We start from the raw sequence: 57,671 nt of genomic DNA, 5'->3' as shown, positions 1-57,671 counted from the left end.
AAAGAACCAGCCGCGGAACATAATTTCCTCGGTCACACCCGACAGGATCGCGATCGCCAGCGCCGGGACGAGCACGCTCCAGGGATGCGTACCGATCACGCGATATCCGCCAAACACGGCAATCACACCGACGATGATCGAAAAGAGGATCAGGCCGGTCAGAAACCCAGCCCCCAATTCGGACGCCGCGCCCGGCATCGCAAACTCGCGCACCGGTTGCCCCTCCACCCAGTAGCGAAAGGCGGCATAGACGGCGATGAACAGCACTGCGACGGTGACGGCAGCGGCAAGCATACCCGCCGGACCGCTCACGGTCCCGCTGATCACCTTTCCGATCTCGCCGGTCACGATGATTGCGCAGAACGCCGTCAAGACCGCGAGAACGAGCAGCATTGCCGGGTGGCGCAGGATCCTGAGCGTCGGCGTCGATTGATCGTCTTCGTCCATGCCACCTCCGTCCGCCGCGAGCCTAGATCAACAGGTGTCTTGCGCAAGCAATTCGGATATCCGGGAATGAAAGGGAATCGGCTGGCGTCGGATGACAAGGCCGGGCGGTCGCGACGACATTGGGGAAAAGAGCGATGAAGCGACTTGGCCTGCTGGCTTGCCTGGCGTTGATCGGCGCAGCGGACACGCCCGCCTCCCCGGTGGTTATCCCGGTGACCGTGGCGCCCGCGCTGGGCGATCATTTCTCGGGGCGACTGATCGTCTTCGCCGAAAAGGCCAAGCCCGACGCCAAGCCGGCGGACGCAGTCGACTTCTCGCCGTTCGAGCCCACCGGTGCGTCGATCGCGGCACGCGAGGTGAGCGACCTCGGCCCCAAGACGATCGCGCAGATCGATGGCGAGGCCGATACCTTTCCCGCGCCGCTGTCGAGCCTGCCGCCCGGGACCTATCGCGTCCAGGCGGTGCTCGATCGCAACCGCAATTACAATTATGGCGGCCGCGATGCCGGCGATCTGGTGTCGAAGGTGGTCGAGGTGACCCTACCCGGCAAGCTACCGACGATCGCGCTCGACACCATGGTCCCGGCCGGTGATCCGACGGCGATGCTGGCACGCCTGTCGCCCAAGGAGCGGCCGCCAGTCGAAGCCGCGCTCGCCCAGCTCAAGCCAGTCGAGTTCCAAAGTACGGCGCTGACCGCTTTCCGCGGCACTCCGACATCGATCCGCGGTTGGATCGCGCTACCGCCCGACTATGACGGCAAGACGAAATTCCCCACCGTCTATTCGGACAGCGGCTTCGGCGGGACGCTCGCGTCGGAGCGGATGCAGGGCGCGCGCATTTCGGCGATGATGGACGATCATTCGCTGCCGCCGATGATCTGGGTGTTCCTCGATCATAGCGGCGCGACCGGGACCAACGAATTCGCCGATTCGGCCAATAACGGTCCCTGGGGCAAGGCGCTGACCGAGGAACTGATCCCCGCGCTCGAGCGCCAATATGCGATGGACGCCAGGCCGAGCGGGCGGTTTCTGACCGGGCACAGTTCGGGCGGTTGGTCGACGCTCTGGCTCCAGGTTCGCTATCCGAAGCTGTTCGGTGGCAGCTGGCCGACCTCACCCGACCCAAGCGACTTCCACAACTTCACCAATATCGACCTCTACGCGCCGGGCGCGAATTTCTACCGCGACGCCAAGGGCCAGCCGATTCCATTGGTCCGCGATCACGGCAAATTGATCGCGACGATGGAGCAATTCGCCCGCGCCGAGGCAGTGCTCGGCCCCTATGGCGGCCAGATCGCCTCGTTCGAATGGGTGTTCAGCCCGCGCGCCGCCGATGGCCGGCCGGCGCCGGTGTTCGACCGCGGGACCGGCAAGGTCGATCCCACCGTGGTCGCCTATTGGCGCGACAATTACGACATCGCCAATATCGTCACGCGCGACGCCGCGGTGCTGCGCCCCGACCTCGACGGCAAGATCCACCTGACCGTGGGCACTGCCGACACCTTCTATCTCGATGGTCCGGCGCATCTGCTCGAGGCAGCGATGGCCAAGGCGCGGATCAAGGCGAGCTTCACCTACCTGCCCGACAAGACGCACTTCGACCTCTATGTCCGCGGCGACGACAAGATGGCGCTGATGAAGGACAATGCCTGGGCGATGTATGCCGTGGCGCGGCCGGGAGTGAAGCGCCCGGCGCCTTAAGCTTCACTAGGGCTTTCCCCTCCCTGCAAGGGAGGGGATTAAGGGGTGGGTTGAGCGTTGGGCGGGGCTCGATGCCCCGTCCGACGCTGCTTTTCCGGGCCGCCGACGAGTTTTTGTGAGCGCGCAGACGCGCGCACCCACCCCCTGCCCCTCCCTGCAAGCAGGGAGGGGAGTTCAAAGACGTCGCTTAAGCCCGGTCGATCCGCGCCGCGAAGCATCCTGCGCGGGCATTGTACGCCTGGAGATAGGCGACGTTCGGATCCTCCAGCCACGGGTCGATCGTCTCGGCCAGGTCGCCGCCGTCCATCACGTCGCCCTTGAGCAACATCCCTTGGGCATCGAACGCGCGCAATGCGAGCAGGCGGCGGGAAAGCTGTTCGGGAACCGCGTCGCGATATTCCGCCGCTTGCTCGGCGCCTTCGCGAACGAAGATCGCGTAGCTCGCACGATAGGGGCTATCGACCGGCAAATGCTGGTAGTTGATGAGGATCAGATCCTCGCCCGGTTCGGCATCCGCCAGCGTTACGCGGCAGGGAAAACCGGGCTTTTCGTCGGCGCGGCGGCGCATCGCGCCGAACGCGGCGAGCTCGCCGTCGCTCAGGCCATAAAGCGGCTTGAACGGGGTGGGGTCGAGCCCGCGGATCACATACGCCATTACTTCACTCCTTCACGATCGAGCAGGAAGGTCTTGCGGTCGACGCCATAAGCATAGCCGCCCATCGAGCCGTCGCTGCGCAGCGCGCGGTGGCAAGGGATGACGACCGCGACATGATTGGCGCCGCACGCGCTGCCGACGGCACGCACTGCCTTGGGGTTGCCCGCGATGGCGGCGAGCTCGGCATAGGACCGCGTCTCCCCCGCGGGGATGTCGCGAAGCGCTTGCCATACTGCCTCTTGAAAGGCGGTGCCCTGGACGTCGATCGGCAGATTCTGGTCGCGATCAGGCGATTCGACCTTGGCGACGACGCGCGCGGCGAGGTCGCCGAGCGCGGCGCCTCCAGGGACGATCTCGGCCTTGGGAAAATGCTTGGCGAGATCGAGCGCATCCTCGTCGAACGAAACGCGGCACAATCCCTTGTCGGTAGCGGCGATCAGCAACTTGCCCAGGCTGGTATCGGCGATCGTCCAGCGGATCGTCACCCCTGCCCCGCCCTGCCGCCAGGCGCTCGGGGTCATGCCCAGCCGCTTGGCGCCGCCTTCGTAGAAGCGACTGGGGGCTGAATATCCAGCCTCGTAGATCGCATTGGTGACCGAGCTTTCTTCCTTGAGTGCCTGGGCAACGCGGGTGGCGCGCAGACCGCGGAGATAAGCGGCCGGCGTCACCCCGGTGGCGCGCTTGAACAAGCGGTGGAAATGGTGCGGCGCATAGCCGACCTCGGCCGCCAACTCCTCGAGCGGGATCGCCTCCTCCGCCGCTTCTAGCAGCGCAATAGCGTTGGCCACCGCGATGCGATCACGGCCAACCTCATCGGGCTTGCAGCGCAGGCAGGCGCGGAACCCAGCAGCCCGCGCGCCGGCGGCATCGCGATGGAACTCGACATTCTCGCGCCTCGGATGCCGCGCCGGGCAGCTCGGCTTGCAATAGATGCCGGTCGTCTTGACCGCGACGACGAAGCGTCCGTCATGCGCGCGGTCGCGAGCCTCGAAGGCCGCCCAGGCGGCGTCGATATCGATGGGGGTTTCGGTCGTCATGCAGCCTATGTAGGCGCCCGCGCACTTCCCCACATCCCGGCGTTTGCGGCCAAAGCGGCAACGGGATTACGCCGCCTTGGCGGGCCGATCGATCGTGTAGATCACGTGCGTCACGGGCTTGCCCGCCATCTCGGCATGATGGCGCCGATCGGTCAGCTTGCCGCCGATCTTCTCGACCGCGCGGCGCGAGCGGACATTGGTTTCGCCGATCATGAACATCACCCGCGACACGCCGGCAAAGACATGATCGAGCATCAGCCGCTTCATCTCGCCGTTATAGCGGCCGCCCCAATGCGACCGCGCGAGAAAGGTCCAGCCGATCTCCACCTCATCGGCCTCGGCGCGACCGAAATCGTAGCGGGAGCTGCCAATCACCGCCCCGCTCGCGCGGTCGATCGCGACCAGCATCCCACCCGAGGCAAGTCCATCGGCGAAGAAGCGGCGGAATACCGGCTCTTGCCAGCGATCGTGCGCAGGATGGACTTCCCAGATCAGCGGGTCGCTGGCGACCGCGAACAAGACGTCGAAATCGTCGGCGGTCGCCGGGCGAAGCTCGATCAGCTCGCCGATCAGGTGTGGCTGGCGGTCGAGCGCCATCGTCACAGCACCAGCAGGACGACGGGCACGACGACTCCGAGCCCAAACGCAATCAGCGACTTGCGACGCATCGCGCGAGTGCCCAACGCAATGGTCAGGCCGATCAGCGTGGTCGTGAACAGTCCGGTCGCGACCAGCAAGGCGAAGACCTTGAGCGGTGTAAGTCCGCCATGATCGTCATCCCCAGCTGGCCGGGCAGCGGCGGGCTTGTGCGCGGGTTCGGCCGGCCGCGGCTTGGGCCATGCCTGCTTCTTGTGGATACCTGCGATCGCCGACACCCACCCGGCAGGTGGCGGGTTGCGCGCATCCTGCCAGCCAAGCACCTGGATCAACCCGCTGAACGCGAAGAACAGGATCGCGGGGGCCAGGAAGACACCGATAAGGTGGTGCCATTGGCGCAGGCTGCGCAGCGTGGTGCCTTTCATTGTCCCGCCTTAGGCAGCGGCAGTATCGCGGACAAGCCGGATCAGGACATCAGGCGTTCGTAGAATCCGCCATAGCGGCCGGCGGGATCGACCAGGTGGATTTCGAGGATCCAGAAGCGCTCGTTGCCGTTGGGATCGGGGTCGCGCAGCCGGGTCGTGTTCTCCGGGTTGATCCGGTAGAAATCCTTGTCGCCGGGCAGATGCGCGTGCGGGAATTCGCCGACGACATGCCCGGCGATGACGCCGCCGAACCGCCAACCCGCCGCCGCCGCGCTGTCACACGCGAAAGCATAGAGATCGGCACCGGTGATGTCGGGATGCGTGTCGAACTGCGCTTTGACCTTGTCGAACTGGAGCGGGAGATCAACGACGAGGCGGATCTTGTCTGGGTCGTTGCCGACGACATAGGAGCGGCCGACATCGGCTTCCCAATCATCGAACACCGGACCGAGATCGAGGAAGACCAGATCGTCCTCGGCGATCGTCAGCACCGGCGGATTCTCGCGCGCGGTGGCGAGGCCGTTGACGCCGGCATGGACGATACGCTTGTGCCAATGCTTCTCGACCCCGAATTCGTCGCGCGCGAGGGCATAGATGTCCTGCTCGACCTCGCGTTCGGTGCGGCCCGGCGCGATCAATCCCAGCGCTTCGATCCGATCGAGCAATGTCAGCGCGATGTCTTGGGCGGCGTGAAGCTCGGCATGGCGCGCGGCGGGCGAGAGCGTGGCGTGAGTCATCGCGTGTCCAATAGGCGGTCGCACCACGCTGGGCCAGCGATCAGAGCCTATGCGCGTCGAGCCAACGGGCGATCAGTGCCTGTGCCGCCGGCGTGAACACCACTTCGTGTTCGACGCCCGGAACGACCGCGCGATCGGCAGCTGGGCGCAGCATCTTGAGCAAGGCGCTGTTCTCCGGAGGAATGGTCGTGTCGGCCGCACCGTGGATCAGCAAGGTCGGGCAGGCGATGCGGCCGATCTTGGCCGCCGTGTCGAACCGCTCGCTGACCAACAAATTGGCGGGAAGCCACCAGAAGCGGGCCGCGGCGACATGGGCGATGCTGGCATAAGGAGCGACCAGGATCAGCGCGCGGGCGCGCGCGTYGCGATAAAGTCCTTGCTCGTCAGGAATGCCGGGCGCACCGTTGAAGCCGCGGAATTCGGGCAGCACCGCGCCATAGCCCGCGGCCACCAGCGAGCGCATCGCAACCGCGCTGCCCAGCACCGAATCGCCGTTGCCGTGGAAGAACAGGATCACCGGCTTGCCAGGCTGCGGCGGATGATAGAGCAGCCGCCCGCGCAAACCGTCAGAAGTCGTGATGGTGACGTCGCGATAGTCGCTCTGATCGGGATTGACTGCCGCGGTCCCGAAATACCAACCGGGATAGATCAGCCGCCGCTGGAATGTGTAAAGCAGCCCGACGATGGCGATATAGATCAGTGCAGCCGCGGTCAGCAGCCGGATCGCGGCCCGGCGCAACCCGCGGCGCACTATTTCTTCTTGTCCTTCTGCGCCTTCATGCTCTTCGAGATGACGATCTCGGCCAGCCGCGCGCCGGGGATGAAGATGCCCGCCGCTTCGACCCCCGCATTGATCAGGAATTCGGCGTCGATCTTGTGCCCAAGGAACTGCTCGAACGTACTGCCGCCGGTCCGCGTGTCGCCGGTCACCCCGTCGAACTCGACCACCGCTTCCTTGCCCTGCCAGCGATAGCGGAAGGCGTAGACCGGCCGATAATAGAGGTCGATGTGATGGAGCGAGAGCTTCTCCTCAAGCACCTTGTCGGCCTCGATCCGCTCGATCGAGCTCGCCAGCACGTCGCGCACCAGCATCGACGCCTTGGCGGTCGGCGGCACCACCACCGCGCCATCGGCCGCCGCTTTGGCAAGGCCCGCGGCGTCGATGATCTTGGCTTCGTGCTGGACGTATTGCGCGGCGCTAGGGTCGGGGCTGCCGCTGATCGCGTCGTAATAGACTTCGCGATGGATCTCGTCGTGGCAGGTTTCGGTGCCGGTCAGCGTATAGGCGCCGGAGGTGACCTCATGCGTCTTGCCGTCGATCTCGACCTTGGTGACGTTGGCGTCGACCGCGACGCGATAGTCCTTGCGCCGCTCATAGGTCATCGTCGCGGTGCAGCCGATGCGGAAGAAGGGCTGCAACCGGCGCTCGCGATAAATCACTTCATACTCGTCGTCCTTGGGACGCGACAGGAATCCGGTGATCTTCGCCATCGTCCCGAACGCGTCGGTCCGCTTGGTCCAGGCGCGCCCCTCGGCATGGTCCATGTTGAACCGGTCGGCGAGGATCAGCACGCGTTCTTCGGCGAGTTCGACGTCCATTTGGCACCCCTATATGCACTTTTGCACACTTCCTCGCTGCATCGGTCAAGCACGGATAGGCGAAATTCGCCCTCTCGTGCCTCCTAGCCCTCTCCCGCAAGCGGGAGAGGGTTGGGTGAGGGTCTTCTTTCTTCTTCCAAGCGGCCAGTGCCAAAAAGAAGTAGCAAGAAGACCCTCACCCTCCCACCGCTACGCGGCGGCCCCTCCCTCTCCCGCACGCGGCAGAGGGGTATCGGCGCCTCATCCTAAAGCACCGGGTTGCATCCCCAGCCCCCCGATGCTAACCGCGCGCCAACCCATAGAGGGCGCCTCAGGGCTGCCCTCTTTTCGTATGGGGCCACATACCCTTTTGAAAAGGACCATCATCGCGTGGAGCAATCCGGCGGTATTCAAGCGAGCTTAGGTGGACGGTACGCAACCGCGCTGTTCGAGCTCGCCCGCGAATCGAAGTCGATCGACACGGTCGAAGCGAGCCTGGCGACGATCCGTCAGGCGCTGGCCGAATCGGCCGACTTCAAGACGCTGACCACCAGCCCGCTGATCGGCCGACTCGACGCCGCCAAGGCGGTCGCCGCCGCGGCCGGCGTGATGAAGCTCGACGCGACGACCACCAGCTTCCTGGGCGTGCTCGCGCACAACCGGCGGCTCGGCCAGTTGCCGGCGATCATCCGCGCGTTCCGCGGCCTCGCGTCGCGCTATCGCGGCGAGACCACGGCCGAAGTGACCTCCGCGCATCCGCTGAGCGCGGCACAGGTGAGCGAGCTCAAGCAGCAGCTCCGCCAGCGCGTCGGCCGCGAGGTCGCCGTTGAATTGAATGTCGACCAGTCGCTGCTCGGCGGCCTGGTCGTTCGTATCGGATCGCAGATGATCGATTCCTCGATCCGTACCCGTCTCAATACCCTCGCGCACGCGATGAAAGGCTGAAGGTTTAGAACATGGACATCCGCGCCGCAGAAATCTCGAAGGTCATCAAGGACCAGATCGCCAATTTCGGCACCGAGGCCGAGGTCTCGGAAACCGGCCAGGTGCTGAGCGTCGGTGACGGCATCGCCCGCATCCACGGCCTCGACAACGTCCAGGCGGGCGAGATGGTCGAGTTCGCCAATGGCGTGCAGGGCATGGCGCTCAACCTCGAAGCCGACAATGTCGGCGTCGTGATCTTCGGCTCGGACGCCGAGATCAAGGAAGGCGACGTCGTCAAGCGGACCGGCACCATCGTCGACGTCCCCGTCGGCAAGGGCCTGCTCGGCCGCGTCGTGGACGGCCTCGGCAATCCGATCGACGGCAAGGGCCCGATCGTCGCCGAGAAGCGCAGCCGCGTCGAGGTGAAGGCGCCGGGCATCATCCCGCGCCAGTCGGTCAGCGAGCCGATGCAGTCGGGCTTGAAGGCGATCGACGCACTCGTCCCCGTCGGCCGCGGCCAGCGCGAATTGATCATCGGCGACCGTCAGACCGGAAAGTCGGCCGTCGCGATCGACACCTTCATCAACCAGAAGACGGTCAACGCTGGCGACGACGAGTCGAAGAAGCTGTATTGCGTCTATGTCGCAATCGGCCAGAAGCGCTCGACCGTCGCGCAGCTGGTCAAGACGCTGACCGAGAACGGCGCGATGGAATATTCGATCGTGGTCGCCGCGACCGCGTCGGAGCCCGCCCCGCTGCAGTTCCTGGCGCCCTATACCGGCACCGCGATGGGTGAATATTTCCGCGACAACGGCATGCACGCGCTGATCGTGTTCGACGATCTGTCGAAGCAGGCGGTCGCCTATCGCCAGATGTCGCTGTTGCTGCGCCGCCCGCCGGGCCGCGAAGCCTATCCGGGCGACGTCTTCTATCTCCACTCGCGCCTGCTCGAGCGCGCCGCCAAGATGTCGGACGCGATGGGCGGCGGATCGCTGACCGCGCTGCCGATCATCGAGACCCAGGCGGGCGACGTGTCGGCGTACATCCCGACCAACGTGATCTCGATCACCGACGGCCAGATCTTCCTCGAAACCGATCTGTTCTTCGCGGGCATCCGTCCCGCCATCAACGTCGGTCTGTCGGTGTCGCGCGTCGGCTCGGCCGCGCAGACCAAGGCGATGAAGAAGGTCGCCGGCTCGATCAAGCTCGAGCTCGCCCAGTATCGCGAGATGGCGGCGTTCGCGCAGTTCGGCTCGGACCTCGACGCCTCGACCCAGAAGCTGCTCAACCGCGGCGCGCGCCTGACCGAACTGCTCAAGCAGCCGCAGTTCAGCCCGCTGCCGTTCGAAGAGCAGACGGTGTCGATCTTCGCCGGTACCGCTGGCTATCTCGACGCGGTACCGACGCTCGACGTGGTGCGCTACGAAGCGGCGATGCTCGCCGACATGCGTGCGAACCACGCCGGCATCCTGAAGGCGATCCGCGACAGCAAGGATCTGAAGGATGACGTCCGCGACCAGCTCAAGGCCGCGCTCGACGCCTTCGCCAAGACGTTTGCGTAAGTTCTAGCCCTCTCCCGCTTGCGGGAGAGGGTTGGGTGAGGGTCTTCTTTCTTCTTCCAGGCGGTTGAGCGAGAAGAACAAGGAAGACCCTCACCAACTCCGACTAGGCAGCAAGCTGCCAAGTCTCCGTATCCTCTCCCGCAGGCGGGAGAGGCAAAGAAGGTTACGATGGCAAGTCTTAAGGCCCTCAAGATCCGCATCGGCTCGGTGAAGTCGACGCAGAAGATCACCAAGGCGATGAAGATGGTCGCCGCCGCCAAGCTGCGCCGCGCGCAGGAAGCGGCCGAGGCCGGCCGCCCCTATGCCGAGCGGCTGGAGAAGGTCGTGGCGAGCCTCGCCTCGACCGTCACCGTCGGGCCGAACTCGCCCAAATTGCTCGCCGGCACCGGCCGCGATCAGGTTCACCTGTTCGTCGTCGCGACGTCGGACAAGGGTCTGGCCGGCGCGTTCAACACCAATATCGCGCGTCTGGCGCGCCGTCGCGCCGCCGAGCTGATCGCCGAGGGCAAGACCGTCAAGTTCTACACCATCGGCAAAAAGGGTCGCGCGGTGCTCAACCGCTTGTACCCCAACGACTTTATCCACTCGATCGAACCCGGCGCGCTCGACAAGCTCGGCTTCGCCGATGCGCGCGGCTATGCCGACGATCTGATCGCGCGGTTCGAAGCGGGCGAGTTCGACGTCGCGCATCTATTCTATTCGCGCTTCAAGTCGGTGCTGACCCAGGAACCGACCGAGCAGCAGATCATCCCGGTGTCGATCCCTGCGATCGCCGCCGACGCGACGGGCGTCAGCGCCGCGGTCGATTACGAGCCGGATGAAGAGGAAATCCTCGCCGACCTGCTGCCGCGCAACGTCGGCATCCAACTGTTCCGAGCGATCCGCGAGAATTCGGCGTCGGAGCAGGGCAGCAAGATGACCGCGATGGACAACGCCACCCGCAACGCCGGCGACCTGATCAAGCGGCTGTCGATCCAGTACAACCGCGCCCGCCAGGCCGCGATCACCACCGAGTTGGTGGAAATCATTTCGGGCGCTGAAGCGCTGTAGTGAAGAAGGGAGCGGCCCTCGTCCTCGTGATCGCGGTGTTGGCGGTCGTATGGATCTGGGCGGTTCCGGCGATCAAGATTGATAAATGTCTCGATGGCGGCGGCCGTTGGGACGATGTGACGAAGAGCTGTCAGTTCGCGACTGGCAACAGGAAGTAACAAGGAAAGACCGATGGCAACCGCTGCTCCCAAGACCAAGGCCCCGGCCAAGAAGCCGGCCGCTCCGCGCAAGGCCGCCGCGCCCCAGGCCGAGGCGACCACTGCCGCGCCGATCGCGACGACCAACAATGTCGGCGTCATCAGCCAGGTGATCGGCGCGGTCGTCGACGTGACCTTCCCCGACCAGCTGCCGGCGATCCTGTCGGCGCTCGAGACCGATAACAACGGCAACCGCCTGGTCCTCGAAGTTGCGCAGCATCTCGGCGAGAACACCGTCCGCACGATCGCGATGGACTCGACCGAGGGGCTGACCCGCGGCCAGAACGTCACCGACACCGGGTCGCAAATCCGCGTGCCCGTCGGCCCGGCCACGCTCGGCCGCATCCTCAACGTCATCGGCGAGCCGATCGACGAGCGCGGTCCGGTCAACGCCACGCAGACCTCGCCGATCCACGCAGACGCGCCGCTGTTCGTCGATCAGTCGACCGAGAGCTCGATCCTGGTCACCGGCATCAAGGTCATCGACCTGCTCGCGCCCTACGCCAAGGGCGGCAAGATCGGCCTGTTCGGCGGCGCCGGCGTCGGCAAGACCGTGCTGATCCAGGAGCTGATCAACAACATCGCCAAGGGCCATGGCGGCACCTCGGTGTTCGCCGGCGTCGGCGAGCGCACGCGTGAAGGCAACGACCTCTATCACGAATTCCTCGACGCGGGCGTCATCGCCAAGGATGCCGACGGCAATGCCGTCAGCGAGGGATCGAAGGTCGCCTTGGTCTATGGCCAGATGAACGAGCCGCCGGGCGCGCGTGCCCGCGTCGCTTTGTCGGGCCTGACCATCGCGGAATATTTCCGCGACGTCGAAGGCCAGGATGTGCTGTTCTTCGTCGACAACATCTTCCGCTTCACCCAGGCGGGCGCCGAAGTGTCGGCTCTGCTCGGCCGCATCCCGTCGGCGGTGGGCTATCAGCCGACCTTGTCGACCGATATGGGTGCGCTCCAGGAACGCATCACCTCGACCAACAAGGGCTCGATCACCTCGGTCCAGGCCGTGTACGTCCCCGCGGACGACTTGACCGACCCGGCGCCGGCGACCTCGTTCGCCCACTTGGACGCGACGACCGTGCTCAACCGCGCGATCTCCGAGCTCGGCATCTATCCGGCGGTCGATCCGCTCGATTCGACCAGCCGCGTGCTCGAACCGCGGATCGTTGGCCAGGAGCATTACGACACCGCGCGCGCCGTCCAGTCGACCCTGCAGAAGTATAAGTCGCTGCAGGACATCATCGCCATCCTGGGCATGGACGAGCTGTCGGAAGAAGATAAGCTGACCGTGTCGCGTGCGCGCAAGATCCAGCGCTTCCTCAGCCAGCCGTTCCACGTCGCCGAGGTGTTCACCAACATCCCGGGCGAGTTCGTCCAGATCGAGGACACGATCCGCTCGTTCAAGGCAGTGGTGAACGGCGAGTATGATCACCTGCCGGAAGCGGCCTTCTACATGGTCGGCGGCATCGACGGCGCGATCGCCAAGGCCGAGAAGATGGCCGCGGAGGCGTAAGGCTACTGCAAACCTTCTCCAGAGGGAGAAGGATACGAAGGCTTGGCAGCTTGCTGCCTAGCCGAAGTTGGATGAGGGGACCCGCTCTCGATAGGGTGATCCCCTCACCCAGCTCCGACTAAGGCCCTGACGGGCCTAAGTCTGCGCAACCATCGGGCTGTCCCGCCGGGTCAACGATGCTCCCAGCATCGTTGAGAAATTCCCGGGGGGAATTTCGGCCCGGCGGAACAGCCCGATCCCGACGGGAGAGGGAAAACAGGACAAGGCAATGCTGCATTTCGAACTCGTCACGCCCGAAAAGCTGCTCCGCTCGGAGGAAGTCTATCAGGTCGTCGTGCCCGGCACCGAAGGCGATTTCGGCGTGCTGGAAGGCCATGCGCCTTTCATGTCGACGATTCGCGACGGCAATCTGGCGATCTATCGCGCCGACAAGACCGAGCCCGAGCTGGTGCCGATCAAGGGCGGATTCGCCGAGGTGTCGGCAACCGGCTTGACGGTGCTGGCTGAGCAGGCGGGGTAAGGCTCGGCGCAGGGAAATAGCCGCAGCTATTTCCCGCCCGGCGACAAGCCCGGCCGGCCTCGCATAGCGAGGACCGACGACGCGGCCTTGCCGCGGCGCTCCATTCCCAAGTTAGAATTAACGGCTCGGCGAAAGCTGGCGCCTTATTGTTGCAGTCCCAAAGCTGCTTGAGATCCTAGCTTTCGCTGGGATGACGAAAAAGCCTCAACTCCCGAGTTGCCGCTTGTACCGCCAGCGAAACGCCTTGGTCCCGTCCATCAGGCTGGTTTCCGCCGCCAGGTCCATCCCCTCGCGCCAATAGCGGATACGTTGCGGATAATCGTGCCGCGGGTTGGCGAAGACGATCTCGCGTGACCCTGACGATAGTTCCGGAAAAGCGACCCGCGGCGCGCCCTTGGGCGAGCCGTAGAAGACGAGCCTGCCGTCCGGCCCACGCTCGATCTGCATCGCTTCCCATGATCGGAGGTCGTCGCCGCGCCCATTGCGGCCGCTCCCCAGCATGTTGCCGGCGCGCGGGCTCGTCCAGCATTCCTCGGTCCAGTTGGGGCCTTTCTGCTCGCTCCAGCATCCGGTGAGCCAGCCCGGCATCGCCGGCACCGGCGCCGATCCGGCCCCCGTCGCCAGCAATGCCAGTCCGAGCAATATCGTTCGACGCATCCTCGCCTCCCCGTTGTCGCCAAGCCCAGCTTAGCCCGGCATCGCCTTGGTTAGGAAATTGTCAAAGCTTAGCCCCTACGAACCGGACCTGACCATGAAGGATCGAGGGGCATGAGCGCGTTCGGACGCCGTAATGGATTGGGTGCCGGGCAGGCTGCAAGGCCGGCCTTCGGCGTGGCGCGTCCGATGCAAGGTGGCGGCGCCCAGCCCGCCGCCGATGCTGCCGAGCAGTTCCCACCGCTTCCCGATACGAGCGAGATCGACGCCGATCTGCCGGGCAATATGCCGGGCAGCAACGGCGACGCGATGGCGCGCCTGACCGAACGCCAGAATTCCAGTGGCGAAGCCGCCGGGATGAAGGCGGAAGGGTTCGAGGCATCGGTCCACAAGATCAAGGAACAGGTGCTGCCGCGCCTGCTCGAACGCGTCGATCCGGAAGCCGCCGCCACGCTCAACAAGGACGAGCTGGCCGAGGAATTCCGCCCAATCATCGGCGAGGTGCTCGCCGAGCTCAAGCTAACGCTCAACCGCCGCGAGCAATTCGCGCTCGAAAAGGTGCTGGTCGACGAATTGCTCGGCCTTGGCCCGTTGGAAGAACTGATCGCCGACCCCGATATCAGCGATATCATGGTCAACGGTCCTAACCAGACCTTCATCGAAAAGAAGGGTCGGCTGGAAATCGCGCCGATCCAGTTCCGCGACGAGGAGCATCTGTTCCAGATCGCGCAGCGCATCTGCAACTCGGTCGGCCGCCGTGTCGACCAGACCACGCCGCTGGCCGACGCCCGCCTCAAGGACGGCAGCCGCGTCAACGTGATCGTCCCGCCGCTCAGCTTGCGCGGCACCGCGATCTCGATTCGTAAATTCTCCAACAAGCCGATCACGCTCGACATGATGGCGGGCTTCGGCTCGATGTCGCAGAAGATGGCGACCGCGCTCAAGATCGCGGGCGCGTGCCGGTTCAACGTCGTCATCTCGGGCGGTACCGGCTCGGGTAAGACGACGATGCTCAACGCGCTGTCGAAGATGATCGACCCGGGCGAGCGCGTGCTGACGATCGAGGACGCGGCCGAACTCCGGCTGCAGCAGCCGCATTGGCTACCGCTGGAAACGCGCCCGGCCAATCTCGAGGGCCAGGGCGAAATCACCATCCGCGACCTCGTCAAGAACGCGCTGCGTATGCGGCCGGATCGCATCATCCTCGGCGAAATCCGCGGGTCGGAATGTTTCGACCTGCTCGCCGCGATGAACACCGGTCACGACGGATCGATGTGCACGCTCCACTCCAACAGCCCGCGCGAATGCCTGGGCCGTATGGAGAACATGGTGCTGATGGGCGACATCAAGATTCCCAAGGAAGCGATCAGCCGCCAGATCGCCGATTCGGTCGACATGATCGTCCAGGTGAAGCGCTTGCGCGACGGCAGCCGCCGCGTGACCAACATCACCGAGGTGATCGGCATGGAAGGGCCGGTCATCGTGACGCAGGAATTGTTCAAGTTCGAATATCAGAGCGAATCGGCCGACGGTAAGATCGTCGGCGAATATCGCGCGATGGGGTTGCGCCCCTACACGCTGGAAAAGGCGCGCCAGTTCGGGTTCGACCAGGCCTTCCTCGAAGCCTGCCTCTGAGCTTCTGCCTACGATACCGATGAACCGTCAACAACGCGGTTAATAGGCATTTTACCCCGTATCCGCGGGGTCGCGACAGGTATAAGCGGGGGGCATGCGCCGCCGCATGCTGCCCTTGCTGATGTTCGCCGCTTTGCCGCTCGGCGCGGCGATGCCGCCGGCTATGCCCGCGCCGCAGCCCGAACGCGTCGTATTGTCACTCGATGCCGAGGCGCAATGGGTGCCGTTCGAACTGACCCCCGGCAACCAGATTCAATTCCAGATGACGGTCGATGGCCGTCCGGTCGCCGCGATTCTCGACACCGGGTTCAGCCTGTCCGTCGTGTCGCGCCGTTTCGCCACCCGCGCCGGATTGAAGGTCTCTGGCGGCGGCGAAGGCGTCGGCATCGGCGGCACCGTCGCGATGGGCCAGATCAACGGGCGCATCTTGGCGATCGGCGGACTGACGCGCAGCGGCGGGCGGCTCGGCGTGCTCGACTTGCCCGGCGGCGCGACCGGCAACGGCACGACGATCGACGCGGTGATCGGCAGCGACCTGTTGCGCCGCTACGCGCTCGATATCGACTTCGCAGCACAGCGTTTCCGCTTGCTGCCGAGCGGCCGCCTGCCCTTTGTTGGCCAGACCGCGCCACTGGCGATGGCCTTGCGCGACCAATTCTATGTCAGCGAGATGTCGATCGACGGCACAAGGCTGCGTCCGATGATCGTCGACACCGGGGACGGCGCGACGATCACCATGTCGGACGAGGCGTGGAAATCGGTCGGCGGCGTCAAGCCGACCACGACCACCACCATTTCGTACAGCATCGCCGGACCGGTCACGTCCGAGCTGACGGTGCTGCCCGCGGTCCGCGTCGGCGAGACGATGGTGCGCGATGCCGAGGCGCGCATTGAGCCGGGCCGCGGCTTTTCCGCGCAGATGGGCGCGGCGGGGCGGATCGGTCTGGGCTATCTCCAGCGTTACCGCGTGCTGCTCGATCCCGGCGCGGGCAGGATGGTGATGGCGGCCGGCGCCGATGTCGACCGCCCGCCGCTGCGGTCGACCAGTGGATTGCTGCTCGGCTTCTATAGCGATCGCCTGCGCGTCCTCCACGTCATGCGCGGCAGCCCGGCGGCGAGCGCCGGCTGGCAAGCGGGCGACCAGATCTGCAGCGTCGATGGCCAGCCGATCACCGCCAATTACGCCAGCGAGCCGATCTCGACCTGGTCGGTCGCCGACCCGGGGCGAATCGTACGTCTGGGCATTTGCGGCGGCGGCGAGCGCAAGCTGAGGCTGGAGCGCTTCTATTGAGCGCAGGCGGGTTGGATCGTCTCAGGGCCTGGCAGATGGCGGCGGTGCTCGCGGTCGTCGCGCTTGCCTTGCGCGCCTGGGATTTCGGCAACCCGGTCATCCATGTCGATGAGCAATATTATCTGCTGGTCGGCGACCGCATCTTGCACGGCGCGATACCCTATCTCGACATCTGGGACCGCAAGCCGGTCGGGTTGTTCCTGCTCTATGCCGCGATGCGGCTGCTGCCCGGCGACGGCGTGATCGCCTATCAATTGGTCGCGAGCCTGTTCGCCGCCGCGACCGCTTATATCGTCTGGCGCGCGGCATTGCGGACGGGGGCGAGCCGGACCGGGGCGCTGGCGGCGGGGGCAGCGTATCTGATCTGGCTGCCGTTGCTGGGTGGGCGCGGCGGGCAATCGCCGGTCTTCTACAATCTGTTCGTCGCCGGCGCAGCGCTGATCGCGCTCCACTTGCCCAATCGCGCGCGGGCTGGCGCAGCTCGCGCGATTATCGCCTGGGGGACATTCGCCTGCTTGCTCGGCGGGCTTGCGATCCAGACCAAATACACGCCCGCGATCGAAGGCGCGTTCATCGGCTGCGCCCATCTCTGGTATCTGCGCCGCGCAGGCGCAGGCTGGGCAATGCTCGCGGCCGCCGCGCTGTTATGGGTGTTGGCGGGACTGGCACCGACCTTGGCGATCGGCGCATATTATTGGCACCTCGGCCCGCAGGCGTTCGACGCCTTCTGGTTCGCCAACGTCACCTCGATCTTCCTGCGCGCGGGCTATCCGGCCGACCAATTGGCGATGCGACTGCTCGGCATCGTCGCGACCTTGTCGCCGTTGATCGTGTCGGCTGCGATCGCCTGGGCATGGCGGCCCCGCGCCGATCGACGCGAGGAAGCGCTGATCGGGTTCGGCTGGCTGGCGGCCGCCGGCGGCGGGTTCCTGCTGATCGGCACGTTCTTCGATCACTACGCCTTGCCGCTGGTCGCGCCGGTCGCGGTCGTCGCGGCGCGCGCGCTGGGGCGCTCGTCGCGACTGCTCATCGCCACGCTCGCGCTCGGACTGCTGCTCAACGTCGTCGAGCGCGGGATCAAGAGCAACGATGGCGAAGGCGCCTACGCCGTGGCGGCATTGGTCAAGGCCAATAGCCATGGCGGCTGCCCCTATGTCTTTATCGGCGACACCTTCACCTACGAGCGCGCCGGCACGTGCCTGCCGACACGCTATGCCTTTCCGAACCTGCTGGCCTATACCACCGAGCAGGGCGCGACCGGGATCGACGAGGCGGCCGAAGTCCGGCGCATCCTCGCCGCGCGGCCGCCGGTGATCGTCACCTCGACCCGCCTGCTCGATATCTGGAACCCGGGCAGCCTGGTCGCACTGAAAGCGGCACTGGGCGGCTATCGCGTGATCTACAGCGTGCCGCGCGCCGATTATCGCACCTTGGTCTATCTGCGCCGCGACCTGCCCGCCCGCGATGTACCGGCTACAATTGGAACGCCACCGCCGCGGCAATGATCGCGCTGATCAGCGCGAACACCTGGATATTGCGCCAGTCGAGCAACGATACGCGGTCGAGATTGTCGCGCTTGCGATGACGCCAATCGATAACCCCCGCGGCCAGCGCGGTCAGTGCCAGCGCAGCCGCGACCGCCTCCGCAATCTGTTTCGGCGAAAAGCCCAATCCCTAGTGGCCGAGCTTGTCGATCTTTTCCTGCAGACGCGCCAATTCGGCCTTGAGCGCGGAGACGTCGTCGTCGCCTTCTGCCGGCTTGGTCGGAGTAGCCCCCATGCCCGCCTGCGGCTTGAACGCCGAAGTCGCCGCTTCGAACATCTCCAAATTGCGCTTGGCGATCTCGGCGAAGGGCGAGTTGGCGAACGCGCCCTCGACCGCCGATTTGAACTGTTCCTGGTTGCGGCGGAAACTGTCCATCGACGCCTCGAGATAGCTCGGCACGAACGCCTGCATCGAATCGCCGTACATCGCGATCAGCTGGCGAAGGAAATTGACCGGCAGCATGGTCTGGCCGCGGGCTTCCTCTTCCATGATGATCTGGGTCAGCACGTTATGCGTGATGTCCTCGTCGGTCTTGGCATCGACGACCTTGAAATCGCGTCCCTCGCGCGTCATCGCGGCGAGATGGTCGAGCGTGATGTAGGACGAGCTTTCGGTATTATAGAGTCGACGATTGGCGTATTTCTTGATGATCACCGGGCCGTCAGTGGCCGCCTGCTTCTTCATGGGAACGCCCCTCCAATGATTTGTCGCGGCTGTACCATCAATGCATGACGCACCGCAACATGGACCGCGTCCATTACCGTTGTTCCTCGAGATGCTGCGCGAAGAGACCGCAGCATCGCCCGAGCGCCGCGCCGCCGCCCTGGCCGGGCTGAAAGCGTATCAGGAGGCGCCGCGAGTGTCGAAAAAACGACCTGCGCCAACGCGTTTCAGGGCCGGGCGGGCAAGATTGCGCGATTATGGCGGCAGCGGGCGCAACGTGATCTTCGTGCCGTCGCTGATCAATCCGCCCTTCATTCTCGATCTTGCGCCGCAAAATTCTCTGTTGCGCTGGTGCAGCGAACACGGACTGCATCCGTATCTGCTCGATTGGGGCGAGCCGTCGCCGGCCGATCGCGCGATGGACGTGACCGCGCATGTCGAGCATATCCTGCTGCCGCTGATCGCAAGGTTCGACGAACCGCCGTTGCTGGTCGGCTATTGCCTGGGGGGCACGCTGGCGATCGGCGCCGCGGCGGCAGGCGGGGTGGCCGGGCTCGCCTTGATCGCGACGCCATGGCATTTTGTCGGCTTCGGCGGCGGGCGCTCGGCGATCGGCGAGCTGTGGCAATCCGCCAAGCCGGCCTGCGAACGGATGGGCCTGGTGCCGATGGAAGTGCTGCAAACCGGGTTCTGGCGCCTCGACCCGGCGCGCACGGTGAGCAAATATGAAGCGTTCGGGCGGATGGAACCAGGCAGCCCGGGCTGGAATGGGTTCATCGCGCTGGAGGATTGGGCGAATGCGGGCGCACCATTGCCTTATGCGGCCGGGCGGCAATTGTTCGAGGAATTTGTCGGCGGCGACCTGACCGGCAAAGGCGGCTGGGCCGTCGCGGGTCGCACGGTCGATCCGATCGCCTTGCCCTGCCCCGCGGTCGAATTCGTCTCGCTGAGCGACCGCATCGTTCCCAAGGAAAGCGCCGTCGACCTCGCCGACCGCCGCGACCTGGGTTCGGGGCATGTCGGCATGATCGTCGGCGGCCGGGCCAAAGTCCAATTGTGGGAGCCGCTGGCGGACTGGCTCAAGCGCGCCTAGATAGCGGGCAAATCCCACACGTTCATTGCTGGAGTCTCCCATGACCGACATCGTCATCACCGCCGCCAAGCGTACGCCGGTCGGCAGCTTCATGGGGGCGTTCAGCGGGACCCCGGCGCATGAGCTTGGCCGCATCGCGATCGAGGCGGCATTGGCGCAGGCGGGGGTCGCGGGCGACGACGTGTCCGAAGTCATCCTGGGCCAGGTGCTGACCGCCGCCCAAGGCCAGAACCCGGCGCGCCAGGCGTCGATGGCAGCCGGCGTGCCCAAGGAAATCCCCGCCTGGGGCGTCAATCAGGTGTGCGGATCGGGCTTGCGCACCGTGGCGCTGGCGGCGCAGGCGGTCGCGACTGGCGATGCCCGTATCGTCGTCGCCGGCGGGCAGGAATCGATGTCGCTGAGCGCGCATGCCCAGACTATCCGCGCCGGCCAGAAAATGGGGACGCTCGAACTGATCGACACGATGATCCGCGACGGCCTGACCGACGTGTTCAACGGCTATCACATGGGGATCACCGCCGAAAACCTGGCCGAGCAATATCAGATCACGCGCGAGATGCAGGACGAATTCTCGGTCCGCTCGCAGAACCTGGCCGACGCCGCGCGCTCGTCGGGTCGCTTCCGCGACGAGATCGTGCCCGTCACGATCAAGGGCCGCAAGGGCGACACGATCGTCGCCGATGACGAATATATCCGCGCCGGCGTGACGATCGACAGCGTGTCGGGTGTGCGCCCCGCGTTCAAGAAGGACGGTACGGTGACCGCGGCCAATGCCTCGGGCCTGAACGACGGCGCGGCGGCGTTGGTGGTGATGTCGGCCGACGAAGCGGCGAAGCGCGGCGCGCCCGTGCTGGCGCGGATCGCGAGCTGGGCATCGGCCGGGGTCGACCCCTCGATCATGGGCATCGGCCCGGTCCCGGCGACGCGCCGCGCGCTGGAAAAGGCCGGCTGGTCGATCGCCGATCTCGACCTGATCGAGGCCAATGAGGCGTTCGCCGCGCAGGCGCTGTCGGTCGGCAAGGAACTTGGTTGGGATCCCGACAAGGTCAACGTCAATGGCGGCGCGATCGCGATCGGCCATCCGATCGGCGCGTCGGGCGCGCGCGTGCTGACCACATTGCTGTACGAAATGGCCAAGCGCGACGCGAAGAAGGGATTGGCGACGCTGTGCATCGGCGGCGGGATGGGGATTGCGATGTGCGTCGAGCGGTAGCGGCCTACTCGCTGAGTTCTAAAATTACGTAACGGGGAGCGGCGACGTAAGCTTCGCCAAGTAGCGTTGCAGATTTACCACGCCTCATTGGAAACATTGTCACTAACGAGGTGCTGAACCTTGCATGAATGAAGCCGCAAGGGTTCTATCGCTGTACCGAGGCATATAGACCTCGACAGCAAGGGGCCTAACATGAACATCCAGCGTTTTCTGGGCGCGACCGCGCTCGTTGGCGTGCTGTCCGCAATGCCGGCAGTCGCCTTTGCCAAAGCTGACAAATCCACGCCTGCGGCTACCACCGCTCCCGAAGCGGCGCCGCAGACCGACCCGCAGACCACCACCGCGACCGACGACGGCAAGCCGAACAAGGACGAGATTATCATCACGGGCTCGCGCATTGCTCGCCCGACCCTGTCGTCGCCCGTTCCGATAACGACGGTCACCGCCGAAGATCTGCTTTCCAACGGCCAGCTCAACGTCGGTGATGCACTCAACAACCTGCCGGCGCTGCGTTCGACGTTTAGCCAAGCCAACTCGACCCGCTTCATCGGAACCTCGGGCCTCAACCTGCTCGACCTTCGCGGCTTGGGCACCGCCCGCACCCTGGTGTTGGTTAACGGCCGCCGTCATGTCACGGCGTCGCCAGGTGACTATCTGGTCGACACCAATACCATTCCGGATGATTTGCTAGAGCGTGTCGACATCGTCACCGGCGGCAGCTCGGCGGTCTACGGTTCGGACGCAGTCGCCGGCGTCGTCAACTTCGTCATGAAGCGTAATTTCACCGGCATCAAAATCTCGGGCCAGGGCGGCATTTCGTCGCGGGGCGACCGTGGCGGCTACTTCGGGTCGATCGCTGCCGGTACGAATTTCGCCGGTGGCCGGGGCAACATCGCCGTCGCCGCCGAATATTCGAAGAACAATGCGCTTTACCTGACCGATCGCGACTATCTGACCGGCGCATTCAGCGGCCGCAACCAGTTCAACACCGATTCCGACACCACGCTCGATGGTACCAGCGGTTCGAACGGCATCATCGACCAGCATTTCTACAGGGGCGTTCGCAACGGCACGATCTCGGATGGCGGCGAGTTGACCGCGATCTGTCCGAGCACCGCGGCCGGCGGCCCGGCAGCTGGTAGCATCCTGGCCGGCAGGTGCCGCGCCAGCCGAGTGACCGGCGCGTCGGCAAACAACGCCGAGCGCTACATGTTCATGCCGGACGGTTCGCTGGCGCTCAGTCAGCCGACGATCGACTTCCGCGACATCACCAACGGCATCAGCTCAAATACCGTGGGCGGCCTTGGCTCGACGCTGAACAACACCGGTCAGCTCGACCCAGAGCTCGAGCGCATATCGGTCAGTCTGTTGGCGCATTTCGATGTCTCGCCGGCGTTCAAGCCGTTCGTCGAAGCCAAGTTCGTCCGCATCAACGCCAATCAGGAAGGTCAGCCGAGCTTCTTCCAGGGCTCGCTGGCCGGGTTCTTCGCGACCACCGACGACCAGTTCGCGGCAATCAAGGAACTTCGCTGCAACAATCCGTTCCTGAGCAATCAAGCGCTGCAAACGCTGCAGTCGATCGGCCGTTGCGCCAACCCGGCGACCGGCTTGCTGACGCTCAGCCGCTTCAATGTCGACTTCGGCGGCCGCGGCGAACTGCATCGTCGCGACACCTTCCGTATCGTCGGCGGCGTCGAGGGTACGTTCAATGAAGATTGGCGCTACGAAGTGGCGGTCAATTATGGGCAACTCGACACGCACATGACGTCGTTGAACAACCTTAAGTTGTTCGATCTCAACGGCAACCTTGACGGGTTCCTGCTTGCGGAAGACGCCGTGGTTGCGCCGGCCGGCTTTAGCGGCAGCAACTTCGCTACCGGCGCGAACGGACAAAAGGTCATCTGCGGGATCAACGCGGGTGCGGGCGGCAACGTTCGTCCGGACTGCGTACCGATCAACCTGTTCGGCAGCGGAGCACCGTCGGCCGCCGCATTGAAGTTCATCAACACGACCGCAACCCGCGTCGAGCGCGCTACCGAGCTCGACATCACGGCGAACCTCACCGGCGACCTTTCGCAGCTCTTCTCGTTGCCGGGCGGGCCCGTCGCGTTCAACCTCGGCGCTGAGTACCGTCGGGAAACCGCGCGTTCGGTCTACGACGCTCTGACCCAGTCGGGCGGCACCTTCCTCAACGCGATCCAGCCGTTCCTGCCGCCGGCCTTGGACGTCAAGGAGGCGTTTGCGGAAATCAACATCCCGATCCTCAAGGACCTGCCGTTTGCGCAGGAGCTGACGATCGCCGGCGCCGGCCGCGTATCGGACTATAACACGGCAACCGGCACGGTATGGACCTACAACGTGTCGGGAATCTGGGCACCGGTCAGGGATATCCGGTTCCGCGCAGGTTATTCGAAGTCGGTACGTGCGCCGACCCAGAGCGATCTGTTTTCACCATTGTCACAGAACTTCGCCTCGGTCGGCGATCCCTGTGACATCGCCAACATCAATAACGGCACTGGCGGCAGCACCAACCGCAAGGCCAATTGTGCGGCTGCTGGCGTCCCGGTCGGGTTCGTCAACACCCCGGCGCGTACCCAGACGCTCAGCTATCTGGACGGCGGTAACTCGCAGCTGACGGCCGAGACGTCGAACAGCTGGACCTACGGCGCGGTGATCACCCCACGCTTCGCGCCCGGCCTCGTGCTGACGTTCGACTATTATAATATCAACGTGAAGAGCCTGATCGCGTCGTTGAGCCTGCAGACAATCCTCAACCAATGCTACGACGCGTCATCGCTGAACAACCAATATTGCGCGCTGCTCAATCCGCGTAACTCAACCACCCACGAATTCGCGACGCCCTATGTCGGCTCGTCGGGTCCGGTTAACTTCGCGCGGCAACAGACTCGCGGTTTGGACGCTGACTTGTCATATACCCGCACCGTTCTGGGCGGTCGTTTGTCGCTTCGCGGTATCGGAACCTACGTGTTCGAGAAGACCAACTATCTCGATCCGGTCAACCCGAACAAGCCAGACCGTCAGTTGAGCGAACTGGGCGATCCGCAGTTCGAGGCGCAGGCGTCTGTCGCTTACGAGACCCAGGGTGGGTTTAGCCTGCGCTACCAGGCACGGTATATCGGCAAGATGACGATCGGCACCTACGAGGCACAGCATTCGTTCAACGGCAGCCCTCCGCAGAACGCAGATCTCACCTCTGAGGTCTGGTACCCGGCAACGTGGTATCACAACGTCCGGCTGGGCGCGACGATCAGCAAGAAGTATGAGTTCTACGCTGGCGTCGACAACTTGTTCGATACCAAGCCGCCGTTCTTGCTGACCGGCACTGGTGCGGGCAGCTCGATCTACGACAACGTGGGTCGCTTCTTCTACGCCGGCTTCAAACTCAAGTTCCGCTAAGCAGGCAAAGACAAATAAAAAGGGGCCGTCTCGCAAGAGGCGGCCCTTCTTTTTTGGGGATTGCGAACCCGCCGCGGGCAGCGACAGTTCGAACGCGACCGGTCAACCCATCCGATCGAACCGGCGCCCCAGCCCCGTCAGCAGTTCATATTGCGACATGCCCGACAGCGCCGCGGCGCGCGGCAGGTCGAAGTCGATCGTCAGCCAGTCGCCCTCGCCGACATCATGCCCTGTCACATCTATCGCGATCAGGTCCATCGACACACGGCCGAGTAGCGGCAGCACCTCAGAACCGATCAGCGCAGAACCGCGCCCCGAAAAGCCCCTGAAATAGCCGTCGGCATAGCCGTAGTTGAGGATCGCGACCTCGGTATCCGCAGGCGCCTCCCACGTCGCGTTGTAGCCGACCGCTTCGCCCGCCCGCACGGTGCGTCGCTGGAGCACCTGCGCCTCTGGCCGGGCGACCTGAATGATGGCACCGCCAAGCTCCGGCCGCGGAACGCCGCCGTACAGCGCCAGGCCCGGACGGGTGAGGTCAAAGGTATAATTGGCGCCGAGCGCGATCCCCGCCGAATTGGCGAGGCTCAGGCGCTGTGCCGTGATCCCATCGGCCATCGCGATGAACCGGCCGCGCTGGTCGCCGCTCTGCGGCCCGTCCTCGTCGGCCGAGGCGAGATGGCTCATCAGCGTGTCGATCTCGAGTCCCTCGACCGCGCCGGCGGCGAGGTCGTCCTCGCCGAGCCCCAGCCGGTTCATCCCGGTGTCCAGCATGACATGGCACATGCCGCCACCGGCTTCGCGCCAACGTGCCGCCTGCTTCACGGTGTTGAGAACGGGCGTCGCGATGCCCGACAGCGCCAGTTCCATGTCCTCGTCGCGCACGCCGTGGAAGACCGACAGGCTGGGCAACCCCAGCGTCGCCAGCGCAGCGGCCTCGGCCCAGGTGGCGACAAAGAAGTCGCGACATCCGACCGCTGCCAGCCTCTCCGCAACCCAGCCGGCGCCGAGCCCATAACCATCGGCTTTGATCGCCGCGCCGCACGCAGCGGACCCACTCAGCCGCGCAAGCGCGCGCCAATTGGCGACCAGGGCGTCGGCATCGCGACGCAAACGAAGGGGAGCTGCGACCATGCGCCGCTGCCTAGCGGCAGGGCGGCGGTGACGCTACCCTGAGTGCCGCCCGCAAGACCGAACTCACAGGAGCCGCCGTTACTCGGCCAGCTTATCGCCTTTCCATTTGAGGCCCCAGAGCGACACCAGCAGCGCCATCAGCACCACAGCCCAAGTATACCACAGCCCGGCATAGGGATCGCCGGTCTTGGCGACGATATATTGGCTGATGAACGGCAGGAAGCCGCCGAAATAGCCGGTGCCGATATGATAGGGGATCGACATCGAACTGTAGCGGATGCGCGCCGGAAACATCTCGGCGAGCAAGGCCGCTACCGGCCCATACGTGGCGCCGGCCAATGCCCCCATCACCAGCATGGCGAAGATGATCACTGCGATCCCAATCGCCGTCGGCCGCACCTTGTCGAGCTTGTACCCATTGGCGGCGAGCGCCGCATCGAGCCCGGCCGGGCTGGTGTCGGACACCGCGTCTCCCCCGATGATCACCGCGATCGCGGGGGTGGTGTCCTTGGTATAGGCGATCCCCTTTTTGGAGAAATAGTCGAGCAGCTGGCCGCATTCGTCGACCTGCTTCGCGGCGAACGGATCATAGCTGCAATGCGGCCCCGACACGATGACGGGCGCGCGCTTCGCGGCATGCGCGAGATCCGGATTGGCGGCGCTGCCGATCACCCAGAAGATCGGGAAGAGCAGGGCCAGGGTCACCGCATAGCCGATCACGATCGGCGCCTTGCGCCCGACGCGATCGGACATCCGGCCGAAATAGATGAACCAGAACAATCCCGCGCCGCCGGCGACGCCGACGATCAGCTGTGCGGTGGTTTCCTCGACCCGCATCGTCGTCGTCAGGAAAGACAAAGTCGAGAACAACGCGGTGTACCAGATCACCGTCAGCCCAGCGGCGACGCCGAACAAGGCGACGAACAGCCGCTTAAGATTGCCGGGATAAGTGAAGCTGGAAACGATCGGATTCTTGACCGTCTCCCCCGCTTCCTTGATCGCCCGGAACACCGGGCTTTCGCTGAGCTTGAGCCGCATCCACAGCGACACCGCGAGCAACACCAGCGAGAACAGGAACGGGAACCGCCATGCCCAGGCCGCCCAGTCCGCCTCGCTCACCGCGAGCTTGGTCAGCAGCACGACCGCCAGGCTGAGGATGAAACCACCGGCGACGCAGGCCTGGATGAAGCTGGTGTAGAAACCCGATTTACCGGGCGGAGAATGCTCCGCGACATAGATCGCCGCCCCGCCATATTCGCCGCCCAGCGCCAGGCCCTGCGCGACGCGCAGCAGGATGATGATACCGGGCGCCCATAGGCCGATCTGCGCGGCCGGCGGGACCAGCCCGACGCCGGCGGTGGCGATGCCCATCAATGTGATAGTGACGAGGAACGTATATTTTCGGCCCAATTTGTCGCCGAGATAGCCGAACAGCACCGCGCCCAGCGGACGGAAACCGAAGCCGACCGCGAACCCCGCCCAGGCGAGCAGCGTCTGGACCATCTCGTTCCCCGCCGGGAAGAACGCCGCGCCGATGATCTTGGCGAGCGTGCCGTAGATGAAGAAATCGTACCACTCGAATGCGGTGCCGAGCGACGAGGCGGCGATGACCAGCCGGATATCGGATGGGCTGGGATCCGGCCGCAACTCTTCCGCCATTACCGTCGCCATCGATCAATCCCCTGTTTGCCGCCGGTTTAGCGTGTCATGTGGCGGCGGCAAGCATGATGCTTGGCCGCGATGCTTGACGTTATCGGTGCGCGGGCGTAACGGGCCCGGCCTCGGGTGGCGAGTCCGCCCGATATGTGAGGACAACGCATGTTTGGACGCAAGATCATAACGGGGCTCCGCTCCGTCCGCGTCCCGCGCCAGCCCTAGCGCAAGCCCTTGCGCGCCGGCCCGCGGGCATCGGGCGCGCCGATCTCCACAACCACTGAACGAGTTGCCGCAGGCGTGCACCTTTGCGCGCGTGCGGCACGAAGGAGATGTCATGGGCGAGTTGCGCCTGGTGGCGACGCTGTTGCGCCACCTGATCGATACTTACAGAGGGTCCGTCACGGTCGCCCGCGCGCTGACCGAATGGGCCGAAACCAATGCGACCTGGCTGGCCGGCGCACCCGTGGAGGGTGTGGCGACCGATCTCGCATGGCTGGAAAACGCCGCCGCACGGGCGATCGCAGCACCTGACGAGACAGACTCGCTGGTCGATCTTGCTACGGCGCTTGGCGATCTGCTCGCGCTGGACGCGTTTGACCGGCGGTTGCTGACACTGGCGCTGATGTTCGAGCGGCGCCCGCGCGCCAATGCGCTGGCGCGAGCGATGGCGCGCGCGCAGGTCGACATGGCGATGGCGCTTGGCACCCTCGCCGGTGCCACCACCGCGTCCGCGGCGCGCGCCAGCCTGGTGATGCGACTGGGCTTGTTCGAATTCAGCCGCGAACATCTCGAGGCGCCGCGGATCGAGACGACCTGGCGATTCGACCGGCTGCTCGACCGCGGCATCACTGACGGCGAGGAGATCGTCGCCGCGATGGTCGGCGCACGCCAGCGCGGGACGCTGCCGCTCGACGCCTTCCCTCAGGCGCGCGCGTGCAGCGATCTGCTCGTTGGCTTGCTGCGCGGCGCGGCGGCGACGCGGACGCCCGGAGTCAACATCCTGATCCACGGGCCGCCCGGCACCGGCAAGACCGAGTTCGCGCGCAGCCTCGTCGAAGCGGCAGACGCGGCGTTGTTCGCGGTTGGCGAGCACGATTTCGATGGCGAGGAACCGAGCCGGTTCGACCGGATCGGCTCGCTCAATCTCGGCCAGCGGGCATTCGCCGCGCGCGGCAATACCGTGCTGCTGTTCGACGAGTTCGAGGATTTGATTGGCGATGCCTCGCCGAGCAACGGCGACTTCATGCGCGGACGGCAGGGGTCCAAAGTGTTCGTCAATCGGATGCTGGAAACCAACCAGCTGCCGGTGATTTGGACCAGCAACGCGATCGGCAATGTCGACCCCGCGATCCTGCGACGGATGAGCTTCGTGCTGCATATGAAGCAGCCGTCGGCACGCGCGGCGCGGCAGGTGCTGGCGCGGATCGCGGCGGAGGAGGGCGTGGCGGTGCCGCCGGCGTTCGACGCTTTGGTGTCGCGCGCGCCAGAGGCAGCGAGCATCGCGCGCGTCGCGATCCGATCGGCCAAACTGGGGGGCGGCGATGCGGTGGCGACGGCCGAATCTTTGGTCACAGCGCTGTCCGGGCCGTTGCGCCCGGTCGAAGGCACGGCGCGGTTCGACCCCGCCTTGGTCGAAGCGGATATCGACGTCGCCGCGTTGCTCGATCGCGTCACCCGCACCGAGGCGCCGCGCGACTTCTCATTGCTGCTGACCGGGCCGCCGGGCACCGGCAAGACCGCGCTGGCGCATCACTTGGCCGAGCGGCTCGACCGGCCGCTGATCGTCAAGCGCGCGTCGGACTTGTTGTCCAAATGGGTCGGCGGGACCGAGGCGAACATCGCCGATGCGTTCGCCGAAGCGCGAGAGGACGAGGCGGTGTTGCTATTCGACGAGATCGACTCGATCCTCGCCGATCGCGGCAATGCACAGGCGAGTTGGGAAGTCAGCCAGGTCAACGAATTGCTGACCTGGTTCGAGCGGCACCCCCTGCCGTTCGTCGCGGCGACCAACCACGCGGCAAAGCTCGACCCGGCGGCGATGCGGCGGTTCGTGTTCAAGCTCGAATTGCGCGCGTTGTCACCGGCGCGCGCGGCGCAGGCATTCGAGCGGACATTCGGTGTTTCCGCGCCGCGCTCGCTGGCCCAGCTGCACGGCGCGACGCCGGGCGACCTCGCGGTCGTGGCGCGCGGCCTGCGCTTCGCCGAGGCCCGACCCGAGCCCGAGGCGCTGGTCGGGCTGATCGCGAAGGAAGTGGCGTCGCGGCCGGAAGGTGGTGGACGGATTGGGTTCTAAAACCGTGTYCCTGCAAAAGCAGGAACACCGCGCTATTGGTTCACGGCTTGCGCGTCGCGACGTTGTTCGACCGGTCGCGATCGGGCAGCTTATGGTCCGGGTCGAGCTCGGCCCTCACGACCGTGCCGCGCGGCACCGCGACGTCGGTTGCTGCCTGGCGAATCCACGTCTCTGCTGGCAACGCGACGTCGCTCGTCCGCCCGTCTGCATAAGTCATGCGCAACGTCACCGGCATGACCAGCTTGTCACGCGACACGACGCGGACCAATGGCGTGCCGTCTTTGGCTGTCGAGATAGTGTCGACCGCCAAATCCATCTGCCAATTGTTCGCGTACCAGCCGCGCCACCACCAGGACAAATCCTCGCCGCTTTCGCTTTCCATCGCGCGAAAGAAGTCGGCCGGTTTCGGATGCTTGAATGCCCAAGCGGCGATGAAGCGGCGGAACGCAGCATCGAACCGCTGCGGGCCGAGAATCTGTTCACGCAACAGCACCAGCCCGAGTGCCGATTTGAAATAGGTCACCGGGTGGCGGTACTTGCCGGGGATCGTGTCGGCGCGCGACAGGATCGGCGGGGCGTCGGGATCGGCCAAAATCGGAAGGATTTCGTCGACCGGATTGCCGCCGCCCGGCGCATATTCGCTATCGCGCTTGGGGGCATATTCGCCACGGTTGAACTCGTCCGATTCATAGGTGTCGATGAACGTGTTGAAGCCTTCGTCCATCCAGGCGTTGCGGCGCTCGTCGAAGCCGACGATCATCGGGAACCAGCTGTGCCCGATCTCGTGCGCGCTGATCCAGAACAGCTCCTTGCCCTTGTCCTCGACACCGTCGAACACGATGCCGGGATATTCCATCCCCGATGCGGGACCGGCGATGTTGATCGCGGCGGGCCAGGGATAGGGGTACCATTTGGCCGAATAGCGCTCGACCGCGTCCTTCATATATTCGGTCGAGCGCGCCCATCGGTCGGGGCCGGCCGATTCCGCCGGATAGAAGGACATGGCGAGCGAGCTCTTGCCGCCCGGCAGGTTGATCCGCGCCGCGTCCCAGGCGAAGGCCGACGAGGCGCTGAACGCAACGTCGCGGCTATTGTCCATGTGGAAATGCCAGGTCAGCGGACCCGCCTTGGGACGCGTGGCCGAGTCGCCGATCCGCTCGGGTTCGCGGATCATCACCGTGCGGTCGCTGCGCCGCGCTGTCGCCAGCCGCGCCTGTTGCTGCGGCGTGAGCACTTCCTGCGGGTTCACCAGCTCGCCCGATCCGGCGACGATCATGTCCGGCGGGACGGTGATGAAATAGTCGAAATTGCCGTATTCGAGGTAGAATTCCTGCGCGAGATAGGGCGCCGGGTCCCAGCCGCGCAGGTCGTCGAACACCGCCATGCGCGGATACCATTGCGCGACCGAATAGATCGGCGCGCCATTCTTCGCGGTCAGCCAGCCGGTGCGCCCGCCGAAATCGTCATTGGGCACTTCGTAATGATAGCGGATGTGGATCACCGCCTTGCCGCCGGATGCGAGTGGAGCCGGCAGTCGAAGCTGCGCGCGGGTGTCGCTGATCACCGGGTCGACCGCCACCGCGGCCTTGCCGAGCGTCACCGTCACCTGGTCGAGAATCATCCCCTCGGTATTGCCGCGCGGCGCGCCGCCCTGCGCCAGGCTGCCGCGCGATCCGGGACGGTAGATATTCTGCTCGAGTTGCAGCCACAGCACGTCGAGCGCGCTCGGGCTGGCATTGGTATAAGTGATCGCGACCTCACCCTTGATCGTGTGCGCGGCGGGGTCGAGCGTCGCGCGGATCACGTAATCGGCGCGGTTCTGCCAGTAATCGGGGCCGGGCAGGCCGTCACCGCCACGATAGCGATTGACCGCTTGCTCCATGTCGAACGGCGCGAAGGTCTTGCGCGGTTGGTAGCTCGGTCCGCTCGCCGCGGTGGTCGCGGCGACGATCAGGGCGGAACCGATGAGGCGGGCGAGCCGGCTGAACATGGAGGGAGAATCCTGGACCTGGGAGGGGTGCGCCCTTCCGCCACAATGGCGGGCGGATGTCCAGCCGGTGACACATGCCCTCACCCTTCCGCGCCTTCGGCGCTCCCTCCCTCTCCCGCATGCGGGAGAGGGAAGGGGCCCGCCGCCGCAGGCGGTGGGAAGGGTGAGGGTCTGTTTCTAGGAGTCCGCCGCCTGCAAGATTTCGATCACCTCAACCGCATCAGGCCGGCCCGGCAGAGACACCGCCTCCCCCTCCTCTGCCCCGATCAACGCCCGCGCCAGCGGCGCCGAAAACGCGATCAGCCCTGCCGCCGGATCGGCCTCGTCATCGCCAACGATCCGGATCACCCGCTCACCGCCATCGATCGCGATCCGTACCCGCGACCCGAAGGCGATCTCATCCGCGTGCGGCACCGGCGCGACGATCGCGGTGACACGACGCGTGTGCCAGTAGCGCAAGTCCCGCGCGATCTCCTCGCGCCGTGCTTCATCCGCTTCCGCCTGCTCGGCTTCGAGCGCGGCGATACGTCCGTCGATCAGCGCCGGTCCGCCTTCGGTGACCAGATTCGGCCCGGCCGGAATCGGCAGCTCGAACCGCGGTTCCTTATGCTCCTCGTCGCTCTCGCGGCGGAACGCGACGCTCATTGCCGGTCCTTGCCGAGCAAGCGGATGATCGCCGAGAAATCGAGCCCGCCATTCCCGGCATCGTTGAACGCTTGATAGAGCTCCGCCGCTTTAGCCCCCATCGGCGTATCGGCATCGACCGACGCCGCTGCTTCCATCGCCAGCCGCAAGTCCTTGAGCATCAGCGCGGTCGCGAAGCCGCCCTGATAGTCGCGGTCAGCCGGCGTTTCCGGGCCGACACCGGGCCAGGGCGCATAGCTCGTCAGCGACCAGCTCTGGCCCGAACTCACGCTGGCGATGTCGAAGAATTTCTGCGGATCGAGGCCGAGCTTGTCGGCCAGCACGAACGCCTCGCAGGTCGCGATCATCTCGGCACCGAGCACCATGTTGTTGCAGATCTTGGCCGCCTGTCCGGCACCCGACGCGCCGGCATGGATCACCGCCTTGCCCATGTCGGCGAGAAACGGCTGGGCGCGATCGAACGCCTCTGCCGAGCCGCCGACCATGAAGGTCAGGGTGCCCGCATTGGCCGCCGCGATCCCGCCCGACACCGGCGCGTCGACCGCGGCATAGCCCTTGGCCTGCGCCGCCTCGCCGACGCGCTTGGCGGTCGCGACGTCGATCGTCGAGCAATCCATCAGGATCGCGCTGAGCGGCGCCTTGCCCAGGATCGACTCGTCATAGACGCTTTCGACATGCTTGCCCGCGGGCAGCATCGTCACCACCGCCTCGGCACCGTCGACCGCTTCGGCTGCGTTCGCGGCAGGCAGGCAGCCGGCAGCCTTGGCCTTGTCGAGCGCCTCGGCCGACAGATCGAAGGCGCGGACGTCGTGCCCCTTCTTCGCCAGATTCGCGGCCATCCCGCCGCCCATATTGCCCAGCCCGATGAATGCGACGCGTGCCATGTTCTTCTCTCCGTCGCCCCGGCGAAGGCCGGGGCCGCTATKTTTCGGGGGGGACAGACCGCCTACGGCCCCGGCCTTCGCCGGGGCGACGGCTTACTTCCCCACCCATTTCCCCGGCCGCTTCTCGACGAACGCGGCCATGCCTTCCTTCTGGTCTTCCGTCCCGAACAGGCCGTGGAACAGCCGGCGCTCGAACTGCACGCCTTGCATCAGCATCGTCTCAAACGCGGCGTTGACCATTTCCTTGTTGGCGAGCACCGCCAGCGGCGCCATGCCGGCGATCGTCGCGGCGGTCTTGACCGCTTCCTCGACCAGATCGGCGGCCGGAATGATCCGCGACACCAAGCCGGCGCGCTCGGCCTCCTCGGCGTCCATGAAGCGGCCGGTCAGGCACATCTCCATCGCCTTGGCCTTGCCGACCGCGCGGGTCAGGCGCTGCGATCCGCCCATGCCGGGCGCGACCGCCAGCTTGATCTCGGGCTGACCAAACTTGGCGGTGTCGGCGGCGAGGATGAAGTCGCACATCATCGCCAGTTCGCACCCGCCGCCGAGCGCGAAACCCGCGACCGCCGCGATCACGGGCTTGCGGGTACGGGTGAACATCTCCCAGCCGGCGAAATAATTGCCGCCATACATGTCGCCGAACGATTGCGGCTGCATCTCCTTGATATCGGCACCTGCGGCAAAGGCCTTTTCGCTGCCGGTCAGCACCGCGCAGCCCTGCGACGGGTCGGCGTCGAACACCTGAAGTGCGGCGACCAATTCGCCCAGCACCTGGTTGTTGAGCGCGTTGAGCGCCTGCGGCCGATTGAGCGTGATCAGCGTGACGCCGCCCTCGCGCTGGTCGACCAGGATGGTTTCGTAATCAGCCATTCAATTCCTCCAATCGTCATCCCAGCGAAAGCTGGGCTGACGGACAAATTCACGCCGGCGTCCAAGCCTCTGCCGCCGGCAATGGTGCGAAAATCGCGTCGATCAGCTCGTCGGTGACGCCTTCGGGGGTGTCGGGGTTCCAGACCGGCGCATTGTCCTTGTCGACGATCACCGCGCGGACGCCTTCGAGGAAATCGTGGCGTACGACGACGCGGGCGCCGACGGCATATTCCTGGACCATCTCGGCGGCGAAATCGACCATCTGCCGCCCTTCCTTAAGCAAGCGCAGCGACACTTTCATCGTCTGCGGCGACTTGGTCCTGAGCGTCGCCAGCGTTGCCGCGCCCCAGGCGCCGCCTTCGCTCTCCAGCACCGCGTAGATGTCTTCCAGCCGATCGGACTCGAACAGGCGGTTGATATCCTCTTCCTGCGCGACGATCTTCGCCTCGGGCACCGGCGACCCCAGCTCGACGAGAATTTCCTCGATCTCGGTCGGCGCCGCGGCGATCCGCGCCTTGGCCTCATCGAGCGTGTCGCTGGTCAGATAATCGCTCGCCAGCCCGAGATTGAGGCACTCAGCGCCGTCGAGCCGATGCCCGGTCAGCGCGAGATACTGGCCGACGCGCCCGGGCAGGCGCGACAGATACCAACCGCCGCCGACATCGGGAAACAGGCCGATCCCGGTTTCGGGCATGGCGAGCCGCGTATTCTCGGTGGCGACACGGTAGCGCGCTGGTTGCGAGATACCGACGCCGCCGCCCATCGTGATGCCGTCCATGAAGGCGACCACCGGCTTCTCATAGGTGAACAGCCGATGGTTCATGCGGTATTCGGTGAAGAAGAATTCGCGCGCTTCGACACCGTCCTTGGCGCCGGATTCCGCGAGCATGCGGATGTCGCCACCCGCGCAGAACCCGCGACCCTCGGCATGATCGATCATCACTGCCTCGACCGCGGGGTCGTGGCGCCATGCCGCCAGCGCGTCGAGCACCGCCGTGCACATCGCGGTGTTGAGCGCATGGATCGCCTTAGGCCGGTTGAGCCGGATGCGGCCGACCTTGCCCTCGATGAAGGTGAGGACGTCGTCGGTCATCCCAAATCCTCCCCGTTTACGGGGAGGGGGACCAAGGCGCGAAGCGGCTTGGTGGAGGGGGTGGGCCACGAGCGATGTAGGTGGGGAGATCCCCCTCCACCACTCGCTGCGCGAGCGGTCCCCCTCCCCATGAATGGGGAGGAACTAGCGAGCCCCCTCATTGCCGCGTCAGATCCCGGCCGACGATCATCCGCATCACCTGATTGGTCCCCTCCAGGATCGAATGGACCCTGAGGTCGCGCCAGAAGCGCTCGATCGGATAGTCCATCAGATAGCCGTAACCGCCATGCAGCTGGAGCGCGCGGTCGACGATCGAGCTGCCATTGTCGGTCGCCAGCCGCTTCGCCATCGCCGAGAAGCGCGATTTGTCGGGCGCGTTGGCGGTCACCTTGGCCGCCGCCAGATAGAGCAAAGCCCGCGCCGCCTCGAGGTCGGTGGCCATGTCGGCAAGCATGAATTGCGTGTTCTGAAAATCGGCGACCGGCGTGCCGAATTGCTGGCGTTCCTTTGTGTAGTTGATCGATTCGTCGAGGCAGCGTTGCGCGCCGCCGAGCGAGCAGGCGCCGATATTGAGCCGGCCGCCATCCAGCCCGGCCATCGCGAAGCGGAAGCCGTCGCCTTCGGCGCCGACGCGATTCTCGACCGGTACGCGGCAATCCTCGAAGATCACTTGCGCGGTCGGCGACGCGTTCCAGCCGAGCTTCCTTTCGGGCGCACCGAACGACAAACCAGGCGTGTCCTTCTCGACCACCAGACAGGAAATGCCCTTCGACTTCTCCTCACCGGTGCGGACCATGCAGACATAGATGTCGTTATAGCCGGCACCCGAGATGAACTGCTTGGTGCCGTTGAGCACATAATGGTCGCCGTCGCGCTTCGCGCTGGTCTTGAGCGCCGCCGCGTCCGAGCCCGAGCCCGGCTCGGTCAGGCAGTAGCTGGCGATCTTGTCCATGCTGACAAGGTCGGGGAGGAAACGATCTTTGATCGCCTGATCGCCGAAACGGTCGATCATCCAAGTCGCCATATTGTGGATCGAGATATAGGCGCTGGTCGCGGGGCAGCCATAGGCCATCGCTTCCATGATCAGCGCCGCCTCGAGCCGACCGAGCCCAATCCCACCCGATTCCTCGGCGACATAGATCGCCCCGAAGCCGAGCTCGCCGGCCGCTTTCCAGACGTCGACCGGATAATGCCGCTTCTCGTCCCATTCGGCCGCGAACGGCGTGATGCGGTCGGCGGTGAACTTGCGCGCGAGATCCTGGATCTCGCGCTGGTCATCGGTCAGGTCGAACTGGTTGGTCATGCGGAAAGTCTCGTCTGGACGGTGTGGAGAGGGCCATAGACCCGCGGTCGGGGCGAAGCCATAACGCGTGAGCAATGACGCGGATGCTGCTCATCGATACCGCGCTGCGCCTGCTGTCGGCAGGGCAGCTGATGCTGATCGCACTGGTCATCGGCCGCGGACGCGCGCCGCGCCCGATCCGCTGGGCAACCGTGCTGCTGCTGCTGTGCGTGGCGGCCTATCTGGCCGACGTCGCGCCGGTGATCGACGTGCGCAGCATGCGGATCTGGCCGGTCGTCCAGCTCGGCTCGCAGAGCTCGCCGCTCGCTTTGTGGGTATTCGCCCACCTGATCTTCGAACGCCGCATCGACCGGCGGTTGCTGGCGATCGCCCTTGCCACCACGCTCGCCTGCTGGATCAATTTCCTTGCGGCGGTGTACTGGACGCATCGCATGCCGGTGACCGCCGACATCATCCAGCATGCTTTGGCCTTCGCGCTCTGCATCCACGCCATCTGGATCGCGATCACCGAACGCGGCGACGATCTGATCGAGCCTCGCCGCGCGTTCCGCACCGGTTTCGTGATCGTGGTGGGGTTGCAGACGATCGCGGTCGTCGTGGTCGAGACCATCGTCGGCTACGCCACCATCCCCTGGCTGATGCTGCTGCAATCGGGCAGCACCCTGATCGCGGTGCTGGCGTTCGGCGCCGTGCTGCTGTCGAGCAATGCCGATCTGCTGTTCGATGCCGAGGCCCCTGCCCCGCCGCAGCCGAGCCTCGCGCCCGCCGACAATGTGCTCAAGCAGAAGCTCGACGCGGCGATGGCCAGCCATGTCTATCGCGAGCCCAGTCTGTCGATCGGCGTCCTCGCTGCCAAGCTCGGCGTGCCCGAGCATCGCCTGCGCGCGCTGATCAACCAGCGGCTGGGCTATCGCAACTTTTCGGACTTCCTCAATTCGCATCGCATCGCCGACGCGCAGGCGTGGCTCGGCGACCCGGCCAAGGTCGCGCTGCCGGTGCTCACCATCGCGATGGACCTGGGCTATGGCAGTCTGGCGCCGTTCAACCGCGCATTCCGCGACACCACCGGCCAGACCCCGACCGACTGGCGTCGCGCGGCGCTGGGCGGTTTCGAAAATAGCTGATCGATTCCGGAATCGACCGGCTTTTTCCGGCGGCGCCGCGACCGCCTGCTCCCGATCGGCCAGACAGCCCGCATCATTTGACGGGAGCTTGGTATGACCGACTCGATCCGAACGCTCATCATGGGCGGCGCACAAGGCTATATGATCGAACTGACCCGCTATCTGGCCGCGGCGGGCGGCGTGACCCTGGTCCTGTGGCTGGGCGCGCGCTGGACGGAGAGCCGACGCATCCAGTTGCGCACGCCCGATTTCGCCGATTGGCAGCACGAAGTGGTCAGTTCGCTGATCACGATGGTGACCTTCGCCGCCTCCACCATGTTGACGATCGCGCTGGCGCGGATGGGCATCATCCATGTCTCGATGGCCGCGCCGCCGCTCTGGCTGGCGGGCGTCGAGTTCGTCGCGGTGGTCATCGCGCACGACGCCTATTTCTACTGGATGCACCGGGCGTTGCACCTGAAGGCGCTGTTTCGCCGCGCGCATATGACGCATCACATGTCGCGCACGCCGACGCCCTGGGCTGCCTACAGCTTCGCGCCGATCGAGGCGGCATTCGAAGCCGCCTTCCTGCCGCTGTTCCTGTTGATCGTGCCGTTCCATGCACTCGTGGTGCTGGCGTTCCTGCTTCACCAGATCATCCGCAACGTGATCGGCCATTCGGGGCATGAACTCGCCTGGTCGGGGTTCACGAAGAGCCGCTGGACGGGATGGCTGACCACCACTACGCATCACGACCTCCACCATAGCGAGGGCCGGCACAATTTCGGCCTCTACTTCACCTGGTGGGACCGGATGATGGGGACGGAGCACCCGCGCTATCATGAGAAGTTCGAGGCGATCGTCGCCGACCGCCCCGCCCTTACCCCATCGTCGGGATGACGAAGGCGTTGGCGCCGTCACCGACGCCGCCATCGGGCCAGCGCTGGGTGATCGTCTTGACCTTGGTCCAGAACTTGACCCCTTCCAGGCCGTGCTGGTTGGTGTCGCCGAACGCCGAGCGCTTCCAGCCGCCGAAGGTGTGATAGGCGACCGGCACCGGGATCGGCACGTTGATCCCGACCATGCCGACATTGACCCGCGCGGCGAATTCGCGCGCGGCATGGCCGTTGCGCGTGAAGATCGCGACGCCGTTGCCATATTGGTGGTCGCTTGGCAGCCTGAGCGCGGTTTCGAAATCGGGGGCGCGGACGATCTGCAGGACGGGTCCGAAAATCTCTTCCTTGTACGACTGCATGTCGGGCGTGACATGGTCGAACAAGGACGGGCCGATGAAGAAGCCCTGTTCATGTCCCTGGAGCTGGAAGCCGCGGCCGTCGACGACCAGTTCGGCGCCTTCGTCGACCCCGGTCTGGATCCAGTTTTCGACGCGCTGCTTGTGCGCGGCATTCACCACCGGGCCGTAATGCGCGTCATTGTCGGTCGAGACGCCGACCCGCAGCGCCGCGATCGCCGGGATCAATTTGGCCTTGAGCGCCTCGGCGGTCTTGTCGCCGACCGGCACCACGACGGGCAGCGCCATGCAGCGCTCGCCGGCCGAGCCGAATGCGGCGCCCGACAGATCGGCGACAACCTGGTCGAGATCGGCATCGGGCATGACGATGCCGTGGTTCTTGGCCCCGCCCATCGCCTGGACGCGCTTTCCGGCAGCGACGCCGCGATTATAGACGTAATGCGCGATGTCGGACGAGCCGACGAAGCTGACCGCGGCGATCGCGGGATGGTCGAGGATCGCGTCGACCATCTCCTTGTCGCCGTGCACGACCTGGAAGATGCCCTCCGGCATGCCCGCCTCGCGCATCAGTTCGGCGAGGCGCACCGGCACCGAGGGGTCGCGCTCCGACGGCTTGAGGATGAAGGCATTGCCGCACGCGGTCGCAACGGCGCCCATCCACAAGGGGATCATCGCCGGGAAATTGAACGGCGTGATGCCGACGCCGATGCCGACCGGCTGGCGCATCGAATAGACGTCGATCCCCGGCCCCGCGCCCTGGGTATATTCGCCCTTGAGCACGTGGGGGATGCCGCAGGCAAATTCGACGACCTCAAGCCCGCGCTGGATGTCGCCCTTCGAATCGGCGATCACCTTGCCGTGCTCGGACGAGAGCAGGTGGGCGAGCTCGTCCATATTCTTTTCGACCAGCGCCTTGAAGTTGAACATCACCCGGGCGCGGCGCTGCGGATTGGTCATCGCCCAGGCCGGCTGCGCGGCCTGCGCGGCGGCGACGGCGCGATCGAGATCGGCTTGCGCCCCGAGGTTTACCTTGGCCTGGACCTGCCCGGTATTGGGGTCGAACACGTCGCTGGTACGAGTGGCGCCACCGCCGGCAGAGCCCGCGATGAAATGGTCGATGGTGCGCATGGTCAACTCTCCTGGGCCTCGTTCGGCTCGATGCTCTATTTCACTAGGCAAATTCGCACGCAAGGCTACTTAATTGCCAAATGAACATGCAAAAATGCAGGTGGCGCGATGCAGAATTGGGATGACCTGCGTATCTTCCTCGCCGTCGCGCGCTCGAAGCGGATCGCGCCGGCGGCACGATCGCTCGGCGTCGATGCCACCACCGTCGGGCGGCGGCTCGCCCGGTTGTCGGCGCGGGTCGATCGGCCGCTCTTCGAGTCGGTTGGGGGTGAGCGCCGGCTGACCGAGGAAGGCGAAGCGCTGCTCGCGCATGCCGAGACGGTCGAAGCCGCGGTGATCGCCGCAATCGCGCCCGCGAGCGACCTGGCGCCTGCCGGTCATGTCCGGGTGAGCGTGGCGGAGGGCCTTGCGACCTGGGTGATCGCGCCCGCGATCGCACCGTTCCAGGTGAGCCATCCGCGCATCCGGCTCGACCTCATCACCGCCTCGGGTTTCCTCAATCCCTCCAAACGCGAAGCCGATATCGCGGTGATGCTCGCCCGCCCACGCAGCGCACAGCTCCGCGCTAGCGAGTTCGCCCGCTATCGCCTGCGCCTTTATGCCACGCCCGATTATCTCGACCGCCACGGCCGGCCGACGTCCAATGCCGACCTCGGCAAGCACATCCTCGTCGGCTATGTGCCCGAGCATATCTATGCGCCTGAGCTCGACTATCTGTCGGAGATCGAGCCCGGCCTGTCCCCGCAGGTGCGGAGCACCAGCATCAACGTCCAGCGCGCGCTGGTGTCCGCCGGCGGGGGGATCGGGGTGCTTCCCGACTTCATGGCGCAGCACGATCCTCGGCTCGAACCCGTGCTGGGCGAGAGCGTCGCCGTCCATCGCACCTTCTGGCTGGTGACCCACCAGGACACTCACGCGACCTCGCGCATCCAGGCGGTGTCCACCTGGCTCCAGGCGATCGGCCGGGGGCTAGGCTGACGCTGAGCGACCCGCCGGGACGGGAAGCATCCGCCCCTGCGCATCGGCGAAGAGCAGCACATCGACGCCGAATGCGTCGCGCAGATGCTGCTGCGTCAGCACCTCGTCGGGCGGGCCGAAGGCGAAGACGCGGCCGTCGCGCAGCATCAGGATCTCGTCCGCGACACGCGCGGCCTGGACCAGATCGTGGAGCACCACGACCACGCCGACCCCGCGCGCCGCTTGGCCGCGCAAGCGATCGAGCAGATCGAGCTGATGCGCGGGGTCGAGACTGGCCAGCGGCTCGTCGGCGAGCAACCATTGCGGCTCGCCCGCCAATACGCGCGCCAGCAGCACCCGCGCGCGCTCGCCGCCCGATAGCTCGCCGACGCGGCGCTCGGCGAATTGCTCGGTGTCAGTCGCCGCCATCGCCGACAGCACCGCTGCGATGTCTTCCGCCACGCCCGCGCGGTGCGGCAGGCGGCCGAGCGCCACGACGTCGCGCGCCGGCATGTTCCAGGCGACATCGCCCGATTGCGGCAGGTAGCCGATCGTCCGCGCGCGGTCATCGCGGCGCATCGCACCGATCGCGCGGCCGTCGATCGCGATCTTGCCTGCGCTCGGGGCGATCAACCCGGCGGCGGCGCGCAACAGGCTGGTCTTGCCCGCGCCGTTGGGCCCCAGGATCACGGTGATGCGGCCGGCGGCGAACATGGCGCTCGCATCGGTCAGCACTCGGCGCCCGCGCAGATCGAGTGTCACCCGGTCGAGAGTCAGCGCCATTGCTTGGCTCCTTCGCGGAACAGCAACGCCAGAAAGAACGGCGCGCCGATCAGCGCCATGGCAACGCCCAGCCGCACCTCACCCGCACCCGGCGCGAGCCGGCACAGGCTGTCGGCCGCCAGCGTCAGCGCGGCGCCACCCAGCGCGCTCGGCACCAGCAACGCCGAGGGTTTGGCGCCGAACACTGGCCGCAACAGATGCGGGACGACCAAGCCGACGAACCCGACCACGCCGGTCACCGCGACGCCCGCGCCGACCGCCAGCCCGGTGCCGATCACCACTTGCCAGCGCAACCGGCCGAGATTGGCGCCGAGCGAGCGCGCGGCATCCTCGCCCAGCGCCAGCGCGTCGAGCGCTGGCCCCGTGAACAGCATCAACAGCATGCCCGCGCCGATGAACGGCGCCGCCATCAACACGTCGTCGGGCCCACGGTCGGTCAGCGCGCCCATCAGCCAGTCGATCGCCTCGGCGATGGCATAGGGATTGGGCGCGATCGAGATCAGGAACGCGGTCAGCGCGCCCGCCAAACTGGCGAGCACGGTGCCGGCCAGCACGAACACCACTGGCGTCTCCGCACGCGCGGTCAGCATCGCGAGCAGCGCCATCGCACCCCCCGCCCCCGCCATCGCCCAGCCGAACTGGCCAAGCCAGCCGGCACCGAATCCGAGGACGATCGACGCGACCGCGCCGAGCGCCGCGCAGGACGACACGCCGATCACCGTCGGATCGGCGAGCGGGTTGCGAAGATAGCCCTGCAGCACCGCGCCCGACAGGCCGAGCGCGGCGCCGAGCAGGACACCGAGCACCGCACGCGGGATGCGCAACTCGGCAATGATCGCCCAGCGCGGATCGTGCCCAAACCAGGCGTCGAACGGGATCCATTGCTTGCCCGCCATCAGCGACAGCGCGAACAAAGCCGCGGTCAGCAACACGAGCAGGCCGAGGCGGATCGCGCGGCTCATGACAACGCCCGCGATCGAATCGCGGCGAGCGCCTGCAGCGCGGGGATGATGGTCGGCCCGCCGCAATTGACCAATTGGCGCGGGAAACGCTCCTCGATCACCTGATACCCCGCCATGCCGAGCACGCGGCGGCGCAGCGACGCGGTGCGGCCATTGGGGTCGGGGTCGATCACGATGCGCGGCGGATGCGCGACCACACTTTCGATCGGCACGTTGCCCGAGAAAGCGAGCCCGAAATCCTTGCTGGCATCGCCCAGCCCGGCGAGTTCGACCATCTCGGTCAACAGGCTGGGCCCGGCATTGGCGAAACTGTCGGAAATATAGAGCAAGGTCGCGGGCCGGCGGCCGTCACGCGGAGCGGCGTTGGCCACGGCGCGATCGATGCGCGCGATCAGCCGCTCGCCCGCCGCGGGTTCCCCCACCGCGGCGGCGACGCTGCGGATCTGGTCGCGGCTGGAGGCGACATTGGTCGGCGAATCGAGCGTCAGCACCTTGAGCCCGGCGCGACGATACGCGGCGAGTGTAGTCTTGGAGGTAAAGCTCGACGCGACCACCAGGTCAGGTTTGAGCGCGATCACTTCCTCGGCGGTCCCCGCGGTCGCGCGATAGCGCCGCGCGAGGCCGAGCGGGATCGAGGTCGCGCCCGGCTCCTGCGAATAATGGCTGATCGCCGTGACCTTGCCCGGCGCCAGCGCCAGCAGCAATTGGTCCGAACACGGATTGGTCGAGACGATCCCCCCGGTCGTGGCGGGCTGCGCACTCGCGCACCCCGCCAGCCCGAGGGCGATCAAGGCGATCAAAGGCTTCAATTGAACTTCAAGCGAATGCCGCCATAGGCCGCGCGGCCCGGTGTGCTGTAATATTTCACCACGGCATATTTCTCATCGAACAGATTATCGACGCGACCATAGATCGAGAATTTATCGCCGATTGGGAAGTCCGCGCGCAGCCCGACCACAGTATAGCCATCGAGTCGGCTGAAATTGCCGGCGTCATCGAAGCTGTCGCCGACGCTCAGCACGGTCGCGCCGATCCCGAGACCGACCGGAGTCTTCCAGTCGATCGACGCGCTGACCGATTGGCGCGGACGGCGCGCCAGCTCGTTGCCGAAATTGAACCCGGGCGAGAGGTTGATCGAATCGATGAAGCTGTAGGACCCGCTGAGCGTCAGGCGATCGCTCGGCCGCACCGACAGCGCGAACTCCACGCCCTTGGTCCGGGCGCGGTCGATATTGACGTAGGAGAAGGCCGGACCGAAATCGATTTGATCGGTCGTGTCGCGGTGGAACCAGGTGATGCCGGCGACGATCCGCCCGCCGACCAGCCGCTGCTCGACTCCGATGTCATAGCTTTGCGCGGTTTCGGGCTTGAGATCCTGGTTGCCGAACACCGACGTTCCGAACCGTCCGTAGAGTTGGTAGAGGGTCGGCGCCTTGAACCCTTCGGCATAGCTGGCGCGGAACGTCGTCTCGGTCGGCAAGGTATAGACCGCATTGGCGCCCCAGGTCGTGTGCCCGCCGAACGCCGAATCGTCGTCGTAGCGAACGCCGCCGGTGATGGTCAGACGATCGATCGGCGACAGGATGGCTTCGCCGTAGAAGCTGGTGACGCCGCGCGTCGCGGAGAGATCGCCGTCGAAATAGCGCGTATTCTCGCGCTCCGCGCCGGCGACCAGCCGGACGCCGTCGATCACCTGGAAATCACCCTGATATTGATAACGCTCGCTACGGCCGCGGCCGAAGAAGCTGACCGCGGGCCCGAACGCCGGGTCGTAATTGTCGCGATTGATATCGGCGATGGTGAAGGCGATGCGGTTCTTGAAGCGGCCGCCGAGGAAATCGGCGTTGAGCCCGGCATAGCCGTACAATTCTTGTGTCTTGGCATATTCGCCGTCATCGGCGGGCAGGAAGGTCACGCCGTCAAAGCCATCGATATCGACCTTGCTGTGCGCATAATAACCGCGCAGGTCGAGCCTGATGTTATCGGCCAAGGCGATCTCGATCCGCCCGGTCGCGCCGAACTGGCGATAGCCGTCGGGCTCACTTCCCGACGACACTGCCGAGAAGCCGTTGGTCTTGAGATAGCCGGCGTTGAGCGAGGCCGAGACGATCCCGCTCTTTCCCGACACGCCGCCATTGGCGAAGACCGTATCGAAGCTGCCATATTCGACATTGCCGCGCGCCTGGAGGCCATAGCCCGGCTGCATCGTGGTGACGTTGACGACACCGCCGATCGCCTGGCTGCCCCATGGCACCGAGTTCGGGCCACGCAACACCTCGACGCGGTCGATCGAACCGGCGAGCAAGCTGGCGAAATCGAACGCGCCGCCGGGCGACGAGGGGTCGTTGACCCGCACGCCATCGATCAAGGTCAGCGTCTGCGAATCCTCGGCGCCGCGGATGCGGACGGCGGTCAGGGCGCCGAGCCCGCCGTTGCGCGACACGGTCACGCCCGGCGTGGTCGCCAGCAGGTCGGACAACGCGACCGTCTGGCGCTGCTCGATCGTCTGGCGGTCGATCACCGTCACTGCCTGGCCGATCGTCTCCGGCGCCTGCGGCACACCGGTCGCGGTCACGATAATGTCGGTTCGGGTCTGATCGGCGAGGACGATATTGTTATCGTCGGTCGCCGCCGTCTCCTGCGCATAGGCTGGCGTCGCGATGGCGATCGCGGCGAACGCCGAGGTCGCGAGGATGGAAAACTTCAACATTGGACATGCCCCTTTGGTGGGGCCGCGGACTCCGGGCGCCTGAACGCGACACCCGGACCTTACGGCCCGGTTCATGTCGCTCACACGAGGGATGTCCCTCGTTCGCCCGGCACACCCCGTCCGCGCAAAGGATCGACCGTGGCGGGCAGGTCTCCTGGCTTCCGGGTCGTCGCGTTCGCCCCGCCTTCCCGACCCTGCGGCCAGTGGCATTGTTGGGGCGACCGCTCTCCGGTCACAGTTGCGGGGGCAGCGCCGGCATCTCGACCGGACTTCCCTTTTGCTTCCCCTTGCGGGGAACCCGTCACGGCGCGGCGTCTATGCCGCAGCGCGGTAAAGCGCAAGCGATGCCTGATTTCAGAATTCGAACGCGGTCTGCGCGGCAGGCGGCGGCTCGGTCGCCACGCCCTCGATCTCGAGCATGCGGACCTTGGCGAGCGCCCCGCCGGGCGCCGAGAAACCGTGGACCCGGCTGCCCGCGGCAAGCACGCGGTGGCAGGGCACGATCAACGGGATCGGATTCCTCGCCATCGCCTGACCCACTGCGCGCGCCGCTTCCGGCCCTGCGCCGAGTTCGCGCGCGACCGCGCCATAGGTCATCGTTTCGCCGCGGCCGATCGCTCGGACACGGTCATAGACCCGCGCGAAGAACGGCTCCTGCTCGCCGAGATCGATCGTGACCGCATCGAAATCGACCGGCTCCCCGGCGAAATAGCGGATCGCGTCGGCGATCACCGCGGCGATGGCTGGGGGCGGGTCGCCCGCGACAGCGTCGGGCAAGCGGCGAAGCAGCGACCACTCCGCCTCGCGCGCCGTTTCTCCCGGCAGACGAAAGGCGGTGACCGCGTCGCCGCTCCACGCGATCGCGGCGACGCCGTGTGCGGTCTCGAAAACGCGGTAGCGATGGAGCGTGGCCATGCTGCCAAGATCGGCGACCCGATCGTTCAAATCAACCTTCGCATGAGTCACGGTTGTTCGACAGCTTACCCGGCTTCGACCTTGGCCGATTCCGGCAGATCGTAGCGGCGCTTGTCCTTATCCTCGACGCCATTCTTGACCCACGCGCCATGCGCATGCGCGGTCGCGATCACTTGCCATTGGTCATGACCGGGCCAGCTCTTCACGCGGATCACCTGATGCGCGAAGGCGCGGTCGGGTTCCATCATCACCCAGGCGAGCGGACGCTCGATCGTGGCGCGCTCGCCCGCCGCGGTCATCGCCGCGCGGGTACGATTGGCGCTATCCTCGGGCAGATATTGCCACACCACCGAATGCATCAGCACGCGCGTCACGCCGGCTTGTTGCGGTTCGGCGAGTCGCGCCTCGATCCAATCGGCGGCGTCGGCCTGGACCAGATCGACCGGCTTCGCGCGCTGCATCGCGATCGCCTGGCGCAGCCGCTCGGCACGCGCCGGCGTTTCGGCCCAGACATAAGCGGCCAGCCGCGCCTCGACCGCGGGATCGGTGGCGTCGAGCGGACGGACGTCGCAACCGCGCACCGAGACGATCTCGATCGGCGCCGGCACCGGCGGTTCACCGCGCCAGTCGGGCGTGATCGTGACGGGCGCGTCGGCGGGGCCGACCTTCACGCCGCCAAGATCGAAGGCATAGCGGTCGATCAGCAGGTTAAGCCCGGCGCTCGATCCGATTTCGAGCAGTTCGATTTTGGGTCCGTAACGCCGCGCGATCTCGAGCAGACCGACGATCAGCGCGCCCGATCGGCCCGGTTCGTTGGTCTGCGGCGGCCCGTCGAGCCAGGGCAGCAGGAAATCGTCATGCGCGATCAGCGCGGCGTTCACTGCGGTGCCTATCGCATCCTGGCCGGTGATTTCGCCGCGAAACACCGCCGCCAAACCCGAATCGGCGCCCGCTTGTACCAGCGCATGCAGTCCGCCGATGAACCTGAGCGGCAAGGCATCGCGAGTCGGCTCGCCCGGCCAGTCGAGGATGCGGGCGCCGGTGCGGCTGTCGCGGGTCAGTCCCACGGCGATCGCGGCGCACAGCCGCGCATAGATCGGCGCGTCCATGTTGCGGCAATAGAATTCCTGGACCCGGAACGCCTCGCGATTGCCCGCCTCGTCGGCCATGTCGCCTCCTGAATATCCAGTCCCGGCGCGCTAACCCGCGCGACCTTCCATAGATTGCTGTCCTTCGGAGGGTCGGGCGGGGAAGCGCGCCGGCGCGGCAGGCCGCTGAAAGCGGAGCCACCAGGGTGCATTGCGCCTTCGCAGGTGCACAAGTAAAGCCCCGCCATGGCGCAACCCCTAGTCATTGCCGTCCCCAAGGGCCGTATCCTGTCGGAAGCCGTGCCGCTGCTCGTGCGCGCCGGCGTCGAGCCCGAGGCGGCATTCTCCGACGAGGATAGCCGCGCGCTGCGCTTTTCGACCAACCATCCCGGCATCGACCTGATCCGCGTCCGCGCGTTCGACGTCGCCACCTTCGTCGCGCACGGCGCCGCGCAGATCGGCATTGTCGGGTCGGACGTGCTCGCGGAGTTCGACTATCCCGAACTCTACGCGCCGGTCGATCTCGGCATCGGCCATTGCCGCCTGTCGGTCGCCGAACCGGCCGAAATGGCGGCGGCCGATGATCCGCGCGGCTGGAGCCACGTTCGTGTCGCGACCAAATACCCGCATGTGACGCAGCGCCATTTCGAAGCGCGCGGCGTCCAGGCCGAATGCGTCAAGCTCAACGGCGCGATGGAATTGGCGCCGACCTTGGGCCTCGCGCCGCGAATCGTCGATCTCGTCTCGTCGGGCCGCACGCTCAAGGAGAATGGCCTGGTCGAGGTCGAGGTGATCGCGGAAGTGACCAGCCGCCTGATCGTCAACCGCGCGGCATTCAAGACGCGGCCGGAACTGGTGCCGTTGGTCGATGCGTTTAGGCGCGCGGTGGAGAAGCGCGATGTGGCATGATCGTGTTCTTAGCCCCTCCCCTTCAGGGGAGGGGTTGGGGTGGGGCGAAGCCTCGCAGAGCGCATCCCTTTTGACTCCCCCACCCCAAACCCCTCCCCTGAAGGGGAGGGGCTTAAAATGATCAAACTCTCCACGTCCGAGCCCGGCTTCGAGCGCCAGTTCCAGGCGCTGGTCGACGCGCGGCGCGAGGCGGATAGCGACGTCGCGCGCGATGTCCGCACGATCGTCGCCAGCGTGCGCGACGAAGGCGATGCCGCCGTCCACGCCTTCACCCGCAAGTTCGACCATCACGACCTCAATGAGACCGGCTGGCGGATCGAGCGCGCCGAATGGCTCGCCGCGCACGAAGCGCTGGCGCCCGATCTGCGTGACGCGCTCGAACTCGCCGCAGAGCGGATCGCCGCTTATCATATCAAGCAGAAGCCGGAGGACCGCGACGAGATCGACGCGGTCGGCGCGCGGCTCGGCGCGCGGTGGCGCGGGGTCGATGCGGCGGGAATCTATGTCCCCGGCGGGCGTGCGGCCTATCCCAGCTCGGTGCTGATGAACGCGATTCCGGCCAAGGTCGCGGGGGTCGAGCGGCTGGTGATGGTCACGCCCACCCCCAATGGCGAGGTCAATCCTTTGGTGCTCGCCGCCGCGCATATCGCCGGCGTCGATGAAGTCTGGCGGATCGGCGGCGCACAGGCCGTCGCCGCGCTGGCATACGGCACCGGCCACATCGCACCGGTCGACGTGGTGTGCGGTCCCGGCAATGCCTGGGTCGCGGAGGCCAAGCGTCAGCTCTACGGCGTGGTCGGGATCGACATGGTCGCCGGGCCCAGCGAGATCGTCGTCGTCGCCGACGGCAAGAACGATCCGCACTGGATCGCCGCCGATCTGTTGAGCCAGGCCGAGCACGATCCGTCGAGCCAGTCGATCCTGTTCACCGACAACGCGGCCTTGGCCCGTGCGGTGGCCGAGGCGGTCGACCTCCAGATCGGCGAACTCTCGACCGCCAAGGTCGCACGCGCGAGTTGGGACGCGAACGGTGCGATCATCGTCACCGCCGACCTGGTCGAGGCGATGCCATTGGTCAATCGGCTGGCGCCTGAGCATCTCGAGCTCGCCTGCGACGAAGCAGATGCGCTGTTCGACATGGTCAAACATGCCGGGTCGGTGTTCATCGGCCGCTACACGCCCGAAGCGGTGGGCGATTATGTCGCCGGTCCCAACCACGTATTGCCGACCGGCCGCCGCGCCCGCTTTTCGAGCGGATTGTCGGTGCTCGACTTCATGAAGCGCACCAGTTTCCTCTCGCTCGATCCGGCCTCGCTGGCCGCGATCGGCCCCGCCGCGGTTACCCTGGCGGAAGCCGAGGGCTTGCCCGCGCATGCCCGCTCGGTCGCGCTGCGGCTGGGCTGATGGCTGTTGGTTGAGGCGCGGCGTCGTGCGCCCCTAACCTCCCCACAATTCCTTCGTCACCCCGGCCATGTGCCGGGGTCCACTCCTCCGCAACCGAGATGAGGAGTTGTTGCATGGTGGATGCCGGGACAAGCCCGGCATGACGAACTTAGATAACGTCGCCCGGAGGAACGATTCATCATGGCACCGCTTTTTTTTGGCGGCGCGCGCGCCTAAGGCACCGTCATGTCCCAACGTACAGCCACACGATCCAAAGCCCGCGCCGCCGCGCGGCTCGCCGCGACCCAGGCGCTCTATCAGCACGATATGGACGGGACGGCCGTCGTCTCGCTGCTTCACGAATTCCATCAGCATCGCCTCGGCGCGACGATCGAGGACGCCGAATATGCCGATGCCGATGTCGATTTCTTCGACGATCTGGTGACCGGCGCGCTGGCACGGATCGACGAGATCGATGCGCTGATCTCGGCCAATGTGACCGCCGACTGGAAGATCGAGCGGCTCGACAAATTGATGAAGGCGATCCTGCGCGCCGGGACCTACGAATTGCTCGCGCGTAAGGACGTCGCGGTCGGCACCGTGATCAACGAATATCTCGACGTCACCGATGCCTTTTACGAACGCCGCGAAAAGGGCTTCGTCAACGGCATCCTGGACGGCGTCGCCAAGAGCGCGCGGGCCTGACCGGCGGCGCGGATGGCGGAGGTCGTCAACCTCAACCGCGCCCGCAAGGCGAAAGCGCGCGGCGAGGCCCAGGCGACCGCCGCCGCCAACCGGGTCGTCCACGGCCGGACCAAGGCAGAGAAGCAGGCCGTCCAGGCGGAGACCGAGCGCCGCGCCCGCGAACTGGACGGGGCCAAGCGCGAGCCATGAAGCGGCGGGCGTGACTGAGGACGATTTCATCGCCGCGTTGCGCACGCTGCGCCTCCACCCGGGCGCGCACGACCTGCGCGACGATAATGCGACGATCGGCGGATTGACCGTCACCACCGACACGATCGTCGAGGGCGTCCATTTCCTGCCCGACGATCCACCCGGCGACGTCGCCTGGAAGCTGCTCGCGGTCAATCTGTCCGACCTCGCCGCCAAAGGCGCGCGGATCGAGGGCGTATTGCTCAATTATCCGCTGTCGAGCGACGCGTGGGATCGCGCGTTCCTCGACGGCCTGCGCGCAGCGCTCGACACGTTCGGTTGTCTGCTGATCGGCGGCGACACCGTGTCGCTTCCCGCGAACGCGCCACGCGTGCTCACCTTGACTGCGATCGGGCACGATGCGCCCGCCCCCTTACGCTCGGGCGCGCAAGCGGGCGACGAGCTTTGGGTGACGGGGACGATCGGCGACGCCGGCGCGGGCTTGCGGATCGCGCAGGGATCAGCGGGTCCGCAAGCGCTGCTCGCTCGCTATCGCCGCCCGACCCCGCGTCTCGCCGAGGGATTCCGGCTGGCCCCGCTCGTCCATGCGATGATGGATGTGTCGGACGGACTGTTGATCGACGCCAGCCGCATGGCCGCGGCCTCGGGCCTGGCGGTCACCGTCGAACTCGCCGCCGTTCCGCTATCGGCAGACTATCTCGCCTTCGCGGGCGCTGATCTCGCCGCCCACCTCGCCGCGGCGACCGCGGGTGACGATTACGAATTGCTGTTCGCGCTGCCCAAGGGCGACGAGCCGCCCATCAGCGCATTCTCGGTCGGCCGTTTCGCCGCCGGCAGCGGGATCGCGCTGACGTGGCAGGGCGCCGCCGTCCCGCTCCCGGCCAGCCTCGGTTTTCAGCACTGACGGCGAGGGTCGGTGGGCGCTTGCGCTCGCTCGATCCCTCCTTATACCTCCTGCCCACCTTCGGGAAAGTTCGCGCGCGCCATCCGGCGCGACGTGTCTAATAGGGGAAGAGGAATGACGATTGTCTATGCGGCCATCGTCTGCGGCCTGATCGCCGTAGTCTATGGCTTCATCACCAGTCAGCAGGTGCTCCGCGCGCCCGCCGGCAACGAAAAGATGCAGGATATCGCCGCCGCCATCCAGGAAGGCGCCAAAGCCTATCTGGGTCGCCAATATACCACCATCGCGATCGTCGGCGTCATCGTCGCCGTGATCCTGTTCTTCACGCTCGGCCTTTTGTCGACCGTGGCGTTCCTGATCGGCGCAGTGCTGTCGGGCATTGCCGGGTTCATCGGCATGAACATCTCGGTCCGGGCCAATGTGCGCACCGCGGAAGCCGCACGGACCTCGCTTCAGGGCGGCCTGACCATGGCGTTCCGCTCCGGCGCGATCACCGGCATGCTGGTGGCGGGTCTCGGCCTGCTCTCGATCGCCGGGATCTTCTGGTATCTGACCGGGGTCAAGCATCTCGAGCCGGGCGATCATGAGATCGTCGCCGCGCTGACCGCGCTGGCCTTCGGGGCCTCGCTGATCTCGATCTTCGCGCGTCTTGGCGGCGGTATCTTCACCAAGGCCGCCGATGTCGGCGCCGATTTGGTCGGCAAGGTCGAGGCAGGCATTCCCGAGGACGATCCCCGCAACCCGGCGACGATTGCGGACAATGTCGGCGACAATGTCGGCGATTGCGCCGGCATGGCGGCCGATCTGTTCGAAACCTATGTCGTGACCATCGGCCTGACCATGGTGTCGATCGCGCTGCTGCTGTCGGACGCGCCCAATCTGTTCGCGCTGATGGCCTTGCCGCTGATCGTCGGCGGCGTGTGCATCATCACCTCGATCATCGGCACCTATTTCGTCCGGCTCGGCAAGGGCGAGTCGATCATGGGCGCGCTGTACAAGGGGTTCTGGACCACTGTCGTGCTTTCGGCATTCGCCATCTTCGGTGCCGAAAAATGGGTGCTCGGCGACCTCAACGCCGCGATCGGCACTGTCGGCGACAAGAGCTTCAACGGCATGTCGCTCTTCTATTGCATGCTGATCGGCCTGGCCGTGACCGGCCTGCTGGTGTGGATCACCGAATATTACACCGGCACCAACTATCGCCCGGTCAAGTCGATCGCCAAGGCGTCGACCACCGGCCACGGCACCAACGTCATCCAGGGGCTGGCGATCAGCCTCGAATCGACCGCGCTGCCGACGCTCGTCATCGTCGTCGCGGTGATCGCGACGTACCAGTTGGCCGGGATCATCGGCGTGGCTTTCGCCGCGACGTCGCTGCTCGCGCTCGCCGGCATGGTGGTCGCGCTCGACGCTTATGGTCCGGTCACCGACAATGCCGGCGGCATCGCCGAAATGGCAGGGCTGCCTGATGATGTGCGGCACCGTACCGATGCGCTCGACGCGGTCGGCAACACCACCAAGGCCGTGACCAAGGGCTATGCGATCGGTTCGGCGGCGCTCGCCGCTCTGGTGCTGTTCGGCGCCTACACGACCGATCTCGATCGCTATGCGACCCAGCTCGGCATCGGCAAGATCAACTTCGAGTTGAGCAATCCCTATGTCATCGTCGGGTTGCTGCTGGGCGCGCTGCTTCCCTATCTGTTCGGCGCGTTCGGCATGACCGCGGTCGGCCGGGCGGCGGGATCGGTGGTCGAGGACGTTCGCGCGCAGTTCGCCGCCGACAAGGGGATCATGGAAGGGACCAGCCGTCCCAATTACGGTCGCACCGTCGATATCGTGACCAAGGCGGCGATCAAGGAAATGATCATCCCGTCGCTGCTGCCGGTGCTGAGCCCGGTGGTAGTCTTCTTTGTCATCCAGGCAGTGGCCAATCGTGAGGAAGGTTTCGCCACGGTCGGCGCGATGCTGCTCGGCGTGATCGTCTCCGGCCTGTTCGTCGCCATCTCGATGACCTCGGGCGGCGGCGCCTGGGACAATGCCAAGAAGTATATCGAGGACGGCAATTACGGCGGCAAGGGCTCCGAAGCCCATAAGGCCGCTGTCACCGGCGACACCGTGGGCGATCCGTACAAGGATACGGCCGGCCCGGCGGTCAACCCGATGATCAAGATCACCAACATCGTGGCGCTGCTACTGCTCGCGGCACTGGCCGCGCACGGCGTCGGCTAAAGCGATCTGCCCCCGCCCGGCCATTGCGCCGGACGGGGCAGATTGTTCTTTTCGGACATAAAAATGGATCAGGGGCAGCTTGTCTGCCCCTTTTTCATTGCTAGACTTGGCGCCGGGGCATTGGGGGGAAAGCCATGTTCGGGCGTATCATATCGATAGCGGCGGCGGCCGCGCTGTTTCCGGCGATCACCGCGGTGTCGGCGCAAGACGCCAAGCCGGCCGCGCCGGAGGCAAAGCCGGTCCCGGCCAATGCCGGTCCGCCCCCCGCTGCCGCCTTCGCGCAATTGCCGTTCATCGAGGCGCCGGCGCTGTCGCCCGACGGTACCCGCATCGCCGCGCGAATGGCGATCCAGGGCAAGATGCGGCTGGCGATCATTCCGCTCGCCGACACCACCAAGCTCAAGCTCCTCGATCCGGGCGATTTCGAGCTGACGAGCTGGAAATGGGTCAACAATGACTGGCTGTTGCTCCGCGCCGGAGAGATGCAACCGGTTCAAGGCGACAGCTGGTATGTCAGCCGCGCGTTCGGCGTCCGGGCCGATGGCGGCAAGATCAATGTCCTGGCGACGCCAACCACCGGCCAGAATGGCGCCGATATATTGTGGATCGCACGCGACGGCAGCCCGCATGCCCTGATCGCGATGCAGAACTCGATCTATATGGACGAGGATTTCTGGCCGCATGTACGCGACTTCGACATCTCGACCGGCAAGAGCAAGATCGTCCAGGGCTCGACGACGAATGTGATGGACTGGTATGCCGATACTGCCGGAACGGTCAGGATGGGCATCGCCTATGACGACGACCGGCGGTCGTACCGTACGCTGTACCGCACGCAGGCCGGCGGCTCGCTGAAAACGATAGCTCGCACGACCGGCAAGGGCAGCACGCTCAGCACTTTGCCGGCATTGATCTTGCCGCAATCGGGCAAGGCAATCGCGATCGACGATGCCGACGGGTTCGACGCGGTCTACGATTTCGATCTCGACACGATGAAGATCGGCGCCAAGATCTTCGATTCGCCCGGCTATGACGTCGACGGGCCTTTTCTCGACCCGACAGGCACGAAGCTGATGGGATTCCAATATACCGATACGCGGACGCGCACGAAGTGGCTCGACCTCACTTTGGCCCAGGTCCAGGCGGATCTCGACAAAGCGGTTCCCAATTTGTGGCCCGATATCGTGTCGTGGAGCAACGATCTGAGCGTGTTGATCGTGCATATCGGCGCGGCCGACAGCCCGGGCGCCTATTATCTCTATCGGCCGGCCGACGGACGCATGTCGGTCTTCGCGACGATCAACGCGACGCTCGGCACCAGGACCTATGCGCCGGTCAAGACCGTCCGCTACACCGCGCGCGACGGTACCGAAATGTCCGCGGTACTGACCTTGCCCAGGGGGCGCGAGGCGAAGGATCTCCCGCTGATCCTGATGCCGCATGGCGGTCCGGCGGTTCGAGACGAGGAGGACTGGGACTGGTGGTCTGAGTTCCTGGCAAGCCGCGGCTATGCCGTGCTGAAGCCCAATTATCGCGGCTCGACCGGTTTCGGCACCAAGTTCAACAAGCTCGGCGAGGGCCAATGGGGCCTGAAGATGCAGGACGACCTGGTCGACGCGGTCGGCTGGGCGGCGAAACAGGGGATCGCCGATCCCAAGCGCGTGTGCATCGTCGGCGCGTCCTATGGCGGCTATGCCGCGTTCCGCGCGGCGCAGCGCGACAAGGGCGTCTATCGCTGCGCGGTGTCCTTTGCCGGCGTGTCCGACATGACGGCGATGCTGCGCTACGACGGATCGTTCCTCAACGGCGGCCGAAACAAGGATTATCTGCGCAAGCAGGCTCCCGACCTGAAGGGGGTGTCGCCGATCAACTTCGCCACCGATTTCTCGACGCCGATCCTGATCATGCACGGCAAGGCCGACCAGGTCGTACCGGTCAAGCAATCGCGCGAGATGGTCGAGAGACTGAAAGCGGCCGGCGCGACCTATCGCTATGTCGAGCAGCCTTTGGGCGACCACCATTTCACGCGTCAGGCCGACCGCCTGCAATTCCTGGAGGAACTCGAGACGTTCCTGGCGAAGTACAATCCGGCATGACGGGATATCTGGCGTCGGCAGTGTGGTTGCCCGCGTCTGGATGCGCGTTACTATTCAACCATTGATAGAGGCAGGGGGCAGCCTTTTATGAAGACACTTCATCGCGCGGTGCTTGGCGCGGCAGCATCGATCGTCCTGGCGGGGACAATGGCATCGGGGCAAGTGCCGCCGACAAGTAGCGATTGGGCGACCAAGACCGTTCCGCTCGAGGTCCTGGCGCAATTTCCGATGATCACCCAGCCGCGTATGAGCCCGGATGGCAAATGGATCGCAACCCGGATCAGGGCCGGCGGCGAACAGGTGCTCGCGATCGTCCCGGTGAAGCCGGGGGAAGCCAAGACAGAAGTCATCGCGCGCAACGGCGAGGCGATCAAGGACAAGGAAGGTGATCGCCAGATCGTCGATTATCGCTGGGCCGATTCCGATCATCTGGTCATTACGTTCGACACACGCGAGAATTTCTACGGACAGTGGATCGATGATGTCCGCTATGCTTCGTACAACCGCACGACGAAAAAGATACTTCCGCTCGGGTGGGACAAGTCGCTCGGCTCGACCGAAATGTTGTGGCTGTCCAACTCGGGCAAGCCGCACATGCTGCTTCAACGCATTCCGTGGGACGCCAACTCGACACGCGGTCCAGACACCGAGATGACGCGCAATCCGGAAGTCATCGACGTGGATCTCGACACCGGCAATTCGACCACCGTCATGCCGCACAACGCAGCGGTCGAGGATTGGACCGCCGATGCCGACGGCGTCGTCCGGATCGGGACCGCGAGCGACGCGGATTCGGGCAAGGTGCAGGTCTATTACCGCACTGTATCGAGCCAGCAGCTGAAGAAAATCTTCGACGGCACGCCCGATCGCTATGGCGAACTCGGTATCCCCTCGCTGTTCCTGGCGGGCGGCACCAAAGCCTATGCCTATGGCAAGGAAGACGGATATCGCTCGCTGTACGAATTCGACCTCAGCACGATGAAGCTGGGCAAGAAGGTCTTCGGCGTGCCGGGATACGATATCGGGGGTGCTGCGCTCACTCCCGACCGCTCCGCTTTGCTCGGCGTGACCTATACGACCGGCCGCGAGCATTGGACCTATTTCGATCCGCGGTTGAAGGAAATCCAAAGCCTGCTCGAGGAAAGCTTCGGCAAGGACAATGTGCTGATCGCCACCGCCGATGCCAAGCGCGAGACGATCCTGTTCCGCGTCGCCAAGATGGGTCAGGCGGAGACCTGGTACATTTTCGACACGGTGTCGGGCGGCATCGGACGCTTCGCTTACGGCAACGACACGCTGAAGGACGCGATGCTCAATCCGGTGTCGGTCGTCACCTATCCGGCGTCGGACGGAAAGAAGATCGAGGCGATCCTGACCATGCCGCGCCATCGCGCCGGCCAGAAGAATCTGCCATTGATCGTGTTGCCGCATGGCGGTCCCTGGGCTCGTGATCGCGCGGATTGGGACCCCTATGGCTGGGCGCAGTCGCTCGCCGAGTTGGGCTATGTCGTCATCCAGCCCAATTACCGCGGCTCGACCGGCTATGGCAGCAACTGGGAAAAGGCGTCCGAAAAGGCCTGGGGATATCGGATGCAGGATGATCTGAACGACGCCATTCCCTGGCTCGCCGGCCAGGGAATCGCCGATCCCAAGCGCGTTTGCATGTTCGGCTGGTCCTATGGCGGCTACGCCGCGTCTCGCGCGGCCGAACGCGACGGCGATAAATATCGCTGCGCGATCAGCGGCGCCGGCGTCCACGACCTCATCGCGATGCAGCGCTACGACAAATCCTATCTCGGCCGATACGGCGCCAAGATGGGCATGGGGTCGGCCAGCAGCGACCTGGAAGACGCATCGCCGGGTCTCCACCCGGAAAAATATTCCATCCCGATCCTGATCGTCCAGGGCGCCAAAGACATCCGAGTCCCGCCCGCCCAGGCGCGGGACCTGGTCGGACGGCTGAAAAAGGCGGGCAAAGTGGAGGGCAAGGACTTCTTCTACCTCGAGCAACCGCTCAATACGCACAATCTGTTG

The 57,671-nt window shown here is 65.7% G+C and carries 50 protein-coding genes and 1 riboswitch (2 of these 51 only partly in view); of the genes, 24 read left to right on the top strand and 26 right to left on the bottom strand.

Going from position 1 to position 57,671, the window contains the following annotated elements; all coding sequences use genetic code 11:
• Positions 1-447: the 5' portion of a lysostaphin resistance A-like protein gene (locus AC1DSD_RS00715; protein WP_478027702.1), read on the bottom strand. It extends 444 nt beyond the left edge of the window; 447 of the gene's 891 nt are visible here — the first part of the coding sequence; its start codon is at positions 445-447; the stop codon falls past the left edge of the window.
• A gap of 134 nt (positions 448-581) precedes the next feature.
• Between AC1DSD_RS00715 and AC1DSD_RS00710 the strand changes: the two genes are divergently transcribed.
• Positions 582-2,147, top strand: a complete 1,566-nt coding sequence (locus AC1DSD_RS00710; RefSeq protein WP_478027701.1) for an alpha/beta hydrolase — start codon at positions 582-584, stop codon at positions 2,145-2,147.
• Positions 2,148-2,334: 187 nt separating this feature from the next.
• Here the strand turns inward: AC1DSD_RS00710 and AC1DSD_RS00705 are convergent, their stop codons facing one another.
• The 7 genes from AC1DSD_RS00705 to AC1DSD_RS00675 all read right to left on the bottom strand — a co-directional run bounded on the left by AC1DSD_RS00705 (position 2,335) and on the right by AC1DSD_RS00675 (position 7,197).
• Complete coding sequence (locus AC1DSD_RS00705; RefSeq protein WP_478027700.1) at positions 2,335-2,802, bottom strand: DUF1203 domain-containing protein; 468 nt, start codon at positions 2,800-2,802, stop codon at positions 2,335-2,337.
• Positions 2,802-3,839, bottom strand: a complete 1,038-nt coding sequence (ada, locus tag AC1DSD_RS00700) for a bifunctional DNA-binding transcriptional regulator/O6-methylguanine-DNA methyltransferase Ada (protein ID WP_478027699.1) — start codon at positions 3,837-3,839, stop codon at positions 2,802-2,804. The genes AC1DSD_RS00705 and ada overlap by 1 nt, the downstream gene beginning before the upstream one ends.
• 66 nt (positions 3,840-3,905) lie before the next feature.
• Positions 3,906-4,436 (bottom strand): GNAT family N-acetyltransferase, encoded by a 531-nt coding sequence (locus AC1DSD_RS00695; protein ID WP_478027698.1) that lies wholly within the window; start codon positions 4,434-4,436, stop codon positions 3,906-3,908.
• A 2-nt stretch (positions 4,437-4,438) separates the two neighbouring features.
• Positions 4,439-4,861, bottom strand: coding sequence for a hypothetical protein (locus AC1DSD_RS00690; protein ID WP_478027697.1), 423 nt, complete (start codon positions 4,859-4,861; stop codon positions 4,439-4,441).
• A gap of 41 nt (positions 4,862-4,902) precedes the next feature.
• On the bottom strand, positions 4,903-5,598 hold the full coding sequence (locus tag AC1DSD_RS00685) for a M24 family metallopeptidase (RefSeq protein ID WP_478027696.1): 696 nt from the start codon (positions 5,596-5,598) through the stop codon (positions 4,903-4,905).
• 40 nt (positions 5,599-5,638) lie between these two features.
• Positions 5,639-6,349: an alpha/beta hydrolase gene (locus AC1DSD_RS00680; RefSeq protein ID WP_478027695.1), complete on the bottom strand. Its 711-nt coding sequence runs from the start codon at positions 6,347-6,349 to the stop codon at positions 5,639-5,641.
• The gene (locus AC1DSD_RS00675; RefSeq protein WP_478027694.1) at positions 6,349-7,197 is read right to left on the bottom strand and encodes a hypothetical protein; all 849 of its coding nucleotides are present in this window, start codon (positions 7,195-7,197) and stop codon (positions 6,349-6,351) included. Before AC1DSD_RS00675 ends, AC1DSD_RS00680 begins: the two co-directional genes overlap by 1 nt.
• Before the next feature lie 369 nt (positions 7,198-7,566).
• Between AC1DSD_RS00675 and AC1DSD_RS00670 the strand changes: the two genes are divergently transcribed.
• The 5 genes from AC1DSD_RS00670 to AC1DSD_RS00650 all read left to right on the top strand — a co-directional run bounded on the left by AC1DSD_RS00670 (position 7,567) and on the right by AC1DSD_RS00650 (position 12,945).
• Complete coding sequence (locus AC1DSD_RS00670) at positions 7,567-8,121, top strand: F0F1 ATP synthase subunit delta (protein ID WP_478027693.1); 555 nt, start codon at positions 7,567-7,569, stop codon at positions 8,119-8,121.
• Positions 8,122-8,132: 11 nt separating this feature from the next.
• Positions 8,133-9,662, top strand: a complete 1,530-nt coding sequence (gene atpA, locus AC1DSD_RS00665; RefSeq protein WP_478027692.1) for a F0F1 ATP synthase subunit alpha — start codon at positions 8,133-8,135, stop codon at positions 9,660-9,662.
• A 168-nt stretch (positions 9,663-9,830) separates the two neighbouring features.
• Positions 9,831-10,712 carry a F0F1 ATP synthase subunit gamma gene (locus tag AC1DSD_RS00660; protein WP_478027691.1) on the top strand — a complete coding sequence of 294 codons (882 nt, stop codon included), beginning with the start codon at positions 9,831-9,833 and terminating at the stop codon, positions 10,710-10,712.
• A 270-nt stretch (positions 10,713-10,982) separates the two neighbouring features.
• Positions 10,983-12,425 carry a F0F1 ATP synthase subunit beta gene (gene atpD / locus AC1DSD_RS00655; RefSeq protein WP_478028229.1) on the top strand — a complete coding sequence of 481 codons (1,443 nt, stop codon included), beginning with the start codon at positions 10,983-10,985 and terminating at the stop codon, positions 12,423-12,425.
• Between the two features lie 268 nt (positions 12,426-12,693).
• On the top strand, positions 12,694-12,945 hold the full coding sequence (locus AC1DSD_RS00650; protein WP_478027690.1) for an ATP synthase F1 subunit epsilon: 252 nt from the start codon (positions 12,694-12,696) through the stop codon (positions 12,943-12,945).
• A gap of 204 nt (positions 12,946-13,149) precedes the next feature.
• Here the strand turns inward: AC1DSD_RS00650 and AC1DSD_RS00645 are convergent, their stop codons facing one another.
• Positions 13,150-13,602, bottom strand: coding sequence for a DUF6265 family protein (locus AC1DSD_RS00645; protein ID WP_478027689.1), 453 nt, complete (start codon positions 13,600-13,602; stop codon positions 13,150-13,152).
• 111 nt (positions 13,603-13,713) lie between these two features.
• Between AC1DSD_RS00645 and AC1DSD_RS00640 the strand changes: the two genes are divergently transcribed.
• The 3 genes from AC1DSD_RS00640 to AC1DSD_RS00630 all read left to right on the top strand — a co-directional run bounded on the left by AC1DSD_RS00640 (position 13,714) and on the right by AC1DSD_RS00630 (position 18,030).
• A complete protein-coding gene (locus AC1DSD_RS00640; RefSeq protein WP_478027688.1) occupies positions 13,714-15,234 on the top strand; it encodes a CpaF family protein in 1,521 nt (506 codons plus the stop codon).
• Between the two features lie 94 nt (positions 15,235-15,328).
• The gene (locus AC1DSD_RS00635) at positions 15,329-16,525 is read left to right on the top strand and encodes an aspartyl protease family protein (RefSeq protein ID WP_478027687.1); all 1,197 of its coding nucleotides are present in this window, start codon (positions 15,329-15,331) and stop codon (positions 16,523-16,525) included.
• Positions 16,526-16,536: 11 nt separating this feature from the next.
• Positions 16,537-18,030: a hypothetical protein gene (locus AC1DSD_RS00630; RefSeq protein WP_478027686.1), complete on the top strand. Its 1,494-nt coding sequence runs from the start codon at positions 16,537-16,539 to the stop codon at positions 18,028-18,030.
• Here the strand turns inward: AC1DSD_RS00630 and AC1DSD_RS00625 are convergent.
• Positions 17,999-18,196: a hypothetical protein gene (locus AC1DSD_RS00625; RefSeq protein ID WP_478027685.1), complete on the bottom strand. Its 198-nt coding sequence runs from the start codon at positions 18,194-18,196 to the stop codon at positions 17,999-18,001. The genes AC1DSD_RS00630 and AC1DSD_RS00625 overlap by 32 nt on opposite strands.
• 3 nt (positions 18,197-18,199) lie before the next feature.
• Positions 18,200-18,754 (bottom strand): polyhydroxyalkanoate synthesis repressor PhaR, encoded by a 555-nt coding sequence (gene phaR, locus AC1DSD_RS00620; RefSeq protein ID WP_478027684.1) that lies wholly within the window; start codon positions 18,752-18,754, stop codon positions 18,200-18,202.
• A gap of 40 nt (positions 18,755-18,794) precedes the next feature.
• Between phaR and AC1DSD_RS00615 the strand changes: the two genes are divergently transcribed.
• The 3 genes from AC1DSD_RS00615 to AC1DSD_RS00605 all read left to right on the top strand — a co-directional run bounded on the left by AC1DSD_RS00615 (position 18,795) and on the right by AC1DSD_RS00605 (position 24,456).
• Positions 18,795-19,826 carry an alpha/beta hydrolase gene (locus tag AC1DSD_RS00615; protein ID WP_478027683.1) on the top strand — a complete coding sequence of 344 codons (1,032 nt, stop codon included), beginning with the start codon at positions 18,795-18,797 and terminating at the stop codon, positions 19,824-19,826.
• A gap of 40 nt (positions 19,827-19,866) precedes the next feature.
• On the top strand, positions 19,867-21,039 hold the full coding sequence (locus AC1DSD_RS00610; protein ID WP_478027682.1) for an acetyl-CoA C-acetyltransferase: 1,173 nt from the start codon (positions 19,867-19,869) through the stop codon (positions 21,037-21,039).
• 192 nt (positions 21,040-21,231) lie between these two features.
• Positions 21,232-24,456, top strand: coding sequence for a TonB-dependent receptor domain-containing protein (locus tag AC1DSD_RS00605; protein ID WP_478027681.1), 3,225 nt, complete (start codon positions 21,232-21,234; stop codon positions 24,454-24,456).
• 102 nt (positions 24,457-24,558) lie between these two features.
• Here AC1DSD_RS00605 and AC1DSD_RS00600 read toward each other — a convergent pair whose 3' ends face one another.
• Positions 24,559-25,587 carry an alanine racemase gene (locus tag AC1DSD_RS00600; RefSeq protein ID WP_478027680.1) on the bottom strand — a complete coding sequence of 343 codons (1,029 nt, stop codon included), beginning with the start codon at positions 25,585-25,587 and terminating at the stop codon, positions 24,559-24,561.
• A gap of 78 nt (positions 25,588-25,665) precedes the next feature.
• Complete coding sequence (locus AC1DSD_RS00595) at positions 25,666-27,258, bottom strand: MFS transporter (protein ID WP_478027679.1); 1,593 nt, start codon at positions 27,256-27,258, stop codon at positions 25,666-25,668.
• Between the two features lie 319 nt (positions 27,259-27,577).
• Between AC1DSD_RS00595 and AC1DSD_RS00590 the strand changes: the two genes are divergently transcribed.
• Entirely contained in the window at positions 27,578-29,536 is a 1,959-nt protein-coding gene (locus AC1DSD_RS00590) for an AAA family ATPase (RefSeq protein ID WP_478027678.1), read from the top strand.
• Between the two features lie 40 nt (positions 29,537-29,576).
• Here AC1DSD_RS00590 and AC1DSD_RS00585 read toward each other — a convergent pair whose 3' ends face one another.
• The 6 genes from AC1DSD_RS00585 to AC1DSD_RS00560 all read right to left on the bottom strand — a co-directional run bounded on the left by AC1DSD_RS00585 (position 29,577) and on the right by AC1DSD_RS00560 (position 36,324).
• Positions 29,577-31,526 (bottom strand): M1 family metallopeptidase, encoded by a 1,950-nt coding sequence (locus AC1DSD_RS00585; RefSeq protein ID WP_478027677.1) that lies wholly within the window; start codon positions 31,524-31,526, stop codon positions 29,577-29,579.
• 177 nt (positions 31,527-31,703) lie between these two features.
• On the bottom strand, positions 31,704-32,171 hold the full coding sequence (locus AC1DSD_RS00580; protein WP_478027676.1) for a GreA/GreB family elongation factor: 468 nt from the start codon (positions 32,169-32,171) through the stop codon (positions 31,704-31,706).
• Positions 32,168-33,055 (bottom strand): 3-hydroxyisobutyrate dehydrogenase, encoded by an 888-nt coding sequence (mmsB, locus tag AC1DSD_RS00575; protein WP_478027675.1) that lies wholly within the window; start codon positions 33,053-33,055, stop codon positions 32,168-32,170. The genes AC1DSD_RS00580 and mmsB overlap by 4 nt, the downstream gene beginning before the upstream one ends.
• Before the next feature lie 93 nt (positions 33,056-33,148).
• The gene (locus AC1DSD_RS00570; protein WP_478027674.1) at positions 33,149-33,928 is read right to left on the bottom strand and encodes an enoyl-CoA hydratase; all 780 of its coding nucleotides are present in this window, start codon (positions 33,926-33,928) and stop codon (positions 33,149-33,151) included.
• A 49-nt stretch (positions 33,929-33,977) separates the two neighbouring features.
• Positions 33,978-35,021 carry an enoyl-CoA hydratase/isomerase family protein gene (locus tag AC1DSD_RS00565; RefSeq protein WP_478027673.1) on the bottom strand — a complete coding sequence of 348 codons (1,044 nt, stop codon included), beginning with the start codon at positions 35,019-35,021 and terminating at the stop codon, positions 33,978-33,980.
• Positions 35,022-35,178: 157 nt separating this feature from the next.
• Positions 35,179-36,324, bottom strand: a complete 1,146-nt coding sequence (locus AC1DSD_RS00560) for an acyl-CoA dehydrogenase family protein (protein ID WP_478027672.1) — start codon at positions 36,322-36,324, stop codon at positions 35,179-35,181.
• A 74-nt stretch (positions 36,325-36,398) separates the two neighbouring features.
• Between AC1DSD_RS00560 and AC1DSD_RS00555 the strand changes: the two genes are divergently transcribed.
• Together AC1DSD_RS00555 and AC1DSD_RS00550 are read left to right on the top strand one after the other, a co-directional pair.
• A complete protein-coding gene (locus AC1DSD_RS00555; protein ID WP_478027671.1) occupies positions 36,399-37,448 on the top strand; it encodes an AraC family transcriptional regulator in 1,050 nt (349 codons plus the stop codon).
• Positions 37,449-37,541: 93 nt separating this feature from the next.
• Positions 37,542-38,327, top strand: coding sequence for a sterol desaturase family protein (locus AC1DSD_RS00550; protein WP_478027670.1), 786 nt, complete (start codon positions 37,542-37,544; stop codon positions 38,325-38,327).
• Here the strand turns inward: AC1DSD_RS00550 and AC1DSD_RS00545 are convergent.
• Entirely contained in the window at positions 38,308-39,807 is a 1,500-nt protein-coding gene (locus AC1DSD_RS00545) for a CoA-acylating methylmalonate-semialdehyde dehydrogenase (RefSeq protein WP_478027669.1), read from the bottom strand. The two genes, AC1DSD_RS00550 and AC1DSD_RS00545, sit on opposite strands and share 20 nt — an antisense overlap.
• 108 nt (positions 39,808-39,915) lie before the next feature.
• Between AC1DSD_RS00545 and AC1DSD_RS00540 the strand changes: the two genes are divergently transcribed.
• Complete coding sequence (locus tag AC1DSD_RS00540) at positions 39,916-40,785, top strand: LysR family transcriptional regulator (RefSeq protein ID WP_478027668.1); 870 nt, start codon at positions 39,916-39,918, stop codon at positions 40,783-40,785.
• Here the strand turns inward: AC1DSD_RS00540 and AC1DSD_RS00535 are convergent.
• The 6 genes from AC1DSD_RS00535 to AC1DSD_RS00510 all read right to left on the bottom strand — a co-directional run bounded on the left by AC1DSD_RS00535 (position 40,777) and on the right by AC1DSD_RS00510 (position 47,303).
• Positions 40,777-41,547 (bottom strand): ABC transporter ATP-binding protein, encoded by a 771-nt coding sequence (locus AC1DSD_RS00535; protein ID WP_478027667.1) that lies wholly within the window; start codon positions 41,545-41,547, stop codon positions 40,777-40,779. The genes AC1DSD_RS00540 and AC1DSD_RS00535 overlap by 9 nt on opposite strands.
• Positions 41,538-42,509: a FecCD family ABC transporter permease gene (locus AC1DSD_RS00530; protein ID WP_478027666.1), complete on the bottom strand. Its 972-nt coding sequence runs from the start codon at positions 42,507-42,509 to the stop codon at positions 41,538-41,540. Before AC1DSD_RS00530 ends, AC1DSD_RS00535 begins: the two co-directional genes overlap by 10 nt.
• A complete protein-coding gene (locus AC1DSD_RS00525) occupies positions 42,506-43,318 on the bottom strand; it encodes an ABC transporter substrate-binding protein (protein WP_478027665.1) in 813 nt (270 codons plus the stop codon). Before AC1DSD_RS00525 ends, AC1DSD_RS00530 begins: the two co-directional genes overlap by 4 nt.
• Positions 43,315-45,219: a TonB-dependent receptor plug domain-containing protein gene (locus tag AC1DSD_RS00520; protein ID WP_478027664.1), complete on the bottom strand. Its 1,905-nt coding sequence runs from the start codon at positions 45,217-45,219 to the stop codon at positions 43,315-43,317. Before AC1DSD_RS00520 ends, AC1DSD_RS00525 begins: the two co-directional genes overlap by 4 nt.
• Before the next feature lie 127 nt (positions 45,220-45,346).
• Positions 45,347-45,536: riboswitch (cobalamin riboswitch) on the bottom strand.
• Positions 45,537-45,573: 37 nt separating this feature from the next.
• On the bottom strand, positions 45,574-46,164 hold the full coding sequence (locus AC1DSD_RS00515) for a methylated-DNA--[protein]-cysteine S-methyltransferase (RefSeq protein ID WP_478027663.1): 591 nt from the start codon (positions 46,162-46,164) through the stop codon (positions 45,574-45,576).
• Between the two features lie 35 nt (positions 46,165-46,199).
• Complete coding sequence (locus AC1DSD_RS00510) at positions 46,200-47,303, bottom strand: DUF2332 domain-containing protein (protein WP_478027662.1); 1,104 nt, start codon at positions 47,301-47,303, stop codon at positions 46,200-46,202.
• A 165-nt stretch (positions 47,304-47,468) separates the two neighbouring features.
• Here AC1DSD_RS00510 and hisG point away from each other — a divergent pair, with 165 nt between their 5' ends.
• From hisG to AC1DSD_RS00470, 8 genes are all read left to right on the top strand, one after another.
• Positions 47,469-48,131, top strand: a complete 663-nt coding sequence (gene hisG / locus AC1DSD_RS00505) for an ATP phosphoribosyltransferase (RefSeq protein WP_478027661.1) — start codon at positions 47,469-47,471, stop codon at positions 48,129-48,131.
• A 117-nt stretch (positions 48,132-48,248) separates the two neighbouring features.
• Positions 48,249-49,535: a histidinol dehydrogenase gene (hisD, locus tag AC1DSD_RS00500; protein WP_478027660.1), complete on the top strand. Its 1,287-nt coding sequence runs from the start codon at positions 48,249-48,251 to the stop codon at positions 49,533-49,535.
• Positions 49,536-49,760: 225 nt separating this feature from the next.
• Positions 49,761-50,219, top strand: coding sequence for a transcription antitermination factor NusB (gene nusB, locus AC1DSD_RS00495; RefSeq protein ID WP_478027659.1), 459 nt, complete (start codon positions 49,761-49,763; stop codon positions 50,217-50,219).
• 12 nt (positions 50,220-50,231) lie between these two features.
• Positions 50,232-50,408: a DUF4169 family protein gene (locus tag AC1DSD_RS00490; RefSeq protein ID WP_478027658.1), complete on the top strand. Its 177-nt coding sequence runs from the start codon at positions 50,232-50,234 to the stop codon at positions 50,406-50,408.
• A gap of 10 nt (positions 50,409-50,418) precedes the next feature.
• Positions 50,419-51,312 carry a thiamine-phosphate kinase gene (thiL, locus tag AC1DSD_RS00485; RefSeq protein WP_478027657.1) on the top strand — a complete coding sequence of 298 codons (894 nt, stop codon included), beginning with the start codon at positions 50,419-50,421 and terminating at the stop codon, positions 51,310-51,312.
• Positions 51,313-51,426: 114 nt separating this feature from the next.
• A complete protein-coding gene (locus AC1DSD_RS00480; protein WP_478027656.1) occupies positions 51,427-53,541 on the top strand; it encodes a sodium-translocating pyrophosphatase in 2,115 nt (704 codons plus the stop codon).
• Positions 53,542-53,675: 134 nt separating this feature from the next.
• Complete coding sequence (locus AC1DSD_RS00475) at positions 53,676-55,637, top strand: alpha/beta hydrolase family protein (RefSeq protein WP_478027655.1); 1,962 nt, start codon at positions 53,676-53,678, stop codon at positions 55,635-55,637.
• A gap of 87 nt (positions 55,638-55,724) precedes the next feature.
• Positions 55,725-57,671, top strand: the 5' portion of a protein-coding gene (locus tag AC1DSD_RS00470; RefSeq protein ID WP_478027654.1) for an alpha/beta hydrolase family protein. 72 nt of this gene lie beyond the right edge of the window; 1,947 of the gene's 2,019 nt are visible here — the first part of the coding sequence; it begins with the start codon at positions 55,725-55,727; its stop codon lies beyond the right edge, outside the window.

Source organism: Sphingomonas sp. P4_D12, from assembly GCF_056401895.1.
Note: the sequence above shows the minus strand (reverse complement) of the source record. Positions and strands in the feature narration are given on the sequence as shown.

Bases quoted from the DNA above. Each gene is read 5' to 3' on its own strand.
- AC1DSD_RS00545 (WP_478027669.1), bottom strand. From the start codon at position 39,807: ATGCGCACCATCGACCATTTCATCGCGGGCTCTGCCGGCGGTGGCGCC.
- mmsB (WP_478027675.1), bottom strand. From the start codon at position 33,055: ATGGCACGCGTCGCATTCATCGGGCTGGGCAATATGGGCGGCGGGATG.
- AC1DSD_RS00535 (WP_478027667.1), bottom strand. From the start codon at position 41,547: ATGGCGCTGACTCTCGACCGGGTGACACTCGATCTGCGCGGGCGCCGA.
- AC1DSD_RS00520 (WP_478027664.1), bottom strand. From the start codon at position 45,219: ATGTTGAAGTTTTCCATCCTCGCGACCTCGGCGTTCGCCGCGATCGCC.
- AC1DSD_RS00615 (WP_478027683.1), top strand. From the start codon at position 18,795: ATGCATGACGCACCGCAACATGGACCGCGTCCATTACCGTTGTTCCTC.
- AC1DSD_RS00675 (WP_478027694.1), bottom strand. From the start codon at position 7,197: ATGGACGTCGAACTCGCCGAAGAACGCGTGCTGATCCTCGCCGACCGG.
- hisG (WP_478027661.1), top strand. From the start codon at position 47,469: ATGGCGCAACCCCTAGTCATTGCCGTCCCCAAGGGCCGTATCCTGTCG.
- AC1DSD_RS00610 (WP_478027682.1), top strand. From the start codon at position 19,867: ATGACCGACATCGTCATCACCGCCGCCAAGCGTACGCCGGTCGGCAGC.
- phaR (WP_478027684.1), bottom strand. From the start codon at position 18,754: ATGAAGAAGCAGGCGGCCACTGACGGCCCGGTGATCATCAAGAAATAC.
- ada (WP_478027699.1), bottom strand. From the start codon at position 3,839: ATGACGACCGAAACCCCCATCGATATCGACGCCGCCTGGGCGGCCTTC.
- hisD (WP_478027660.1), top strand. From the start codon at position 48,249: ATGATCAAACTCTCCACGTCCGAGCCCGGCTTCGAGCGCCAGTTCCAG.
- AC1DSD_RS00635 (WP_478027687.1), top strand. From the start codon at position 15,329: ATGCGCCGCCGCATGCTGCCCTTGCTGATGTTCGCCGCTTTGCCGCTC.
- AC1DSD_RS00540 (WP_478027668.1), top strand. From the start codon at position 39,916: ATGCAGAATTGGGATGACCTGCGTATCTTCCTCGCCGTCGCGCGCTCG.
- AC1DSD_RS00490 (WP_478027658.1), top strand. From the start codon at position 50,232: ATGGCGGAGGTCGTCAACCTCAACCGCGCCCGCAAGGCGAAAGCGCGC.
- AC1DSD_RS00560 (WP_478027672.1), bottom strand. From the start codon at position 36,324: ATGACCAACCAGTTCGACCTGACCGATGACCAGCGCGAGATCCAGGAT.
- AC1DSD_RS00640 (WP_478027688.1), top strand. From the start codon at position 13,714: ATGAGCGCGTTCGGACGCCGTAATGGATTGGGTGCCGGGCAGGCTGCA.
- AC1DSD_RS00590 (WP_478027678.1), top strand. From the start codon at position 27,578: ATGGGCGAGTTGCGCCTGGTGGCGACGCTGTTGCGCCACCTGATCGAT.
- AC1DSD_RS00585 (WP_478027677.1), bottom strand. From the start codon at position 31,526: ATGTTCAGCCGGCTCGCCCGCCTCATCGGTTCCGCCCTGATCGTCGCC.
- AC1DSD_RS00580 (WP_478027676.1), bottom strand. From the start codon at position 32,171: ATGAGCGTCGCGTTCCGCCGCGAGAGCGACGAGGAGCATAAGGAACCG.
- AC1DSD_RS00710 (WP_478027701.1), top strand. From the start codon at position 582: ATGAAGCGACTTGGCCTGCTGGCTTGCCTGGCGTTGATCGGCGCAGCG.
- AC1DSD_RS00530 (WP_478027666.1), bottom strand. From the start codon at position 42,509: ATGAGCCGCGCGATCCGCCTCGGCCTGCTCGTGTTGCTGACCGCGGCT.
- AC1DSD_RS00650 (WP_478027690.1), top strand. From the start codon at position 12,694: ATGCTGCATTTCGAACTCGTCACGCCCGAAAAGCTGCTCCGCTCGGAG.
- nusB (WP_478027659.1), top strand. From the start codon at position 49,761: ATGTCCCAACGTACAGCCACACGATCCAAAGCCCGCGCCGCCGCGCGG.
- AC1DSD_RS00475 (WP_478027655.1), top strand. From the start codon at position 53,676: ATGTTCGGGCGTATCATATCGATAGCGGCGGCGGCCGCGCTGTTTCCG.
- AC1DSD_RS00695 (WP_478027698.1), bottom strand. From the start codon at position 4,436: ATGGCGCTCGACCGCCAGCCACACCTGATCGGCGAGCTGATCGAGCTT.
- AC1DSD_RS00555 (WP_478027671.1), top strand. From the start codon at position 36,399: ATGACGCGGATGCTGCTCATCGATACCGCGCTGCGCCTGCTGTCGGCA.
- AC1DSD_RS00510 (WP_478027662.1), bottom strand. From the start codon at position 47,303: ATGGCCGACGAGGCGGGCAATCGCGAGGCGTTCCGGGTCCAGGAATTC.
- AC1DSD_RS00565 (WP_478027673.1), bottom strand. From the start codon at position 35,021: ATGACCGACGACGTCCTCACCTTCATCGAGGGCAAGGTCGGCCGCATC.
- AC1DSD_RS00645 (WP_478027689.1), bottom strand. From the start codon at position 13,602: ATGCGTCGAACGATATTGCTCGGACTGGCATTGCTGGCGACGGGGGCC.
- AC1DSD_RS00595 (WP_478027679.1), bottom strand. From the start codon at position 27,258: ATGGCGACGGTAATGGCGGAAGAGTTGCGGCCGGATCCCAGCCCATCC.
- atpA (WP_478027692.1), top strand. From the start codon at position 8,133: ATGGACATCCGCGCCGCAGAAATCTCGAAGGTCATCAAGGACCAGATC.
- AC1DSD_RS00600 (WP_478027680.1), bottom strand. From the start codon at position 25,587: ATGGTCGCAGCTCCCCTTCGTTTGCGTCGCGATGCCGACGCCCTGGTC.
- AC1DSD_RS00705 (WP_478027700.1), bottom strand. From the start codon at position 2,802: ATGGCGTATGTGATCCGCGGGCTCGACCCCACCCCGTTCAAGCCGCTT.
- AC1DSD_RS00550 (WP_478027670.1), top strand. From the start codon at position 37,542: ATGACCGACTCGATCCGAACGCTCATCATGGGCGGCGCACAAGGCTAT.
- AC1DSD_RS00480 (WP_478027656.1), top strand. From the start codon at position 51,427: ATGACGATTGTCTATGCGGCCATCGTCTGCGGCCTGATCGCCGTAGTC.
- AC1DSD_RS00690 (WP_478027697.1), bottom strand. From the start codon at position 4,861: ATGAAAGGCACCACGCTGCGCAGCCTGCGCCAATGGCACCACCTTATC.
- AC1DSD_RS00605 (WP_478027681.1), top strand. From the start codon at position 21,232: ATGAACATCCAGCGTTTTCTGGGCGCGACCGCGCTCGTTGGCGTGCTG.
- AC1DSD_RS00570 (WP_478027674.1), bottom strand. From the start codon at position 33,928: ATGGCTGATTACGAAACCATCCTGGTCGACCAGCGCGAGGGCGGCGTC.
- AC1DSD_RS00660 (WP_478027691.1), top strand. From the start codon at position 9,831: ATGGCAAGTCTTAAGGCCCTCAAGATCCGCATCGGCTCGGTGAAGTCG.
- AC1DSD_RS00685 (WP_478027696.1), bottom strand. From the start codon at position 5,598: ATGACTCACGCCACGCTCTCGCCCGCCGCGCGCCATGCCGAGCTTCAC.